53 protein-coding genes, 1 tRNA gene and 1 riboswitch are annotated in these 56,042 nt (G+C 71.1%); of the genes, 22 read left to right on the top strand and 32 right to left on the bottom strand.

The annotated features are described in order from the left end of the window. The first annotated feature begins 88 nt into the window (after nt 1–88). Nucleotides 89–1,273 carry a 4-hydroxyphenylpyruvate dioxygenase gene (hppD, locus tag FFT09_RS12940; RefSeq protein ID WP_081192309.1) on the top strand — a complete coding sequence of 395 codons (1,185 nt, stop codon included), beginning with the start codon at nt 89–91 and terminating at the stop codon, nt 1,271–1,273. Nucleotides 1,274–1,323: 50 nt separating this feature from the next. On the opposite strand, the gene ilvA is transcribed toward hppD, so the two are convergent. After that, entirely contained in the window at nt 1,324–2,529 is a 1,206-nt protein-coding gene (ilvA, locus tag FFT09_RS12935; protein ID WP_081191532.1) for a threonine ammonia-lyase, read from the bottom strand. Nucleotides 2,530–2,641: 112 nt separating this feature from the next. On the opposite strand from ilvA, the gene FFT09_RS12930 reads away from it, so the two are divergent. After that, nucleotides 2,642–2,914: a hypothetical protein gene (locus FFT09_RS12930; RefSeq protein WP_024874969.1), complete on the top strand. Its 273-nt coding sequence runs from the start codon at nt 2,642–2,644 to the stop codon at nt 2,912–2,914. A 15-nt stretch (nt 2,915–2,929) separates the two neighbouring features. Here FFT09_RS12930 and FFT09_RS12925 read toward each other — a convergent pair whose 3' ends face one another. From FFT09_RS12925 to FFT09_RS12920, 3 genes are all read right to left on the bottom strand, one after another. Further along, on the bottom strand, nt 2,930–4,093 hold the full coding sequence (locus tag FFT09_RS12925; RefSeq protein ID WP_081191533.1) for a cystathionine gamma-synthase: 1,164 nt from the start codon (nt 4,091–4,093) through the stop codon (nt 2,930–2,932). Between the two features lie 112 nt (nt 4,094–4,205). Next, the gene (locus FFT09_RS22915) at nt 4,206–5,699 is read right to left on the bottom strand and encodes a hypothetical protein (RefSeq protein WP_167305374.1); all 1,494 of its coding nucleotides are present in this window, start codon (nt 5,697–5,699) and stop codon (nt 4,206–4,208) included. Nucleotides 5,700–5,816: 117 nt separating this feature from the next. Then, nucleotides 5,817–7,190: a cystathionine beta-synthase gene (locus FFT09_RS12920; protein WP_081191535.1), complete on the bottom strand. Its 1,374-nt coding sequence runs from the start codon at nt 7,188–7,190 to the stop codon at nt 5,817–5,819. Nucleotides 7,191–7,337: 147 nt separating this feature from the next. Here FFT09_RS12920 and FFT09_RS12915 point away from each other — a divergent pair, with 147 nt between their 5' ends. After that, entirely contained in the window at nt 7,338–9,170 is a 1,833-nt protein-coding gene (locus FFT09_RS12915) for a bifunctional metallophosphatase/5'-nucleotidase (RefSeq protein WP_138382851.1), read from the top strand. An 88-nt stretch (nt 9,171–9,258) separates the two neighbouring features. Further along, nucleotides 9,259–10,479, top strand: a complete 1,221-nt coding sequence (locus FFT09_RS12910) for an acetyl-CoA C-acetyltransferase (RefSeq protein WP_081191537.1) — start codon at nt 9,259–9,261, stop codon at nt 10,477–10,479. Nucleotides 10,480–10,555: 76 nt separating this feature from the next. On the opposite strand, the gene FFT09_RS12905 is transcribed toward FFT09_RS12910, so the two are convergent. Beyond that, a complete protein-coding gene (locus tag FFT09_RS12905; protein WP_081191538.1) occupies nt 10,556–11,386 on the bottom strand; it encodes a Bax inhibitor-1/YccA family protein in 831 nt (276 codons plus the stop codon). Between the two features lie 325 nt (nt 11,387–11,711). Between FFT09_RS12905 and FFT09_RS12900 the strand changes: the two genes are divergently transcribed. The 3 genes from FFT09_RS12900 (at nt 11,712) to FFT09_RS12890 (ending at nt 15,056) form a co-directional block, all read left to right on the top strand. After that, on the top strand, nt 11,712–13,256 hold the full coding sequence (locus FFT09_RS12900) for an MSCRAMM family protein (RefSeq protein WP_138382850.1): 1,545 nt from the start codon (nt 11,712–11,714) through the stop codon (nt 13,254–13,256). After that, nucleotides 13,253–14,038, top strand: a complete 786-nt coding sequence (locus FFT09_RS12895) for a class F sortase (RefSeq protein WP_138382849.1) — start codon at nt 13,253–13,255, stop codon at nt 14,036–14,038. Before FFT09_RS12900 ends, FFT09_RS12895 begins: the two co-directional genes overlap by 4 nt. A gap of 103 nt (nt 14,039–14,141) precedes the next feature. Continuing rightward, entirely contained in the window at nt 14,142–15,056 is a 915-nt protein-coding gene (locus FFT09_RS12890) for a cell division protein DivIVA (protein ID WP_138382848.1), read from the top strand. A gap of 30 nt (nt 15,057–15,086) precedes the next feature. Here FFT09_RS12890 and FFT09_RS12885 read toward each other — a convergent pair whose 3' ends face one another. Then, nucleotides 15,087–16,094 (bottom strand): ABC transporter substrate-binding protein, encoded by a 1,008-nt coding sequence (locus tag FFT09_RS12885; protein ID WP_138382847.1) that lies wholly within the window; start codon nt 16,092–16,094, stop codon nt 15,087–15,089. A 133-nt stretch (nt 16,095–16,227) separates the two neighbouring features. Here FFT09_RS12885 and FFT09_RS12880 point away from each other — a divergent pair, with 133 nt between their 5' ends. Then, on the top strand, nt 16,228–16,608 hold the full coding sequence (locus FFT09_RS12880; RefSeq protein ID WP_138382846.1) for an ATP-binding protein: 381 nt from the start codon (nt 16,228–16,230) through the stop codon (nt 16,606–16,608). 7 nt (nt 16,609–16,615) lie between these two features. On the opposite strand, the gene FFT09_RS12875 is transcribed toward FFT09_RS12880, so the two are convergent. The 5 genes from FFT09_RS12875 to FFT09_RS12855 are packed head-to-tail and all read right to left on the bottom strand — an operon-like array spanning nt 16,616 to nt 20,629. Then, complete coding sequence (locus FFT09_RS12875) at nt 16,616–17,995, bottom strand: PP2C family protein-serine/threonine phosphatase (RefSeq protein ID WP_138382845.1); 1,380 nt, start codon at nt 17,993–17,995, stop codon at nt 16,616–16,618. Beyond that, the gene (locus tag FFT09_RS12870) at nt 17,992–18,996 is read right to left on the bottom strand and encodes an ATP-binding protein (protein ID WP_138382844.1); all 1,005 of its coding nucleotides are present in this window, start codon (nt 18,994–18,996) and stop codon (nt 17,992–17,994) included. Before FFT09_RS12870 ends, FFT09_RS12875 begins: the two co-directional genes overlap by 4 nt. Next, entirely contained in the window at nt 18,993–19,415 is a 423-nt protein-coding gene (locus FFT09_RS12865; protein WP_024874982.1) for an anti-sigma regulatory factor, read from the bottom strand. The genes FFT09_RS12870 and FFT09_RS12865 overlap by 4 nt, the downstream gene beginning before the upstream one ends. After that, nucleotides 19,412–19,771 carry an STAS domain-containing protein gene (locus tag FFT09_RS12860; RefSeq protein ID WP_024874983.1) on the bottom strand — a complete coding sequence of 120 codons (360 nt, stop codon included), beginning with the start codon at nt 19,769–19,771 and terminating at the stop codon, nt 19,412–19,414. The genes FFT09_RS12865 and FFT09_RS12860 overlap by 4 nt, the downstream gene beginning before the upstream one ends. A 6-nt stretch (nt 19,772–19,777) precedes the next feature. Continuing rightward, nucleotides 19,778–20,629 carry an STAS domain-containing protein gene (locus FFT09_RS12855; RefSeq protein WP_081191545.1) on the bottom strand — a complete coding sequence of 284 codons (852 nt, stop codon included), beginning with the start codon at nt 20,627–20,629 and terminating at the stop codon, nt 19,778–19,780. Nucleotides 20,630–20,774: 145 nt separating this feature from the next. Here FFT09_RS12855 and FFT09_RS12850 point away from each other — a divergent pair, with 145 nt between their 5' ends. Then, nucleotides 20,775–21,149 (top strand): STAS domain-containing protein, encoded by a 375-nt coding sequence (locus FFT09_RS12850; RefSeq protein WP_081191546.1) that lies wholly within the window; start codon nt 20,775–20,777, stop codon nt 21,147–21,149. Between the two features lie 122 nt (nt 21,150–21,271). Here the strand turns inward: FFT09_RS12850 and FFT09_RS22910 are convergent, their stop codons facing one another. The 5 genes from FFT09_RS22910 to FFT09_RS12825 all read right to left on the bottom strand — a co-directional run bounded on the left by FFT09_RS22910 (nt 21,272) and on the right by FFT09_RS12825 (nt 26,493). Continuing rightward, a complete protein-coding gene (locus tag FFT09_RS22910) occupies nt 21,272–22,057 on the bottom strand; it encodes a tryptophan-rich sensory protein (RefSeq protein WP_167305373.1) in 786 nt (261 codons plus the stop codon). A gap of 14 nt (nt 22,058–22,071) precedes the next feature. Further along, nucleotides 22,072–23,004 (bottom strand): non-homologous end-joining DNA ligase, encoded by a 933-nt coding sequence (gene ligD, locus FFT09_RS12840; protein WP_081191548.1) that lies wholly within the window; start codon nt 23,002–23,004, stop codon nt 22,072–22,074. A 48-nt stretch (nt 23,005–23,052) separates the two neighbouring features. Next, nucleotides 23,053–23,892 carry a nitroreductase/quinone reductase family protein gene (locus FFT09_RS12835; protein ID WP_138382843.1) on the bottom strand — a complete coding sequence of 280 codons (840 nt, stop codon included), beginning with the start codon at nt 23,890–23,892 and terminating at the stop codon, nt 23,053–23,055. A gap of 364 nt (nt 23,893–24,256) precedes the next feature. Continuing rightward, nucleotides 24,257–25,615: an MFS transporter gene (locus FFT09_RS12830; protein ID WP_138382842.1), complete on the bottom strand. Its 1,359-nt coding sequence runs from the start codon at nt 25,613–25,615 to the stop codon at nt 24,257–24,259. Nucleotides 25,616–25,704: 89 nt separating this feature from the next. Beyond that, the gene (locus FFT09_RS12825) at nt 25,705–26,493 is read right to left on the bottom strand and encodes a DeoR/GlpR family DNA-binding transcription regulator (RefSeq protein ID WP_138382841.1); all 789 of its coding nucleotides are present in this window, start codon (nt 26,491–26,493) and stop codon (nt 25,705–25,707) included. Between the two features lie 138 nt (nt 26,494–26,631). Here FFT09_RS12825 and FFT09_RS12820 point away from each other — a divergent pair, with 138 nt between their 5' ends. The 6 genes from FFT09_RS12820 to FFT09_RS12795 are packed head-to-tail and all read left to right on the top strand — an operon-like array spanning nt 26,632 to nt 32,689. Further along, a complete protein-coding gene (locus tag FFT09_RS12820; protein ID WP_138382840.1) occupies nt 26,632–27,342 on the top strand; it encodes an HAD family hydrolase in 711 nt (236 codons plus the stop codon). Next, entirely contained in the window at nt 27,339–29,045 is a 1,707-nt protein-coding gene (locus FFT09_RS12815) for a dihydroxyacetone kinase family protein (RefSeq protein ID WP_138382839.1), read from the top strand. The genes FFT09_RS12820 and FFT09_RS12815 overlap by 4 nt, the downstream gene beginning before the upstream one ends. After that, the gene (locus FFT09_RS12810) at nt 29,045–29,515 is read left to right on the top strand and encodes a ribose-5-phosphate isomerase (protein WP_024874993.1); all 471 of its coding nucleotides are present in this window, start codon (nt 29,045–29,047) and stop codon (nt 29,513–29,515) included. The genes FFT09_RS12815 and FFT09_RS12810 overlap by 1 nt, the downstream gene beginning before the upstream one ends. 25 nt (nt 29,516–29,540) lie before the next feature. Further along, complete coding sequence (locus FFT09_RS12805; protein WP_138382838.1) at nt 29,541–30,581, top strand: 2-hydroxyacid dehydrogenase; 1,041 nt, start codon at nt 29,541–29,543, stop codon at nt 30,579–30,581. Nucleotides 30,582–30,583: 2 nt separating this feature from the next. Beyond that, nucleotides 30,584–32,038, top strand: coding sequence for an FGGY-family carbohydrate kinase (locus FFT09_RS12800; protein ID WP_138382837.1), 1,455 nt, complete (start codon nt 30,584–30,586; stop codon nt 32,036–32,038). Continuing rightward, entirely contained in the window at nt 32,039–32,689 is a 651-nt protein-coding gene (locus FFT09_RS12795) for a class II aldolase/adducin family protein (RefSeq protein WP_138382836.1), read from the top strand. It begins immediately after the preceding gene. Here FFT09_RS12795 and FFT09_RS12790 read toward each other — a convergent pair. Further along, nucleotides 32,674–33,333: a TMEM175 family protein gene (locus tag FFT09_RS12790; RefSeq protein ID WP_138382835.1), complete on the bottom strand. Its 660-nt coding sequence runs from the start codon at nt 33,331–33,333 to the stop codon at nt 32,674–32,676. The genes FFT09_RS12795 and FFT09_RS12790 overlap by 16 nt on opposite strands. 95 nt (nt 33,334–33,428) lie before the next feature. After that, nucleotides 33,429–33,494, top strand: a riboswitch (guanidine-III (ykkC-III) riboswitch). Nucleotides 33,495–33,505: 11 nt separating this feature from the next. Between FFT09_RS12790 and FFT09_RS12785 the strand changes: the two genes are divergently transcribed. Together FFT09_RS12785 and FFT09_RS12780 are read left to right on the top strand one after the other, a co-directional pair. Continuing rightward, nucleotides 33,506–33,820 (top strand): DMT family transporter, encoded by a 315-nt coding sequence (locus FFT09_RS12785; RefSeq protein WP_138382834.1) that lies wholly within the window; start codon nt 33,506–33,508, stop codon nt 33,818–33,820. A 26-nt stretch (nt 33,821–33,846) separates the two neighbouring features. Further along, nucleotides 33,847–34,419: a GNAT family N-acetyltransferase gene (locus tag FFT09_RS12780; RefSeq protein WP_138382833.1), complete on the top strand. Its 573-nt coding sequence runs from the start codon at nt 33,847–33,849 to the stop codon at nt 34,417–34,419. 39 nt (nt 34,420–34,458) lie between these two features. Here the strand turns inward: FFT09_RS12780 and FFT09_RS12775 are convergent, their stop codons facing one another. Further along, complete coding sequence (locus FFT09_RS12775; protein WP_138382832.1) at nt 34,459–35,313, bottom strand: hypothetical protein; 855 nt, start codon at nt 35,311–35,313, stop codon at nt 34,459–34,461. 354 nt (nt 35,314–35,667) lie between these two features. Then, entirely contained in the window at nt 35,668–36,258 is a 591-nt protein-coding gene (locus tag FFT09_RS12765) for a TetR/AcrR family transcriptional regulator (RefSeq protein WP_138382831.1), read from the bottom strand. A 106-nt stretch (nt 36,259–36,364) separates the two neighbouring features. On the opposite strand from FFT09_RS12765, the gene FFT09_RS12760 reads away from it, so the two are divergent. Further along, nucleotides 36,365–37,309 carry an alpha/beta hydrolase family protein gene (locus FFT09_RS12760; protein ID WP_138382830.1) on the top strand — a complete coding sequence of 315 codons (945 nt, stop codon included), beginning with the start codon at nt 36,365–36,367 and terminating at the stop codon, nt 37,307–37,309. A 47-nt stretch (nt 37,310–37,356) separates the two neighbouring features. On the opposite strand, the gene FFT09_RS12755 is transcribed toward FFT09_RS12760, so the two are convergent. Together FFT09_RS12755 and FFT09_RS12750 are read right to left on the bottom strand one after the other, a co-directional pair. Further along, nucleotides 37,357–37,433: transfer RNA gene (locus FFT09_RS12755), tRNA-Leu, on the bottom strand. A gap of 25 nt (nt 37,434–37,458) precedes the next feature. After that, complete coding sequence (locus FFT09_RS12750) at nt 37,459–38,781, bottom strand: NAD(P)/FAD-dependent oxidoreductase (protein ID WP_081191563.1); 1,323 nt, start codon at nt 38,779–38,781, stop codon at nt 37,459–37,461. A gap of 147 nt (nt 38,782–38,928) precedes the next feature. On the opposite strand from FFT09_RS12750, the gene FFT09_RS12745 reads away from it, so the two are divergent. Next, entirely contained in the window at nt 38,929–39,291 is a 363-nt protein-coding gene (locus tag FFT09_RS12745; protein WP_138382829.1) for an antibiotic biosynthesis monooxygenase family protein, read from the top strand. Here FFT09_RS12745 and FFT09_RS12740 read toward each other — a convergent pair. Continuing rightward, nucleotides 39,271–39,978, bottom strand: a complete 708-nt coding sequence (locus tag FFT09_RS12740; protein ID WP_081191565.1) for a uracil-DNA glycosylase — start codon at nt 39,976–39,978, stop codon at nt 39,271–39,273. The genes FFT09_RS12745 and FFT09_RS12740 overlap by 21 nt on opposite strands. A gap of 32 nt (nt 39,979–40,010) precedes the next feature. Between FFT09_RS12740 and FFT09_RS12735 the strand changes: the two genes are divergently transcribed. Beyond that, nucleotides 40,011–41,492, top strand: coding sequence for a S10 family peptidase (locus FFT09_RS12735; protein ID WP_138382828.1), 1,482 nt, complete (start codon nt 40,011–40,013; stop codon nt 41,490–41,492). A 144-nt stretch (nt 41,493–41,636) separates the two neighbouring features. Here FFT09_RS12735 and FFT09_RS12730 read toward each other — a convergent pair whose 3' ends face one another. From FFT09_RS12730 to FFT09_RS12700, 7 genes are all read right to left on the bottom strand, one after another. After that, complete coding sequence (locus FFT09_RS12730; protein WP_138382827.1) at nt 41,637–42,590, bottom strand: Ppx/GppA phosphatase family protein; 954 nt, start codon at nt 42,588–42,590, stop codon at nt 41,637–41,639. 10 nt (nt 42,591–42,600) lie between these two features. Then, nucleotides 42,601–44,097: a lytic transglycosylase domain-containing protein gene (locus FFT09_RS12725; protein WP_138382826.1), complete on the bottom strand. Its 1,497-nt coding sequence runs from the start codon at nt 44,095–44,097 to the stop codon at nt 42,601–42,603. Nucleotides 44,098–44,207: 110 nt separating this feature from the next. Then, a complete protein-coding gene (locus FFT09_RS12720; protein WP_244231346.1) occupies nt 44,208–44,714 on the bottom strand; it encodes a DUF501 domain-containing protein in 507 nt (168 codons plus the stop codon). After that, nucleotides 44,711–45,226, bottom strand: a complete 516-nt coding sequence (locus FFT09_RS12715) for an FtsB family cell division protein (RefSeq protein ID WP_024875011.1) — start codon at nt 45,224–45,226, stop codon at nt 44,711–44,713. The genes FFT09_RS12720 and FFT09_RS12715 overlap by 4 nt, the downstream gene beginning before the upstream one ends. A 4-nt stretch (nt 45,227–45,230) precedes the next feature. Beyond that, a complete protein-coding gene (gene eno, locus FFT09_RS12710) occupies nt 45,231–46,517 on the bottom strand; it encodes a phosphopyruvate hydratase (protein WP_081191570.1) in 1,287 nt (428 codons plus the stop codon). A gap of 153 nt (nt 46,518–46,670) precedes the next feature. Then, nucleotides 46,671–47,207 (bottom strand): VOC family protein, encoded by a 537-nt coding sequence (locus tag FFT09_RS12705; RefSeq protein WP_081192313.1) that lies wholly within the window; start codon nt 47,205–47,207, stop codon nt 46,671–46,673. 36 nt (nt 47,208–47,243) lie between these two features. After that, nucleotides 47,244–48,230: a hypothetical protein gene (locus tag FFT09_RS12700; RefSeq protein ID WP_138382825.1), complete on the bottom strand. Its 987-nt coding sequence runs from the start codon at nt 48,228–48,230 to the stop codon at nt 47,244–47,246. A gap of 137 nt (nt 48,231–48,367) precedes the next feature. Between FFT09_RS12700 and FFT09_RS12695 the strand changes: the two genes are divergently transcribed. After that, the gene (locus FFT09_RS12695) at nt 48,368–48,781 is read left to right on the top strand and encodes a tetratricopeptide repeat protein (protein WP_024875015.1); all 414 of its coding nucleotides are present in this window, start codon (nt 48,368–48,370) and stop codon (nt 48,779–48,781) included. Between the two features lie 233 nt (nt 48,782–49,014). On the opposite strand, the gene FFT09_RS12690 is transcribed toward FFT09_RS12695, so the two are convergent. From FFT09_RS12690 to mfd, 3 genes are read right to left on the bottom strand one after another with little or no spacing between them, the layout of a single operon-like run. Further along, a complete protein-coding gene (locus tag FFT09_RS12690) occupies nt 49,015–49,989 on the bottom strand; it encodes a nucleoside triphosphate pyrophosphohydrolase (protein ID WP_138382824.1) in 975 nt (324 codons plus the stop codon). Beyond that, on the bottom strand, nt 49,986–50,951 hold the full coding sequence (locus FFT09_RS12685; protein ID WP_138382823.1) for a SurA N-terminal domain-containing protein: 966 nt from the start codon (nt 50,949–50,951) through the stop codon (nt 49,986–49,988). Before FFT09_RS12685 ends, FFT09_RS12690 begins: the two co-directional genes overlap by 4 nt. A gap of 49 nt (nt 50,952–51,000) precedes the next feature. Further along, nucleotides 51,001–54,600, bottom strand: a complete 3,600-nt coding sequence (mfd, locus tag FFT09_RS12680) for a transcription-repair coupling factor (RefSeq protein WP_081191574.1) — start codon at nt 54,598–54,600, stop codon at nt 51,001–51,003. A 131-nt stretch (nt 54,601–54,731) separates the two neighbouring features. Between mfd and FFT09_RS12675 the strand changes: the two genes are divergently transcribed. Then, nucleotides 54,732–55,958: a PQQ-dependent sugar dehydrogenase gene (locus FFT09_RS12675; protein ID WP_176218255.1), complete on the top strand. Its 1,227-nt coding sequence runs from the start codon at nt 54,732–54,734 to the stop codon at nt 55,956–55,958. Nucleotides 55,959–56,042 lie beyond the last annotated feature (84 nt).

The raw sequence follows: 56,042 nt of genomic DNA, 5'->3' as shown, positions 1-56,042 counted from the left end.
CACTCGAATGCCAGCCTAACCGAGCAGATTGTCCAGTGAATCGTCTGAGTGTTGCCCAGTCTGCGCGCCGGGACGCATGCTGCGTGCCATGGCCAACTCAGCACTCGACGACGTCAGTTACCACCAGCTGCGGCAGCTCGTGGGTCTGGTCGACCACGACCTCGCCGGCGACCCGTTCCCCGTCAGGGCGATGGACGCGGTGGTGTTCGTGGTCGGCAACGCCACGCAGACCGCGCACTTCTACCAGTCGGCGTTCGGGATGGACCTCGTGGCCTACTCCGGCCCCGAGACCGGAAACGCCGAGTACAAGTCGTTCGTGCTCAGGTCGGGCTCGGCGCGATTCGTGATCAACGGCGGGGTGCGGCCCGACTCCCCGCTGCTCGACCACCACCGCAGGCACGGCGACGGTGTCGCCGACCTGGCGCTGGAGGTCGCCGACGTGGACCAGTGCGTCGAGCACGCGCGCGCCAGCGGGGCCACGGTGCTGACCGAGCCGCACGAGGTCTCCGACGAGCACGGCACCGTCCGGCTCGCGGCCATCGCCACCTACGGCGAGACCCGGCACACCCTCGTCGACCGCTCGCGGTACTCGGGCCCCTACCTGCCCGGCTACGAGGCACGCGACCGCAGCGTGCCCAAGCCGGAGGGCGCGCCCAAGCGGTTGTTCCAGGCGGTGGACCACTGTGTCGGCAACGTCGAACTCGGGCGGATGGACGAGTGGGTGAGCTTCTACCACCGGGTCATGGGATTCGTGAACATGGCCGAGTTCGTCGGCGACGACATCGCCACGGACTACTCGGCGCTCATGAGCAAGGTCGTCGCCAACGGCAACCACCGGGTCAAGTTCCCGCTCAACGAACCGGCGGTGGGCAAGAAGCGCTCGCAGATCGACGAGTTCCTCGAGTTCTACGACGGCCCGGGCTGCCAGCACATCGCTCTGGCGACCAACGACATCATCGCCACCGTGGAGGCCATGCGCGCGGCGGGCGTGGAGTTTCTGAACACGCCGGACTCCTACTACGACGACCCGGAGCTACGCGCCCGCATCGGTGAGGTGCGCGTACCGATCGAGACGCTGAAACGGCACCGCATCCTCGTGGACCGCGACGAGGACGGCTACCTGCTGCAGATCTTCACCAAGCCCGTGGGCGACCGGCCGACCGTGTTCTACGAACTGATCGAACGGCACGGCTCACTGGGCTTCGGCAAGGGCAACTTCAAGGCCCTGTTCGAGGCCATCGAGCGGGAGCAGGAACGCCGCGGCAACCTCTGAGCCGACCCGGTGGGCGCCGCACGCACGCAGGCGCCCACCGGGGGCCGCCGTCAGAACAGCACGCGGAAGCCCGCGCGCTGGAGCTGGGCCGCCACGTCGGCGCAGTGCTCGGGGCCGCGCGTCTCCAGCTTCAGCGCGATCTCCACCTCACCCATCGCGAGCCGCCCCGAGATGCGTGAGTGCTCCACGTCCAGCACGTTCGCCCCGAGTTCGCTCACCCGGGACAGCACCCCCGCCAGCGAGCCGGGCCGGTCGGGAACCCGCAGGCGCAGACTGAGGTAGCGGCCCGCGGCCGTCATCCCGTGCTGGATGATCTGCAACAGCAGCAGCGGGTCCACGTTGCCGCCGGACAGGATCGCCACCACCGGCGGCTCGAACACGCCGCTGTGCTCCAGCAGTGCCGCCACGGCTGCCGCGCCCGCGGGCTCGACGACCAGCTTGCGGCGTTCCAGGCACAGCAGCACGGCCCGGGACAGCGACTCCTCGCCGACGGTGACGACGTCGTCCACGAGCGAACGCACGTGCTCGAACGTGACCGGTCCCGGCGCGCCCACCGCGATGCCGTCGGCCATCGTCTGCGTGCGTTCGAGCCGCACCGGATTGCCCGCCGACAGCGACAGCGGGAACGCCGCCGCACCCTCCGCCTGCACGCCCACGACCCGCACGTCGGGCCGCACGCCCTTCAGCGCGCTCGCCACCCCGCCGACGAGCCCGCCGCCGCCGGTGGCCACCAGCACGGTCGCGACGTCGGGCACCTGCTCCAGGATCTCCAGGCCGACGGTGCCCTGCCCCGCGATGATGTCGGGGTGGTCGAAGGGATGGATGAACACGGCACCCGTGCGCTCGGCGAACGCCACGGCCTCGGCCAGCGTCTCCTCCAGCGCCTCGCCGTGCAGGTGGACGTCAGCTCCGTAGCCGCGCGTGGCGGCCAGCTTGGGCAGCGGAGCGCGTTCCGGCATGAACACGGTCGCCTTGCTGCCCAGCAGTGACGCCGCGAGCGCCACCCCCTGTGCGTGGTTTCCCGCGCTGGCGGCGACGACGCCGCGGGCGCGTTCCTCCTCGCTCAGCCCGTGGATGCGGGTGTACGCACCTCTGATCTTGAAGGAACCCGTGCGTTGCAGGTTCTCGCACTTGAAGTGCACCGGCCCGCCGTGCGGCGGTTCGAGGTCGCGCGCGTGTTCCATCGGCGTCATTCGCACGACGGACTCCAGCAGGCGCCTCGCGTCGCGGATTGTGTCCACGCTGACAAGTCCCATAACCGCCGATGATGTCACTGCACGCAGAGTCGCTGGGAGGTTACCTGCTTGGCCAGATCACGATTGGGTAAGCTTGTCGCACATCGGTGGCTCGACGGCGGGAGAGTGACGTATGGGAACGGCACGCACATCGGACGGCCCGCGTTCCGCTGGTGTGATGCCGTTGCTCGCCGGCGTGGTCTCCGCACTCGCGCTGACCGGCGCCGCCGTCTACACGGTCACCGAAGCCCAGTGCGACTCCGGGCACTACCTCACGGGTGGGCAGCACGCCACGCTCGTCGGCAGCTGTGTCACCGGGGCCGAACTGGAGGAGGCCGGCGTCGGTGCGGACCGCGACCGGCCCGGCACCACCGCCGACACCTCCCCCAGCAACCTCCGACCCTGAGTCCGGCCCGCCCGCTCAGGACGCGTCGAGCGCGTGCCGCAGGTCGGCCAGCAGGTCGTGGGGGTCCTCGATACCCACCGACAGCCGCACGAGCGCGTCGGGAACCTGCAGCAGCGAACCGGCCACGCTGGCGTGCGTCATGCGCCCCGGGTGCTCGATCAGCGATTCGACGCCGCCGAGTGACTCGGCGAGGGTGAACAGCGTCGTCCCGGCCGCCACGTCGAGAGCGGCGCGCTCCCCTCCGGAGAGGGTGAACGACACCATCCCGCCGAACCGGCGCATCTGCTTGGCCGCGAGCGAGTGGTGTGGGTGCTCGGCGAGACCCGGGTAGTAGACGCGCTCGACCTTCGGGTGCACCGACAGCGCCTCGGCGATCAGCTCGGCGTTGCCGCAGTGCCGCTCCATGCGCACGGCCAGCGTCTTGAGTCCTCGCAACGTCAGCCAGGCGTCGAACGCGCCCGGTACCGCACCGGCCGTGTTGCGCAGGAAGAACAGCTTCTCGCGCAGCTCGTCGGAGTCGGTCACCACCGCGCCACCCACGACGTCGGAGTGCCCGCCGAGATACTTGGTGGTGGAGTGAACGACGACGTCGGCGCCGAGCTCCAGCGGCGTCTGAAGGTAGGGCGTGGCGAACGTGTTGTCGACGACGAGCTTCGCCCCGCCCACGTGGGCGAGTTCGGCGAGCGCGGCGATGTCGGCGATGCCCAGCAGCGGGTTGGTGGGCGACTCGCACCACACCAGCTTGGTCTCCGGGCGCATCGCTGTCCTGACTTCGTCCAGGTTGGACAGCGAGGCGACGCTGTAGTCCACACCCCACTCGGTGAGCACCTTGTCGATGAGACGGAACGTGCCACCGTAGACGTCGTTGCCCAGCACCACGTGGTCGCCGGGGCGCAGGGTGGTCCGCAGCACGGCGTCGCCCGCCGCCATCCCCGAGGCGAAGGCGAGGGCGTGCCTGCCGCCCTCCAGCGCGGCGAGTGCCTCCTCCAGCGCCGTGCGCGTCGGGTTCGCGGTGCGGGAGTACTCGTAGTCGCCCTCGCGGGTACCGCCGACGCCGTCCTGAGCGTAGGTGGAGGTCTGGTAGATCGGCACGATCACCGATCCCGTTCGGGGATCGGGCTTCTGCCCTGCGTGAATGGCGCGGGTCTCGAATCCGTAGTGGGCGGGGTCTGCAACCATGCCCACAGCCTACGGGCGGCCCCCTGACCCCGCCGTCGCGGCACACGAAGGGCCGTGGGCGATCCGGCGCGCGTACGCCAGGTCAACCCACGGCCCTTGTCGTGTCAGAACGTCACCACTGCTGCGGCGGCTGCCCCGGCTGACCGAACCCGCCGGACTGGCCCGGCTGGCCGGGCTGACCATAACCACCCGGCTGGCCCGGCTGACCAAAGCCACCGGGCTGACCCGGCTGACCGTATCCACCGGGCTGAGCGAAACCACCGCTCGGCGGGTACTGCCCGCCGGGCTGCCCGAAGCCACCGGGCTGGCCCGGCTGGCCCGGCTGGCCCGGCTGGCCATAGCCACCCGGCTGACCGGGCTGACCGGGCTGGCCCGGCTGACCGAAGCCACCGGGCTGGCCGAAACCCCCCGGCTGACCCGGCTGGCCGAAGCCGCCGGGGCCACCGAAACCGCCCGGGCCACCGGAGCCACCGCCGAGGCCGAGCAACTTCGCCGTGGCCGGAAGGACCCCGAGGACACCGGCGGCGAGCACGAGGATGCCGAAGATCAGGTACAGCATCGCGGTACCGAGGCTGCCCATGTCGCCGAACTGCTGGGCGAACTCGTCGTTGACCGTCGTCCCGATCATCAGCAGGATGCCGGAGACCAGCAGCAGCGCACCGCCGCCGAGGAGAACGAACGGCACGAGCTTCTGCAGCGCGCCCTTGAGCTTGCCCGCCAACGCGAGCAGCACGCCGCCCGCGATCGTCGCCACGGCACCGACCATGGTCAGGATCAGGTAGAAGATCAGCGTTCCCGGCGAGGCGATGCCTGCCTGTTCCAGGATCTGGCCCCCGTTGGGCACGCTGTCGATCAGGTCACTGAGTTCGCTCGCATCACCGAAGTCGATGAACGCGAAGATGAGCGAGACGAGGCCGAGGAGCGCGACGATCCCGCCGACGATCATGCCGACGACGTTCGTCCCACCCCCGCCGCCGGGCATTCCCGGGCCACCGGGGCCACCGCCGAAGCCCGGCTGTCCGGGAGGACCGAACTGACCGGGGGGAGGGCCGAAACCACCCTGCTGCGGCGGGCCGAACTGGCCCGGCTGCCCGAAGCCCTGCTGCGGCTGCGGCCCCGACTGCATTCCCGGCATCCCGGGCTGACCGGGCTGGCCGGGCTGACCCATCTGGCCCGGCTGCCCCATCTGACCCATCTGGCCCGGCTGGCCCATCTGCCCCGGAGCACCGAAACCGCCGGCCGGGGACTGCTGCCCGAAACCGCCCTGGGGGTTCACCGCGGCCGGATTGTCGGCCGCGCTCGGCGGGGGCGCGTACGGGATCGCGGGCTGCGGCTGCGAGTTCGGTGGCACGAGCTGCGTCGACTCGGCGTTCTCCCCCTGCCCCGCACCCTGGTTCGGCTGAACGACCTGGGTGGGCTCGGGGCTCTCGCCGAACTGCTGTTGCTGCTGCTCGCCCTGGGAGTCCTGGGGCTGCTGCGGCTGCACCACCTGCGTCGGCTCGGACGTGCCGAACGGGCTGTTCTGCTGTGGCTGCGGACCGCTGGGCGGCCCCTGGGGTTGTTGCTCGCCACCCCAGGGCTGGTTCGGTGGCTGCGGAGCACTCATTGGGTCGTGAACCCCCTTGACGAGGACCTTGGTGATTTCGCTCGCGCACACGCTATCGGATGCGGCACTGTTCAGGGTGTAACGCCCCTGGCAGCGCGTCCGATGACCACTGTCACCTCACGCGTGCCCCGAGAGGAACGCCAGCAGGTCCTGCCTGGTCACCACACCCGCGGGCTTGCCGTCGACCAGCACCATCGCGCCGTCGGCCGTGCCGAGCGCGTTCATCGCGGAGCTGATCTGCTCGCCCGCGCCGATGGTGGGCAGCGGCGGCGACATGTGATCGGCCAGCGAGTCGGCCAGCGCCGCCTTGCCCGTGAACAGGGCGTCCAGCAGGTCGCGCTCGTTGACCGCGCCCACAACCTCGGCCGCCATCACCGGCGGCTCGGCACTGACGACGGGCATCTGGCTCACCCCGAACTCACGCAGGATCGCCACGGCGACGGCCACCGTCTCGGTCGGGTGGGTGTGGACCAGGTCGGGCAGGGTGCCGTCCTTGCGCCGCAACACCTCCCCGACCGTCGCGTCCTGCGACTCGGGCGGCAGGAACCCGTACGAGGACATCCAGCCGTCGTTGAAGATCTTGCCGAGGTAACCGCGCCCGCCGTCGGGCAGCAGCACCACGATGACGTCGTCCGGCCCGCAGCGTTTCGCCAGCTCCAGCGCGGCGGCGACGGCCATGCCGCACGAGCCGCCCACCAGCAGCCCTTCCTCCCTGGCGAGCCTGCGCGTCACGGTGAACGAGTCGGTGTCGGAGACCGGGATGATCTCGTCGGCGACCGAGCGGTCGTAGGTGTCGGGCCAGAAGTCCTCACCGACGCCCTCGACCAGGTAGGGCCTGCCGCTGCCACCCGAGTACACCGAGCCCTCGGGGTCGGCGCCCACGATGCGCACCCGCCCTTCGGAGACGTCCTTGAGGTAGCGTCCGGTCCCGGAGATGGTGCCGCCGGTGCCGACACCCGTGACGAAGTGGGTGACCCTGCCCTCGGTCTGCTGCCAGATCTCGGGGCCGGTGGAGTGATAGTGGCTCTCGGGGTTCTGCGGGTTGGCGTACTGGTTCGGCTTCCACGCGCCCTCGATCTCGCGGGCCAGCCGGTCGGAGACGTTGTAGTACGACTCCGGGTGCTCGGGCGGCACGGCCGTGGGGCAGACGACGACCTCGGCGCCGTAGGCCTTGAGCACGTTGCGCTTGTCCTCGCTGACCTTGTCGGGGCACACGAACACGCACCGGTACCCCTTGCGCTGCGCGGCCATGGCCAGGCCGACCCCGGTGTTGCCGGAGGTGGGCTCGACGATCGTGCCGCCGGGGCGCAGCTGTCCGGACGCCTCGGCGGCCTCGATCATCCGCAGGGCGATCCTGTCCTTCACGCTCCCGCCCGGGTTGAGGTACTCGACCTTGGCGAGCACGAGCGGTTCGACACCCTGGGTGAGGGCGTTCAGCCTGACCAACGGGGTGTCGCCCACGAGGTCCATGACGTGTTCGGCGTAATCCATGTCACCAGGGTAAACAGTCGCCGCGCCACGGGAGAGGCCGGTGGTGAACCGACCATCGTCGCCGACCCTGCCCGAAGCATTGTCCGATTAGGACCCGTGTGGTTAGCTCACCGCCTACGTCGTCCGTGTGATGATCGAGGAGACCCCGTGAGATCCCTCCGCAAGACCGCCGCGTGCGCGCTCGCCACCGCCACCGTGCTGGGCGTCGCCGTCGCGCCCGCCTCGGCGGAGCGGCCCGGCCGTGCCGACTTCACCCTCACCGTGCTGTTCAGCAACGACGCGGAGTCCGCGCTGCTCGGCGTGCACGGCGACGGTACGGACGAGGGCCCGATCGTGGACGGCGGCGACCGGCCCTACGGCAGCCCGTCCCGGGCGGCGGCGCTGCTGGACCGGCTGCGCGCGGAGGCGACGACCGGGAAGCCGGGCCCCGGCCAGGCCGGCCGTCGCGGCGAGATCGCCCTGTCCGGAGGCGACAACTTCCTCGCGGGCCCCGAGTACGCGGCCAGCACGGTCGAGGGCGCGCCGTTCTACGACGCGCTCGCGCTGGAACACCTCGACCTGGACGCGAGCGCGCTGGGCAACCACGACTTCGACTTCGGCCCCGACGTCCTCGATCGCTTCCTCGACACGGCGGGCGACTCGCTGCCGTTCGTCAGCGCGAACCTCGACGTCTCCGGTGAGCCGGAACTCGCCGCGCATGCCGCCGACGGCACACTTGTGGAGAGCACCGTGCTGCGCACGCGGGGTGAGCGGGTGGGCCTCATCGGGCTCACGACACCCGAACTGCCCGCCATCTCCAGTCCCCGCGACGTGGAAGTGCGCCCTGAGCTCGCCGAGATCACCAACGCGCACGCGGACGACCTCGGCTCCCTCGGGGTCGACAAGATCGTGCTGGTCAGCCACCTGCAGGACATCGACAACGAGCTGGCGCTCGTACCCCGGCTTCGCGGTGTGGACGCCGTGGTGGGCGCCGGCGGTGGCGAGATCCTCGCCGACGCGGGTGACCGGCTGATCCCCGGCGACGTCGCGGAACGCGGGTTCCCGCTCTGGGCCGACGACGCCGACGGCCACCGCGTCCCGGTGGTGACGGTCCCCGGTGACTACAAGTACGTCGGCAGGCTGGTGCTGAACTTCGACCGGCACGGCGCGGTGCTGGGCGTGGACGAGCGGTCCACCGGCCCGGTGCGCGTCTCCGGCGTCGGCCCGGACGCCGTGGCCGGTGACCCAGTGGTGCGGGCCGAGGTCGAGAAGCCCGTCGCCGAGCACGTCAGCTCGCTCGCGGACGAAATTCTCGCGCGCAGCGAGGTGCCGCTGAACGGGGTGCGGGCCGAGGTCCGCAGCCGCGAGACCAACCTCGGCAGCCTGGTGGCCGACAGCCTGCTCCGGGCGGGCCGCGAGAACGCCGACGACTACGGTGTCGCCGCCCCGCGGGTCGCCATCCAGAACGGCGGAGGCATTCGCAACGACTCTGTGCTCGCCCCGGGTGAGCTGACGGCACTGGACACCTACGACGTCGCCCCGTTCGCCAACTTCGTCGCCGTGGTTCCCGACGTACCCCGGGACGTGCTCCGGCAGCTGCTCGAACGCGGTGTCGCCGCCGCTCCCGACGCGGCGGGCGCGTTCATGCAGGTGGCGGGGCTGTCGTTCACCTACGACCCGGCCCGGCAAGCACAGGAGGTCCGGGAGGGCACGCACGAGATCGTGACGCCGGGCGAGCGGGTACGGGACGTGGTGCTGGCCGACGGCACGGTCCTCGTCGCCGACGGTGAGGTCGTGGCCGGTCCCGGCGTCTCGGTGGCGACCAACGACTTCTCCGCCCGCGGCGGCGACGGCTACCCGTTCGCCGACCTGCCGTTCACCAGCGTGGGCGTCACCTATCAGCAAGCGGTGCAGGGTCACCTGGTTGAGGGCCTCGGTGGCACCGTGACCGCGGCCGACTACCCGGAGGGCGGTGCGGGCCGGATCACCCCGGTCTCCTGACGCCGGGGCCGGTGGCCACTTTGCAATCCGGGACGCGCGGGGCAGGATGGAGCTAAGCAACCGCTTAGCGACCCGAAGGAGTGTCCCGATGCCGGAAGCCGTCATCGTGTCCACCGCCCGCTCGCCCATCGGACGCGCCCGCAAGGGCTCGTTGGTGGACCTGCGCCCGGACGACCTCACGGCCCAGATGGTGCGCGCGGCGCTCGACAAGGTGCCGCAGCTCGACCCGCGCGACATCGACGACCTCATGCTCGGCTGCGGCCTGCCCGGCGGCGAGCAGGGCTTCAACATGGGCCGGGTGGTAGCCGTCGAACTCGGCTACGACCACCTGCCCGGATGCACCGTCACCCGATACTGCTCGTCGAGCCTGCAGACCACCCGCATGGCGCTGCACGCCATCAGGGCGGGCGAGGGCGACGTCTTCGTCTCGGCGGGCGTGGAGACCGTCTCCAGGGCCGTCAACGGAACCTCCGACTCCTGGCCGGACACCCACAACCCGCTGTTCGCCGACGCCGAGGCCCGCACCCAGCAGCGGGCCGAGACCGGCGGCGACGGCTGGACCGACCCCCGCGAGGACGGCCTGCTTCCCGACGTCTACGTCGCGATGGGCCAGACCGCAGAGAACCTCGCCCGGCACAAGGGCATCTCCCGGCGCGAGATGGACGAGTTCGCGGTGCGGTCGCAGAACCTGGCCGAGAAGGCCGCCGCCGACGGCTTCTGGGACCAGGAGATCACCCCGGTGACGCTGCCCGACGGCACCGTCGTCGCGGCCGACGACAGCCCCCGCCCCGGCGTCACGCTCGACGGCGTCGAGGCGCTGAAGCCGGCGTTCCGGCCCGACGGCCGGGTCACGGCAGGCAACGCGTGCCCGCTCAACGACGGCGCCGCCGCACTCGTGATCATGAGCGACACGAAGGCGCGCGAACTGGGCATCACGCCGCTGGCCCGCATCGTCTCCACGGGCGTGTCCGGGCTCTCGCCGGAGATCATGGGGCTCGGCCCCGTCGAGGCGTCACGGCAGGCCCTCGCCAGGGCTGGTCTGAGCATCGGCGACATCGACCTTGTGGAGATCAACGAGGCGTTCGCCGCGCAGGTGATCCCCTCCTATCAGGACCTCGGCATCGACCTCGACCGGCTCAACGTCAACGGCGGCGCCATCGCGGTGGGCCACCCGTTCGGCATGACCGGTGCCCGCATCGCCACCACGCTGCTCAACTCGCTGCGTCACCACGACAAGCAGTTCGGCCTGGAGACCATGTGCGTCGGCGGTGGTCAGGGCATGGCGATGGTGCTCGAACGCCTCAGCTGAGAAAGCCCCGCACGCGACAGGGCGCCCGGCCGGTCGGCCGGGCGCCCTGGGTCGTTCTCGCGTGGGCCGCGAAAGCTCAGTCGCCGCCCTGGAGGTACGACAGCAGTCGCAGGATCTCCAGGTACAGCCACACCAGCGTGACCATCAGCCCGAAGGCCACGAACCACGCGAACTTGGCGGGCACGCCCTGGCGGATCGCCTCGTCGGCCATGTCGAAGTCGAGCAGGAAGCTGAACGCCGCGACACCGATCACCACAAGGCTGAAGATGATCGCGAGGGTGCCGCCGTCCCTGAGCCCGGTGTTGACGCCGAACAGGCTCAGCACCAGGTTCACCAGCATGACGATCAGCACGCCGCCGAGCGCGCCCATCATCCACTTGCGGAACTTGGGCGTCACCTTCACCGCGCCGGTCTTGTAGACCACGAGCATGACGACGAAGACCGCGGCCGTGCCGAGGATCGCCTGCAGCGCGATGCCCGGATAGATCATCTCGAAGACGCCGGTGATCGCGCCGAGGAAGACGCCCTCCGCCGCCGAGTAGGCGAGCGTCATCGGGGCACTGGCGATCTGCTTGAACGCGATGATCAGAGCCAGCACCAGCCCGACGAGCATCCCGCCGATCATGGCGCCCGTGACGGCCCCGCTGGAGCCCGCGGCCATCTGCGTCTGCGCCCACACCGCGGTGATCACGCCGACGAGCAGGGTCACGCCGAGGGACGCGCCCGTCTTCATCACGACGTCGTCGACCGTCATCGGCCTGCTGTCGGCACCGGACGGTGCCTGCGGCCCACCGGCCACCGGCGGCGGTCCGTACCCGGGCTGCGCGCCCTGCGGCTGGTTGAAGCCCGCATAGGAGGAGCCCGCCGCGGGCAGGTTCCGGAAGGCGGGGTTGCTGGTAGTTCGCACCTGATCCTCCTGGATCTTTCGGCACTTGCATCGGGTTCAACGCCCGCACGCGCCGATTGGTTCCCGTCAATCGAGTAAAGGCCACTTTACCGGCTCACTCGCGTCTCGTGGCACCACCGTGCCCGGGTGGCGCGAAACAACAGCGAGCACGGGCGCCTTCCACCCCGCATCCTCCCGAAACGGCCCCCACACGTCCACCGCCTGGTGGATTGCCCCGCGGGTGTGTCACACGTCATTCTCACGGGCAGGTGAGCGACCGGCGCGGCCACCGGAAGCGCCACGCCGGTGTATGGGGATACCGACCGACTCTGGGGGTTTCGAACCCGTGACTCGAAGACGTCTGGCCACGGCCGTCCGCCTGGCCCTCGTCGCCCTGCTGGGCGCACTGTCCCTCGTGGTCGTCGCGCCCGCCGCGTCGGCCGAGGTCGAGGAGGGCATCGGCCACCGAACCACGCCAGGACAGTCCTGGGGCGACCGCGACCGGGACTACGACTGGCTCGGCTCCTACGTCGTGGACGGCGAGCACGTGTTCTGCGTGTCGTTCGCACTCAAGGCACCGGACAGCACCGAACACTACGAACCGGGCGACGAGTTGCTCACCAAGTGGGGTGATCCGCTGGAGTCCGACGTCGCCGCCAACATCTCTTACCTGCTGCTGCGTTACGGCGACACCACCGATGCCGACGAGGCCGCCGCACTGGCCCACCTCCTGCACTCCTGGACGGCCGCGCCGCGCAGTCCCGCCGACCTCGATCCGTCGAAGCCGTTCACCGAGATCGGCTACGACGTCGAAGCGCAGTTCGCCAAGCTGCCGCAGGGCGCGCAGGACGCCGTGGAAGCCCTGCGCTCCGACGCCGAGGCCAACCGGGGACCGTGGACCGCGAACGTGACCGCACCCGAGGGTGAGCAGATCATCGACACCCCGGCGGACTGGATGGTGAGTGTCACGAACGCCGACGGGACGGGCATTCCGGGGGTCGAGGTCGAGCTCGCGCTGACCGACCTCGCGCCCGGCGACGCGGGTGACGCCGAGGGCGACCCGCCCGCCGACGAGGCCGAGAGCACCGGCAACGCCGAGAGCACCGGTGCCGACGGTGCCGCCGCACCGGGCTCGGGCGATGCCGGGACGACCGACGAGAACGGTGAGAACGGCGAGACCGTCACCGTGGTCACGGACGAGGGTGGCAACGCGACCCTGACCGCGGCTGCGACGGGTGAGCAGCCCTCCGTCACGGCGACGCTGACCGCCCCCGCCGAGCGGCCCTACGTCCGCGACCCGGTGACGGCCGACACTCAGCGGGTGGTCTCCACCGGTGGCGAGCAGACGCTGACCGCCGAGGCCGCCACCACGGCCGTGCCCGCACCCGGCGTCGTCAAGGTCACCAAGGTGGACGACGAGACCGGCGAGGGCATCGCGGGTGTCCCGTTGCGGCTCACGGCGGAGGACAAGACCTCCCCCGCCGTCGGCGCCGACGGTGAGGACCTCGTGGACTCGGACGGCGAGCCACTGGTGGTCACCACCGAGGGCGAGAACGGTCTCGTCACGATCGAGGACCTCCGCACACCACAGACGGTCTGCGTCATCGAGGTGACGCCGCCCCAGGGCTACGGCGACGCCTTCGACCCGGAGAACCCGCCGTCCGCGTGCGGGGAACTCCACCCGGGCGACACGCTGGAATTGCGGATCAGCAACGTCGCCGACGAGGTCCCCCGCACCATTCCGGCCGGGACGCAACCGACGGCGACGTCGCAGTCCGCCACCATGTCCGGCGCGCCGGTCAGCGCGCTGGTGGCGCTCGGGGCGCTCGTGGTGGCCGTCGCGGGCCTGACCGGCTGGGTCGCACGGAAACGGCTCCTGCGCCAGCGATGATTCCGTCGACCTCGGGCACTCCGGCGGCGGGTGAGAGCCGCCGCCGGATACGCCGGGCGTACCTGCTCGGTGCGAGCAGCGTGCTCGCGGTGGAACTGCTGATCGTGGGCGTGCTGGCGCTGCGCTCGCCCGTGGTCGTGGCCGGGACCGCCGTACCCGCCACGACCACGGCGCCCGCGCCCGCACAGTCCCAGCCGGACACCGAAGACCGGGACGACGGCGGTGACGGCAACGACACCCACGACACCGGCGACACCGACGACGGGAACGGGGACGGGGACGGGGAGCGCTCCTCCGAACCCACACAGCCCGCGGCGGAGCGGCCCGCCACCGCACCCAGCGGCCAGCGGCCGGGGACCGTGCGGCTGCCGGACGGCGGCACCGCCACCCTGGTGCGGGAGGAGCTGGGGGCGGACTCCGTGCTGCCCGTACCCGACGATCTCGACGAGGCCACGTGGTGGGGCGCGGGACTCGACGCCCCCAGCGGTGCCAGCGTGTTCGCCGGGCACGTCAACTGGCGGGGCAGCGTCGGGCCGTTCTCCGAGTTGTGGGACGTCCGGGCGGGTGAGCGGGTGACCGTCGCCGACGAGGACGGCACCAGGTTCCACTACGCGGTCACGCAGATCCTGACTCTCGGCAAGGACGAGCTGCCCGCCCGGGCAGGCGAGCTGTTCGGGCAGAGCGGCTCCCACCGTCTCGTTCTGGTGACGTGCGGAGGCCGGTGGCTCGGCGGCACCACCGGCTACGCGGAGAACCGGGTGGTCATCGCCGAGCCGGTGTGAACCGGTCGCGCCGGCGGCACTCGGCCCGGCAGGCGGCGCACACCACTCACCCGGTCGGCCTGCCTGACACCGGCGCGCGGGCGTGCGGCGGTACGGTCGTGGCATGGCTTCCGACCACGATCACCGTCTGCTTCCGCTGCGGCGGGAGTTCGGCCAGGCATGGCATGGTTTCGACCGCAACCAGGTGGTGCAGTACCTCGACCATCTCGAGGCCCAGGTTCACCGTCTCATGACCGAGCGGGACACGGCGATGGCGCGGGCGGGCGAGTCCGCGCGCGAACTCGACAGCGCGCGCAAGGAGATCGCCACGCTGTGGGATCGCGTCGAGGAGCTGAAGAAGCCACCGGAGCGCGTCGAGGATCTCGACGAGCGCATGCAGCGCTCGGTCCAGCTCGCGGAGTCGCAGGCCGCCGAGGTGCTCGCCCGCGCGGAGGCCGCCGCGGAGAAGAACTGGGCGGAGAGCAGCGAGGTCTCGAAGAAGCTGCACGAGCGCTACATGGCACTGCTGGAGACGCTCGACGGCCATGCCGACCAGTTGAAGCGGGAGCACGAGGAGGCGCTGGCCGCCACCAAGGCCGAGGTGCAGCGGATGACCACGGAGGCGGCCCGTCGGCGCGAGCACCTCGACACGGAAGCCGAGCGCAAGCGCCGCCGGATCGAGAACGACTTCCAGGCGAAGGTCTCGGCCGAGAAGAGCGCGCTGGAAAAGCACATCGCCGACCAGCAGACGGCGAGCAAGAACGCCGCCGAGCGCCGGATCGCGGACGCGACGGCGGAAGCCAAGCGGCTGGTCGACGAGGCCACGGCGAAGGCGAAGAAGCTCGTCGACGAGGCCACCGGCGAGGCCGACCGCCGCACCACCGAGGCCAACGAGGTCGTCGGCAGGCTCACCAAGATCCGCGAAGAGGCGCGGGCCCGGCTCGCCGAGGCCGACAAGGTGCTGCGCCACAGCGAGTCCGCGCTGACCGCGACCCCGGACGAGGAGGCCGCACTCGCCGAGGCACCCGGCCGGTCGTGATCCGGTGACGTGAGGTGCCGAGAAGGCACCTCACGTCACCGGGCGCGCCTGTTCCAGGTTGGCCGCCAGTGCGTCGATCGTGCGGGACTGGGCGACGTAGTCCATGGAGCTGAACTCCCACGGGTACACCTGCTCGGCCTTCGCGGCCGGCAGCTGGGCGAAGGTGGGCTGTTCCAGCATCTCCGCCCCGTCCATGGCCCGCAGCGAGTACAGCACCACGTCGGTGCGGAAGTCGGTGATGCTCTCCCAGCTCACCGAACGCCAGAAGTACTCGGAGCCGCCCGGGTCCGGATAGGACAGGCCCAGTTCGGTGTAGCTGCGCAGAGCGGGATCGTCGACGGCCTTCGCGATGTGTACGCCGTCGCTGGGGTAAGCCGCCACGGCCATGACCGTGACACCGGACTTCGCCGCCGCGCGCAGCCGCTGCCTTGCCGCCTCGTAGTCCTGCTTCGGGCCGGCGAGGACCTCGTCGGTGACGCCGAGCGACCGGGCGAACTCGGTGGTGCGCTCCACCACCCCGGTCGCCGGTCCCGCCATCGCGAGCGCGACGATCGGCGCGATCTGGCCTGCCCGCCGCTGCTGCTCCATGTCGTTGAACCCGAACAGCGGCTTGTCCGGATCGAGGGTGCCCTCGGTGTCGACCGGATACGCATGGGCCACGATCAGATCGGGTCGCTGCGCCGCCAGCGCCTCGACGTCGATCTGCCCGTAGGTGGTGCCCACCTCGGTGACCTTGCTCGTGTCCCTGCCGCCGAAGTTGACGTCGTCGGCGAGTGCGGTGGCGCCGAACGACGCGACCGGCACGATGCCGTAGTTCCACAGTGACGCGATGGCGTCGTTCAACCCGGCGATCCGTGTGGGTCGGGCGTCGAGTTCGACGGTGTTACCGAGGTCGTCGGTGAACGACCAGGCTCCGCCCGCATCGGACCCACCGCTTCCGTCCTCGGGGGTTCCGCTCCCACACGCGGTGAGCAGTCCGGTGGCTCCCACGGCGAGGCTGCCGCCCAGGAAGGCGCGACGCGACAGTGATCTGACCATGCAGTGAGGTTAGCCGAACCTAAGTTCCCTCGGAAGAGTGGTGTCGCGCACTCGATGTTCCCTCTGGTCGGTCTGTCGGTGTACCGGCACGGTCCCGCGTCATACGGTGCAACCGTCAGAAAGGGGGTCAGCTGTGGCTGAGCGGACCGTGGAGCTGGCGGTCGACGCCGAGCCGGAACTCGTTCCGGTCGTGCGCAACGTCGCGGCCGACCTGGCGATCCGCATGGATCTCCAGCTCGACACCATCGCCGACCTCCGGCTCGCCGTCGACGAGGCGTGCGGGCTCCTCCTCCAGCGAGCGGCCACGCCGACCACGCTGCGAGTGCGGTTCTCGTTCGGCGACAGCAGTGTCACCGCCCGCGCCGAGATCGCCTGCCGCGACGGCACGTCCCTACCGCAGGAGGGCTTCCACTGGCACGTGCTGACCGCGCTCGTCCGGTCGGTCCGCAGCGCTCACACCACGGGAGCCGGCGGCGAACCTCTCGCCGTCATCGAACTGACTGTGGCCGACTGACCGCCGATCAACCCGCCCAGTGACAGAGCAGCAGGCACACGTCGTCGTCGTGTTCGGTGGCCCCCAGCATCACCTGCAGCACGTGTTCCGCCGTGGCGTCGAGAGCATCGGCCTCGCAGGTGGAGAACGCCTCCTCCAGCCGTGCCATGCCCGCGTCCAGATCGCTGGTCCTGCGCTCGATCAGGCCATCGGTGAACAGCGCCACCGACGATCCCGGGGTCAGTTCGCGCTCGTGCTCGGGAAAGGCCAGTCCCGGCGGGAGGTGGATACCGAGCATCGGCGCGTGCGGAGCCTCCAGGAAGGTCACGTCACCCCCCGCCTCCTGCAGCAGTGGCGGTGGATGCCCCGCGCTGGCCCAGCGCAGCACGCCGGTCGAGGGCGTCACCTCGGCCACCACGGCGGTGGCGAACAACGGCGTGTCGAGTCCCCGCAGGAGGTCGTGTACCAGGCGCAACGACGCTGCGGGGCCGTGTCCCTCCAGTGCGTAGGCGCGCAGGGAGTTCTGCAGCTTGCCCATCACCACCGCGGCGTCGACCCCGTGCCCCGTCACGTCCCCCACGGTCAGGACCACGGTGCCGTCGGGGCGGGTCACGGCGTCGTACCAGTCACCGCCCACGTGGACGCCACTGGTCGCCGACCGGTACCGCGCCACGAGCCCCAGCTCGCGCAGCGGCGTCAGCGTCGGCAACATCGCCCGCTGCAAACGCTCCGCCAGTTCCTGCTCGCGCCGGTACTCGTTGGCGTTGCGCAGTCCGACAGCGGCGCGGTCGGCGATACCCCGGGCCAGCACCACGTCGTCGTCGGTGAACTCCACGGCCACCCGCCCCAGGTCGAACACCCCGAGCACGTGCGGTCCCGCGGCCAGCGGAACGCTCAGCCGCCTGCCGTCGCGCACCGGCTCGCGCGTCCGGACCGCGCTGAGCACGCACTGGTCCGGCTCCAGCTCGGGCGCACCCGTGCAGACGAACCCCAGCTCCGTGGCCATCCACACGTGTGTGGTCTCGGCGAAGCCGTGCGAGCGGACCAGCGCGGCGACCTCGTCCAGCAGGTGGCCCCGGTCCAGGGAGGTGGCCGACGCGCGCGAGACCTCGTCGAGAAACGACACGCGCTGCCGCTGTCGGTCCAGTTCGGCGTGCAGTGCGAGCAGGCCCGCGTTGGTCTGCTCCAGCTCGGACTGATGCCAGCTCAGGTCACGGTCGCGCTGGGCCAGCAGCTCCACCACCACACGAAGAGCCGTCTCCGCCGTGCCGGTGCCGCCCTGCGCGCCGATCTCCGCGGCGACCCGCCGACAGAGGTCGTCGGGCACATCCGCCTCACCCAGCGCCTTCCGCAAATCCGCACGTACGACGTGCTCCGAACCGCCTCGGGCGCGAAGCTCGTCGGTCACATCCGCTCACCACCGGACACCACGACCGCGCAGGCGTCGTCGCGGTGTCTGCCGTGGGCCCCCAGCAACCAGCCCGCCACGGTGGCGGGATCGTGCTCGAACGCGTCCAGATGCTCCGCCGCGTTCCACCGTTGCGAGATACCGTCCGAGTGCATGATCAACCAACTGCGAGCGTCCCACGGGCGCGCCACCGGCAACGTCCTGCGTCCGCTTCGCTGCCTCCTTCCCACGATGCCCGGTGTCGAGACCAAGGTTTCGTGACCGCCGTCCCCGGCGATCAGGCGGGCGGTGGAGTTGCCGACCCCGCAGAACAACACCGTCGAATCATGCTCACGGAACTGTGCGAGCGCCACCGTGGCACCGCGGTGCGCCGTCATGTCGGCGTCCATCGCGGCCACCAGCGCCGTCAGCGACGACGCCGGGGAGGCCCGAACGTGTTCGGTGGCCGCCGCGCTGGCGGCAGCCGCACCCGGGCCGTGGCCCAGCCCGTCACTCAACGCCACCGTGGTCACTCCTCCGGCCCGCGCCACGACCCAACTGTCCCCGCACTCCGTCTCACCCGGCGCGGCATACCGGGCGGCCGCCACCCCAGGAATCCGAGGCTCCCGATCGGTACCCTCGCCGAACCAGCGCGCCAGGACCGTCGTGCCCTCACCGTAGCGCGAGTATATGTCGAACTCGTCGGCGTTCCGCCGGATCCCACCGAGCCCGATGCCCAGCGTCCCGGTGGTGGAGAACCCGTCCCGCATGCTGTCCGTGACGTGCGCCATCCCTGGTCCCCGGTCCGTGGCGAGGACATCCAGCACCCCCTCGTGCGGCACCACCAGCAGCAGCCCGCCCGTGGCGTACTTCACGAGGTTGGTGGCCAGCTCGGACGTGGCGAGCGCCACCCGTTCCACCCGGGCGGCCGGCAGCCCGGCTTCCCGCGCGGCCCGCGCCGCGAGCTGGCGCGCCTGCGACACGTGGACGGAACCCGTGACCGCAAGCGCCGCGCCACTCATCCCGTACCCGATCTCGACCGGAAGGCCACCGTCACCGTCGTCCCCTCACCCGGAGCGGTGTCCAGCGCGAACTCGTCCGCGAGCCGCCGCGCACCGCTGAGCCCGAGACCCAGGCCGCCCGCACTGCTGTACCCGTCGGTCAGCGCCTGCTCCACGTCGGCGATGCCGGGACCGTTGTCACGGAAGACCAGCCGCAGTGCGGTGGCACCGGCCGCGCGTTCCAGCTCCACCTCGGCCGTGCCCCCGCCACCGTGCCGCAACGTGTTCCTGGCGAGTTCACTCGCCGCCGTGACCAGCTTGGTCTGCTCCACCAGGGAGAACCCGAGCGACACCGCCACCTCCCGCGCCGCCTGGCGGACATGCACGATGTCGACCTCCTCCCTGATGGGCACCTTGTGAACGGTCGACAGGCTCGTCATCGCGGCCCCGTGCTGCCCAGCAGCGACATGCCCGCCGACACGGTCAGCGCCGTGTCCAGCCCTGGCAGTGTCAGCCCCAGCTCCACCAGCGTGATCGCCACCTCCGGGCGCATCCCCACCACCACGGTCCTCGCCGCCAGCAGCGCGCTCGCCCCCGCGATGTCGTGCAGAGTCCGGGCCAGAAACGAATCGACGATCTCCAGCCCGGAGATGTCGATCAGCACACCGCGGGTGCCCTCGTCGGCCACCCGGGTCGTCAGTTCCTCCTGCAACCGCAGCGCGTCGTGGTCGGTCAGCTCGCCCTGGATGGTGACCAGGAGGACGTCACCGAGCCCGGCGATCGAGGTCTTCGTCATGGCCGCCTACCCAGCATCGCCCGTCCGCGTCACCGAGAACCCGGCACTGCGTAAGGCGTAGGCGAACGCGTCGGCGAGCGTCGCTCTGGTCGCGACCTCGCCGAGGTCGATGCCGAGCTGCACCATCGTCTGCGCGATCTGCGGGCGGATGCCGCTGATGATGCACTCCGCGCCCATCAGCCGTGCCGCCATCGCCGTCTTCAGCAGGTGCTGCGCCACCAGCGTGTCCACCGCGGTCACGCCCGTGATGTCGAGGATCGCGACCCTGGCCTGCTGGCTCACGATCTCGGCCAGCAGGCTTTCCGTGGCCGCCTGGCTGCGCATGCTGTCGAGGGTGCCGATGAGCGGGATGGCCAGGATGCCGTCCCAGAGCTTGATGACCGGTGTCGACAGCTCCGCGAGCTGCTCCTGCTGCGCGAGAATGGTGTCGGCACCGGCCGACAACTCGATCTCCAGGACCGCGAGACGCAGCGTGTTGAGGGCGGTGGACAGCGCGATCGCGCCGTAGTACGACACGTCACCCGCGACGTCCTGCTCCTCCCACAACCGCAGCACCGGGTCCTTGAGCAGCGTCACATCGGGTCGCTTGCTGCCCGACGTCCCGCCCGCGGACCGCGCGGCCAGTGAGTTCAGCACGGTGCGCACCATCGCGAAGCCGTCGGCCGACGGGTCCTCCTCGGCACCGGCCTGGATCACCTGTCTCACACCGCCGAGCAGGGCGTCGGCCTCCTCGGCGGCATCCGCGGAGCGCGACGCGAACACCGGGGTCGCCACCCACTCGCCGCGAATCCGCTCCTCGTTGTCCCGCAGGAACTCGATGACGCGGTTCCGGACGAGATGGGTGGTGCTGTCGGTCATGAAACGGCTCCAACGAGAGGGGTCGAGAGGTCTTCGCGCTGATGAAGTCGGTACTCGTTGGCAAACTTAAGGCACGACGACGCGAACATCCAGGTGGGGTACCGCGGGGTCAGGGCAAAAGCGACAACCCGGGAGTGGCACGACGATGACGGACCGCGAGGCACCATCCGCAGGCGACGGCCCGGCGGCCAGGGCGGAGGCGGCACAGTCGACGGTCCACGTCGAGCTGGCCGACTCCGAGGGTCGCGTCACGCTGACCGGGGAGATCGATCACGGCGTCGCGCCGCAACTCGACGACGCGCTGACCCGGCTGCTCGCCCAGGACGTCGACCGGCTGGTGGTGGACTTCGCGCGCCTGTCGTTCTTCGACTCCGCGTGTATCAGCGCGCTCGTGCGGGCCCACGCACGAATGGCAGAGCGCGACGGCACCATCACGCTGGTGAACGTCGACGAGTACGCCTACCGCGTGCTCCAGATCTCGGGCCTGCTGCCACTCTTCGACGTCCGGAAGGCCCCCTGACCGCGCAACCCGCGTAGCCGTGTCCCCAAGTTGTGTAGCCGTGTCCGCAGCCCGCGTAGCCGTATCCGCATCGCACGGTGCGGACACGGCTACCTAATCTGCGGACACGGTGTCCTTCAGTGTCAGCCCCACACGATGCGGCGGCGCGTGGCGGAGCGCCCCGCCACCACCACCCGGCGCAGGATAGCCAGCACCACGACGGCCGCCACCACCGCCACCACGACCCGCACCGCCGTGTCACCGGTCGCCTCACCGATCCAGAACAGCGCCCACAACACCGGCGCCGCGAAGAAGAGGACGGCGTCGGCGGACGTCGCGGCCCAGGCCAGCCCGACGGCCGCGACCAGCAGTACCGCGACCGCCACCCCGGCGTTCACGAGCGCGTCGAGACTGACCGCGGTCGTGACGGCTCCCACCATCGTCGCCACGGCGACCCAGCCCGTGTAGAAGGCGATCGCGCCCTGGGTCAGCAGCCGGTCGGCCCATCCTTCGGCGGGTATCCGGCTCGCTCGCGCCAGCGCCGCCCCCAGGCAGACGAGCAGCGCCACGATCACCACCTGCGCGACCAACGCCCACCGCTGGCCGAACGTGAGCACCCAGGCGGCGTTCAGCACACCGGCGGCCACCAGCCACCATCCGGTCGCGCGGTGCAGTGCCCGCGATCGCTGTCCCGGCAGTGCCTGGCGCACCGCCAGCGCCACGATCCAGACGTAGATCACCGACCAGATCGCGAAGGCCGTCCCCGCGGGAAGCAGCGGATGCGGATACGAGTTGGCGACGGTACCGATCGGTTCGCCGTACGCGCCCGTGCCACCGAGAGCACCGGCCACGATCTGCAGGACGGCGGCGAGCAGCACCGCCGCGGCGCGAACGGCGTCCGCGCGGCCCGGCCGGCGATCGGTTCCCATGGCGAGCCCTTCCGTCAGGTATCGAGTCCGTCGCGGTCGGCCCACGCCAGCAGCTCGTCCAGCGGATGGGCGAGGTGATCAATATCCTGGTGTACGTCACCCAGCTCCGCGAATCGAGCGGGCACGGTCTCGATGGTGCAGTCACGGGGATGGACGTCGTCGACCTCGTCCCACCGCAGCGGAGTGGACACGGTCGCCTCGGGCACGCCGCGCACCGAGTACGCGGCGGCGACGGTGTGGTCGCGGGCGTTCTGGTTGTAGTCCACGAACACCGCGGCCGGATCACGGTCCCGGCGCCACCAGCGCGTGGTCACGTCGGCGGGTGCGCGTCGCTCGACCTCCACAGCGAAGGCGTGCGCCGCGCGGCGCACGTCGGCGAAGTCCCAGCGTGGCTCGATGCGCACGAAGATGTGCAGCCCTCGGCCGCCCGAGGTCTTCGGCCAGCCCCGCATCCCCAACTCGGTCAGGACCTCGTGGGCCACGTGTGCCACCCGCCGCACGCGGTCGAGCCCGCACTCGGGCATCGGGTCGAGGTCGATCCGCCACTCGTCGGGCCGTTCGGTGTCCGCGCGACGGGAGTTCCAGGGGTGAAACTCCACCGTCGACATCTGCACGGCCCACAGCACGTGTGCGAGTTCGGTGACGCAGAGTTCGTCGGCGGTGCGGTCGTAGCGGGGAAAGTGCACCCGCACGGTCTCCAGCCAGGGCGGCGCCCCGCGCGGCACGCGCTTCTGGTGCACCTTCTCCCCCGCGACTCCCGACGGAAAGCGGTGCATCATGCAGGGCCGCTCGTACAGCGCCCGCACGATGCCCTCACCCACGGCCAGGTAGTACCGGGCGAGGTCGAGCTTCGTCTCGCCTCGCGCCGGGAAGTACACCCGGCCGGGATGGGTGAGGCGCACCGTGCGGCCGCCGACGTCGAGCTCGACCGCGTCGTCCGTGCCCATGCAGGTCACGGTAGCGGCGCGGCGCCCGTGCCGTCGGGTGACGGACGGTCACTCGTCGAGATCGGTGAGTCCGTCCAGCACCGTCAGCAACTGCTCTTCCTCCCAGTCGAGATGCGCTTCGACCCGGTGGGTGAGGTCGTCGACCCGCGCCCGCACCTCGTCCGATCCGGTGTCGCCCCGCAGGACGTCCTCCAGTTCGCCCAGCAACCGGGCGAGGGTCTCGTGTTCGGCGCGCAGCCGCCGCAGTGCCGGAGCGAGTTCCGGATGATGCGTTTCGACGACGGGAAACGTCCCCTCGTCCTCCCCGGTGTGGTGATGCCGCAGTCCCTGGCACAGCGTGAGGCAGTTGATGCGCAGCTGCGCGCCGAGCCCGGGACCGGAGTGGGCGACCTCGGCCCGGACGAGGGCCATCTCCCGGCGGAACACGTCGTGGATGAGCTTCGTCTGCTGTCCCCAGGTGCGCTCGACGGTCACGGCGCGTACGGGCCGCAGCCGGACCACCGGGAGGACCCGGCTCGTGGCGGCCTGGTACTCGCCCCAGGCCGGATCGGCTTCGACGGCGCGGGCGAAGGCCTCGTCCCGGTCGGACCCGCGCAGCACCTCGGCCTCGGCCTCGTAGGTGAACGCGCCGGTCTCCACGGTGACCCGGGGCTCGGCCAGAAGGTTGTGGTACCAGGCCGGGTGGTGCGGCGCTCCCGCCGCCGATCCGATGACGAGCGTGGCGCCCTGTCCGTCGTGCAGGTAGCCGAGCGGGACGGTGTGTGGTGCTCCGCTCCGGGCCCCCGTCGTGGTGAGCAGCAGGAGGCGTGCTCCGGTGAACGGGCCGCCGACCTCGCCGTCGTGGGCGCGGAACTGGGCGATGACGTGCTGGTTCGCAGTGTGTGGCATGGGTCCTCTTCGCGGGTGTGCCCGCGCGGCGACGCGCGGTGCTGACCGATGACTGTGGAGTGTCGAAACGGCGGCGCGCGGCGCACCCCGCGGCATGTCGGCGGGCACGGTGAACACAGGACCGGCGGCCGGAACGCGGGGAGTGAGGGGCGACGCGCGAGCGCGTCAGGTCAGCAGAGACCCGCAGTGTACGAAGACGTCACGGCATCCTCCCCAGGACCAATCGATGTGCCCCACCACCCGGACTGCTGCCCAGGTCGCCTGGCACACCGATATTGAATCGCCGGGGACGTGGACCCGTCAAGCGGGTTGGACAGGGCCACGGCGGCCGGGACGACCCGCGACCGCCGTGGCCCTGGGACCCTCAGGTGGGGGCCGGTCGCTCCGGCGGCGCCGCCGTCGTGTCCGCGACCTCGGTGAGGCTTTCGTCGTGCTCGGCGGCTCTCTTGGCCACTTCGGGCAGGACCAGAAAGCGCGTCATGACCGCGGCGGCCACGTAGAGCGCGGCGAAGATGATCACAACTCCCGCCGCGCCCGCCGGTCCGAGGAACAGGCTGACGATCGCCGGGCCCACGAACGTGGCCGCGCCGGCACCCAGGTTGAGCAGTGCCATCGCACCGCCCTTGTTGTCGGGTGCGAGCGAGGGCAGCAGCGCGGAGATCGGCACGAACCCGGCGAGCGTCGCGCCGTAGAGCGCGCCCACGAGCAGCGCGACCCAGTAGTAGTCCGCGCCCAGGTGGACCGGCACGAAGTAGAGCAACAGGACCGAGATCGCACAGCCGACCGCACCGAACCAGAAGATCGTCGTCTGCCACCCGATCCGGTCACTGAGCACACCGAAGATCAGGTTGAAGAAGATGTTCGTGCCGTAGATGACGGAGACCAGCAGCAGCCAGCGACTCTCCCCGAAGCCGATCTGGTGGCTGAAGATCGTCGGGAAGAACACCAGCATGCCGAACTCGGGGGCGGTGTTGATGACCCGCACGAGCATGCCGACGCCGACCCTGGGCTTCTTCCAGGCGATGGACAGGCTCGACATGAGACTCTGCACCGGCTTGACGTCCGGGGGCGCGAGCGGCTGGAAGCCCGTGCGCTCCCGCACGCCCAGCAGGCAGACCAGCCCGCCGAGAGCGAGGATGCCGACCGAGAGCCAAAGCGTGCCGTACTGCCCCAGCACCGGATTGGTGAAGCTCGCGACCAGGGAGCCCAGGGTGGGCAGCCCGCCGGTGAACGCGAAGTAGAACCAGCCGACAGCCGCGCCGAGCCTCGCGACGGGGGCCACGGCGGTGATCCACACCAGGAAGCCGAAGGCGAACATCGGATAGCCGAACCCTCGGATGCCGTAGAACACGAGCATGAGGGTGTAGTTCTCGCCCGCCACGGCGACGGCGAGGAACAGCGCGTCGAAGACCAGCCAGATGACGAGCCCGACGAGCATCACCCGGCGTGGGCCCCACAGTTCGGAGAGGGCACCGGAGAGCCAGGACGCCAGCATCACCGCGACGCCGTACACGGTGATCACGTAGGAGGCGCGGACCTCCGTGCCCGCGCCGTTGTCGGCGATGAACGGTGCGATGAAGCCCGACTCGACGCCGTCGCCGATCATGAACAGCAGCAGGCCGACGTAGCCGAGCAGCAGGGGCGCGGGAAGCCCCCAGCGGTCCAGCAACCGGGCCAGGGAGCCACCGGGCCGGTCGGACCGTGGTGTCGTCGTTGAAACCATGAACGCCTCCGTACTCAAGACGGAAGCATCATGCTGGCCGTTAAGTTAACGCGCAAGATGTTACGACGACTTTCCTGCTCACTGAATCGTTACAGCGGAGCGACCTCGACCGGGACGCGCTCCTCCAGCTCCTTCACCAGCGCTCCGTCCACACCGGAATCGACGATCAGCCGGTCGTAGTCGGTGACGGGGGCCAGCCGGTGCAGCGCGGCGCGCGGCATCTTGCTGGAGTCCATCAACAGCACCCGGGTCTCGGCCGACTCCAGCATCGCCCGCTTGACCAGGACGATCTCGGGTTCCTGATGGAAGGTCATGGAGACGTTCATCGCGGAGGTCGACAGGAACGCCACGTCGACCGTGATGCGCTCGATGGTCTCCAGGCACGGCATCCCGAGGAAGGAGTCGTGTGTGCGGGAGTAGTCGCCCCCGATGCAGATCAGCCGCAGATCCTCCACGTTCTTCAGCACGTCGATCGCCCGCAGGTAGTTGGTGGCCACCGTCAGCGGCGCGAGGTCGGGCAGCAGCCTGGCCAGCTGCAACGCGGTCGTGGAGTCGTCCAGCAACACCGACATCCCCGGCTCGACGAGTGCCGCGGCACTCCGCGCGATGGCCGCCTTGGCGTCGAGGTGCGCGCTGAGCCGGTACTCGGAATTGCTCTCGAACACCGTGGACGGCAGCGCCGACACGCCCCCGCGGAACTTGCGAACCACCCCGCGCCGCGCGAGGTCGTCGATGTCGCGGTGGACCGTCATGTGGCTGACGCCGGTGAGCCGGACCAGTTCGGCGACGGCGGCCGAGCCGTGGTCGATGACGAAGTCCGTGATGCGCTGCTGGCGCACCTGGCGGTTCCGAGTGGTACCGGACATCTCACTGCTCATGGGCAAAGTCTGACACCTCCCGCGGCCGGGAGGCCCGCTCCGCCCCGACTCCCCACGACTCCACCCACATCGGGGAGTTACATTTCCCGAGACGGGGTGTTAATTTAACAGCGATCGTGTGAAAGGGGCTGTGATTCGATGGCACTCGCCGCGGTGGTGTTCGACATGGACGGTGTCCTGGTCGACAGCGAACACCTGTGGGAGGAGAACTGGGTCGCCTACGCGGCGAGGTACGGCGTCGAATGGACCCCGGAGGACACCTCCACGGTCCAGGGCATGAGCGCCCCCGAGTGGGCCGCCTACCTCGCGCGCCGCAGCGGCACGGACGAGACGGCGGCACAGGTCGAGCGCGCCGTCGTCGGCGGGATGATCGCGGCGATCGGTGACGGCCGGGCTCCGCTGCTGCCCGGCGCGGCGGCGATGGTCACCGAGGTCAGCGCCGTGGCGCCGGTCGCCCTCGCGTCGTCGGCACCGCGCACCGTCATCGACGCCGTGCTCGCGGCGTACTCGCTCACCGAGCACTTCACGGCCACCGTGTCCAGCGCCGAGGTGCCGCGCGGCAAGCCGAGTCCGGACGTGTACCTGGAGGCGGCATCCCGGCTCGGCCACAGTGGCGCGGACTGCCTCGGCGTCGAGGACTCCAGCAACGGCATCCGGGCCGCCGCCGCGGCCGGGCTCACCGTCGTCGCGCTGCCCAACCGCGGCTATCCCCCCAAACCCGACGCGCTCGCGCTCGCGGACAGCGTGGCCGACAGCAACGACACCGTGCGCCGCATCCTGCTCGACTCGCTGCGCGACGGCGCGGACACCACGGACACCACCGACACCACCGCGGGGAGGCCGGCATGACGTCCCCACGTCCCCCGCGCACGCTCGGCAGGGCCGAGACCTTCAAACGCGACTGGCTCGACGGCTTCGCCGGTGCCTACGGCCGGACGGTACGCAAGGTGCCCGGCGCCTATGGCGTTCTCGCCCGGCACGCGCCGGAGCGGGGCAGGGTGGCGGTCGTGATCGGCGGCGGTTGCGGTCACTACCCCGCCTTCGCGGGCCTGGTCGGGCGTGGCCTCGCGACCGGAGCCGTGGTGGGCGACGTGTTCACGAGCCCGAGCGCGGAGCAGGTGTACCGCACCGCCCGCGAGGCCGACGGCGGCGCCGGTGTGCTGTTCTCCTACGGCAACTACCAGGGCGACGTCCTGCATTTCGGCCTCGCCGCGCGGCGGCTGGCGGCCGAGGGGATCGACTCCCGCACCGTGCTGGTGACCGACGACGTGGCCAGCGGCCCGGCCGACGCCCCGCAGCGCCGCCGCGGTGTCGCGGGTGACTTCATGGTGTTCAAGGTGGCGGGCGCCGCCGCCGAGCGCGGCGACGACCTCGACGCCGTCGCGGCACTCGCGGGCAGGGCCAACGACGCGACCCGCACCTTCGGCGTGGCGTTCGACGGCTGCACGCTGCCCGGCGCGAGCGAGCCGCTGTTCACGGTCGACGAGACCACGATGGAGCTGGGGCTGGGCATCCACGGGGAGCCCGGGGTGCGGACGGTGCCGAGGCTCGACGCGGTCGGCGTGGCCGACGCACTCGTCGACGGCCTGCTTCCCGAGCTGCCGTCGCAGGGGGACGGCAGACTCGCGGTGCTGCTCAACGGTCTCGGCAACACGAAGTACGAGGACATGTTCGTGTTGTACAAGCGAGTTCACGAGCGACTGGCCGGTCACGGACTCAACCCCCTGCACACCGAGGTGGGCGAGTTCGTGACGTCGCTCGACATGGCGGGGGTCTCGCTCACGGTGCTCGCGCTCGACGACGAACTCGCCCCGCTGTATGCCGCCCCGTGCGACACACCCGCCTACCGCAGTGGTGGCGCCACGCTCGCCACCGTCGCACCGGTCTCCACAGTGGATGACGCACTGGACAGGCCCGAGGGACCCGGCACCGCCGGAGTCGTCGATCGGCTGCTCACCGCCGGTCTTGCGCGGATCGAGGCGAACGAGCACGAGCTGGGCAGGCTCGACGCGGTGGCGGCGGACGGTGATCACGGACTGGGCATGACGCGAGGCATGCGGGCGGCGGTCACGGCCGCTCGCGCCGCCGAGGCGGCCGGGGCCGGTGTCTCCGGCGCGCTGCTCACCGCGGGCACGGCGTTCGCCGACGCGGCGGGCGGAGCGTCCGGTGCGCTCTACGGCGTGCTGCTCGCCGAGACGGGCGCCGGGCTGGACGGCGACATCACGGCGGCCGCCGTGGCCGACGCCGTCGACCGGGCCGCCGCGGCGTTCGTCGAGCTCGGCGGAGCGGAACCCGGCGACAAGACGATGCTCGACGCCATCGAACCGTTCCGCCTCGCCCTGCGCGAGCACGCGGGGTCCGGCGTCGTGCGGGCGTGGCGGGAGGCGGCGGCACAGGCGGTCCGCGCTGCCGCCGACACGGCCGAGCTGGCGCCCACGAAGGGCAGGGCGGCGCGGCTCGCGCAACGCAGCAAGGGCTACGCCGACCCCGGTGCGACGTCGTTCGCGCTGCTGGTGTCGGCGATCGGCGACGAGTGGGAGAGGACGAACTGATGCGCGTGGTGGTGGCGGCGGACAACGCCGGTGTCGAGCTGAAGAACGCTGTCCGCGATCAGCTGTCGGCGGACGACCGGGTGAGCGAGGTGATCGACCTCGGCGCGACCAGCGCCGACGACGACACCGCCTACCCGCACTTCGGCCTCGCGGCGGCCGAGAAGGTCGCCGCGGGCGAGGCCGACCGTGCCGTCCTGGTGTGCGGGACCGGGATCGGCATGGCTGTCTCGGCCAACAAGGTCGCCGGAATCCGGGCTACAGTCGCACACGACTCCTACTCGGCCGAGCGGTCGGTCAAGTCGAACAACTGCCAGATCATCACTTTCGGTGCCCGGGTCGTCGGCCCCGAACTGGCCAAGAAGATCACTGCCGAATGGCTCGGCCACACCTTCGACCCCGGTTCGGCCAGCGCGGCCAAGGTCGCGTGCATCACCGACTACGAGGCCCGGGAAGTCCACGCCGCCAGCTGACGGCACGTTCGAGGAGGAACGACAAGTGCGAATTCTCAGCGCCGGTGACGAGTTCGTCGGCAACGACCTGCTGCGGGCGGCCGTACGCGCCGAGGTGAACGGCAGCGCCGACCTGGACTTCCGGGAGCTGTCGCTGCCGTGGCCGATCGAGCCGTTCGGGCCGGTCGCCGAGGTGGACGAGGCCAGCGGCACCGAGGAGCAGGTGATCGAGGCGCTCGACGGCGCCGAGGTCGCCGTCACCCAGATGGCGCCGTTCACCAGGAAGGTCTTCGCGTCGGCTCCGGGACTGAAGCTGGTGTCGGTGTGCCGGGGCGGCCCCGTGAACGTGGATCTCGCCGCCGCCACCGAGGCCGGTGTCGCGGTGACGTTCGCGCCGGGACGCAACGCCGCGGCCGCCGCCGAGTTCGCGGTCGGCCTGCTGCTGGCGGCCCTGCGGCGGATCTCCACGTCGTCGGCCGAACTGCTGTCGGGAACGTGGCGCGGCGACTACTACGCCTACGCGAACGCGGGTGTGGAGCTGGACGGCACCACGGTCGGCCTCGTCGGCTACGGCGCCATCGGCGCGCGAGTCGCCCGTGTCCTCGTGGCGTTCGGTGCCCGGGTGCTCGTGGCCGATCCGTACGCGGACCGCGATGCCGTGGCCGCGGACGGTGCGGAACTGGTGGACCTGGACGACCTGCTGCGCCGCAGCACCGCCGTGAGCCTGCACGCCCGGCTCACGGCCGAGACGCGCAAGCTCATCGACGCCGACAAGCTCGCGCTGCTGCCCCCCGGCGCCGTGCTGGTGAACTCGGCGCGCGGCGGGCTGCTGGACTACGCGCCGCTCGCGCCGGCACTGCATTCCGGGCGTCTCGGCGCTGTGGCGCTCGACGTCTACGACGTCGAACCGCCGCCAGCCGACTGGCCGCTGCGCGACGCTCCGAACGTCATCGCGACCCCGCACCTGGCGGGCGCCAGCAAGCAGACCGCCGACCGCGCGGCGCGCATCGTCGCGGCCGAGGTGGGTCGCTACGCCCGTGGCGAGACGCTGGCCAACGTCGCCAACCCGGACACCTCGGCGAGGTAGCCATGCTGCGGATCATCGGTGTCGACATCGGGACCTCGCTGACGAAGGCCGTCGTCTTCGACGGTGCCGGGGCGTCCGTCGCGCAGGCGTCCGCGCCGTCGCAGGTGCGGCACCTGCCCGGCGGCGCGGTGGAGCAGGACTTCGAACAGGTGCTCGGCACGGTGGCGGCCGTGGTGCGCGAGGTGGCCGCCCAGCTCGACGGCCCGGTGGACGCGCTGGCCCTCACGGGGCAGGGCGACGGTGTCTGGTTGCGGGATGCCGATGGCAGACTCGTGCGCCCGGCCATCTCCTGGCTGGACGGGCGGGCCAACGCCCTGTTGACGGAGTGGCAACGCACGGGCGTCAGCCGGGAGGTCTTCGCCCGCACCGGCTCCGGCCTGTTCCCCGGGTGTGCGGGCCCGATCCTGGCCCACCTCGACGAGCACGAACCCTGGTCGCTCGACCGGGCCGTGGTGGCCGGGTACTGCGTGGACGCGGTGCTCCAGCGGCTGACCGGCGAGATCACCGTGGACATCTCGGACGCCTCGCTGCCGTTCGTGGACCCGCGGACCCGGCGCTACGACGACGACGCGATCGCCGCGTGCGGACTCGGCCACCGCAAGGGGCTACTCGCCGAGCCGGCCAAGCCGCACACCGTGTTCCGCCTGGATCGCACCGGCGCCGACCTGCTCGGTCTGCCTGTCGGGTTGCCGGTCACGGGTGGCCCGTTCGACCTGCCCGCGTGCGCGATCGGCGCGGGAGTCCGGGAGCCCGGCGACGGCATCCTGACGGCGGGCACCACGCTCGCCTGCCAGGTGCTGACCACGCGGCCCGAGTTCGACCCGGCGGGGGAACCGGCGGGGATGGTGCTCTGCACCCCCGACGAGGACCGGTACCTGCGCGGGATGCCCGCGATGGTGGGCACGGCGGGACTCGACTGGGCGTGCCGCATGCTCGGTATCGAGGTCGAGACGATCGGCGAGCTGCTCGGTGCCAGCGCACCCGGCGCGAACGGGGTGCGGGCACTGCCTTTCCTGTCGAGCTCCGGTGAGCGGGCGCCGTTCGTGGACGCGGCAGCACGGGCGCAGTTCACCGGCCTCAGTCTGGAGAACTCCCGGGCCGACCTGGTGCGGGCGCTGTGCGAGTCGATCGCGTACGCGGCCCGGCACTGCTTCGAGTCGGCCGGGCTGACCGGGACGCTGTTCGCCAACGGCGGTGGAGTGCGCTCGGCGGAGTGGACCCAGATCTTCGCCGACGTGCTCGGCAGGCCCGTCGTGATCCCCGGCGACCCGGGCGTCGGTGCCCGCGGTGCGGTGCTCACGGCGGCCGAGGCGCTGTCCGAGCCGTTCGACGTGGACGTGTGGGCTTCCCACTCCCGCACCGTCGACTACCGGCCGCGCGTCGCCGAGGTCTACGAGCGCGGGTACGCCGAGTACCGCGACTCGCTCACCTCGGCCCGGGACCAGTGGAGCCGATAGATGCTGCTCGCCGAACACCGCGAGGCGGTGTGCGCCTACGCCCGCAGGATGACCGCCGACGGCCTCGTGGTGGGCACGTCCGGCAACCTCTCGGCGCGGGAGGGCGATCTCGTGGCCGTCACCCCCACGGGGGTCCCCTACGACGAGTTGCGCCCCGAGGACGTGCCTGTCCTGCGGCTCGACGGCACCCCCGTCGAGGGTGAGTTGCGCCCGACGAGCGAGCTGCCGATGCACCTCGCGATCTACCGCGAGGCCTCCGACCCCGACGGGGCGGACATCGGCGCGGTGGTACACACCCACTCCACGCACGCCGTCGCGGTGTCCACTGTGGTGGACGAGGTTCCGGCGGTGCACTACATGGTGGCCACCATCGGCCCCAGCGTCCGCGTCGCGCCCTACGCCACCTACGGCACCCAGGACCTCGCCGACGCCATGCTGACCGCGCTCGACGGACGCCGGGGCTGCGTACTCGGCAACCACGGCACCGTCACCTACGGCACCGGGCTGGAACAGGCGTATCACCGCGCGCAGCAACTCGAATGGGTGTGCCAGGTGTGGCTCGCGGCCCGGGGAGCGGGAACGCCCCGGGTGCTCCCGCGCGCCGAGATCGAGCACGTGGTGGACCGGCTGCGCGGCTACGGCCAGAAATAGCGCCTGCCCCGGCGGCCTGGCCTGCGGGACCACCGGTCGACGAGCGGGCCCATCGGGATCACCAGCAGCCAGGACAACTCGGCCACTCCCGGGTCGACGAACGCGAGCGGCAGCGACGGCACGAACCCGGCGAGGACCGCGAGGCCGCGCGCGAGGCCCCGCCGGATCTCCTCGGGATCGGTGTCCTCGTGCGTCAACGACTCGGCACCGCGCCGCAACCTCGCGCGCCCCACCGCCGCGTACCACCACAACGCGGTGGAACTCAGCCCCGCCAGAATGATCGTCGTCGCGTAGAGCACCACCGCGGCGGCGGTGTCGCCGTGCTCACCGAGCACCGCCGTGGGAAACGGCAGCAGGGCCACCCAGAACAGGAACAGCAGGCTCAGCCACACCAGCGTGCCGTCCACCCGGGTGATGCGCGCGAACACGCGGTGATGCACGCGCCAGTACCGACCGACGACCGCGAAACTCAGCGCGAACACCACGAACTGCGGGGCGAGCCCGAGCAGGTCCTGTGCCACCCGGTCCTCGTCGATGTCGGCCGTGGCCAACGGCAACGCCAGCAGGGTCAGCGCGATGGCGAACACCCCGTCGGACAGCGCGTTGATCCGCTCGACACCGCCGACCACCGCTCCGCGCGCCATCGCCCACCTCGGTCACCTGCCGAAACCCTGCGTCGAGTGTGGCATCGGGTGAGCGGTCTGACATGGCTGCGCGCACTTCGGTGTGCCACGGTGAAAAGGAGCCCGGTCCAGGGCTCCCGGACGAGGGGTGCCGTACCCGGAGCGCGACAAGACGGCCCGCGGGAGGCGTGCGATGTCGTGGTTCGTCCTGATCGTGTCCGGCGTCCTGGAAGCGGTGTGGGCCACCGCGCTGGGCCGCTCCGAGGGCCTCAGCAGGCTCGGGCCCTCCATCGTCTTCTTCACCGCGCTCGCCGCCAGCATGGCGGGTCTGGCGTATGCGATGCGGGAACTGCCCGTGGGCACCTCCTACGCGGTCTGGGTCGGTGTCGGCGCCGTGCTCACCGTGCTGTACGCGATGGCGACGGGGCAGGAACCGGTGTCCACGATGAAGGTCGTGTTCCTCGCGATGATCGTCGGCGGCGTGGTCGGGCTGAAGCTCGTGCACTGAGCGCGGGGCGACTCTACGATCGGTCCATGACTTTCTCGGTGCGCCCCGCCACATCGTTCGAGGACGTGGCCACCATGGTCGGCCCCAAGAAGAAGCCCGACGCCTCCGTGTGCTGGTGTCTGAGCCACCGGGTCGACGCGAAGACCAACCGGTCTCTGGTGGGGGCACAGCGCGGTGAGTACGTCAGGGCACTGACCGAACGTGAGGTCGCGCCGGGAGTGCTCGCCTACGACGGCGACGTGGTCGTGGGCTGGGCAGCGGTGGCACCGCGGGCGGAACTACCGTACGCGCGTTCCCGCACCATTCCCCACGTCGACGACCTGCCGGTCTGGTCGGTGTGGTGTTTCCTCGTCCGTCCCGGCCACCGCGGACGGGGCATCGCCCACGCGCTGCTGGACGGCGCCGTGACGTTCGCCCGCGACCACGGCGCGCCCGCCATCGAGGGCTACCCGGTCGACAACCAGGGGCGGAAGATGAACCTCACGATGGCCTACGTCGGCACACGAGCGCTGTTCGAGGGGGCCGGTTTCACGCTGGCCCGCGACACCACGTCGGTGGCCGGCGGTATCCCGCGCGTGATCATGCGACGAAAGCTGTGAGGCACGGATCACGCGTGGTGCGGCGGGCGGCGCCGGAGCTCAGGCGGTTCCGGGCCGGGCGCTGAGCAGGCAGAACCGACCCTTGTCGACACTGGTGCTGACACTCAGCGAGCCACCGGCCGCGACGAAGTCGGCACTGGCCATCCGGCCGCTAAACGACACGTTCCGCGCCGTGTACGGGCCGCCGGCGGCGACGGCATCGGCGAGCGGGTCGCCCAGCGACACGGGGCCGTTCTGACACTTCATCGCCTGGAGCGTGTCGAGATCACCCGAGTTCAGGGCGGCACCGATCTGCCCCAGATACCCGGAGGCGTCCTGGAAGTCCCGCCAACACCATCCGGTCTCCTGGTTCGCGAGAGTGCCCGTGGCCGTCACCTGACCGGTGATCTCGGGCTTGCCCAGCGCGGGCCCGCTCAGGGTCAGCACGGCGCTCGCCGTGCCGTCCCGTTCCGTCACCTCGACGTACGAGGGAGGCTGCGGCTCCCGGAGACCTTCCGCGAACTTCTTGAGGGGGTCGGTGGCGTCCTGGCACAGCAGCGGTGTCACCGCGCCCGGCTGACCGCTCTGCAGCGCGTCGCCGATGCGATCCCCCAGGTCCCGGGCCGTGCCGCCAGCGGCCAGGGGCCCGTCGGCACCCCCGGATTCGGAGTCATCGCCGAGGAGGAAGCCCGGCGCCACGAAGGCCGTGATCAGGAAGGCCACCAACGCCACGGAGGCGATACCGACGCCGATCCACAACCCGGCCTTGCCCCCGCCGGACGGTGGTGGGGGTCCGAAGCCCGCAGGCTGCCCGTACGGGCCGGGCGGGCCGGGGTACTGCCCGACGTTGCCGGGGACCGGTCCACCGGGGTACTGCCCATAGGGAGTGGGCCCAGGCTGGGGCGGGTAGGTCATCGAAGGTCCTCTACTCGAACGGCGATCACACTCGTCCGACACGCAACGACAGCGGCCGAACACCGGCCGTATTATGCCTGGATCGCAAGGCTCCCCGGGCCATAACCGGCGAGATCAGGACCGCGATCCAGCTCGGCGCCGCAACGACCGCGACCACGACATGGCGACGGAGAGAATGAGAAGGCAACCGCTCACGGCCTGAAGCAAGGACAACCACACAGGGTTGTCGCTCGTGATCGCCAGGTAAAATCCGGTGAACGCCACGAAGAAACCAAGAAGCAGCCCGGCGATGCGCGTCCTGGTGGTTCTCCAGGGACCTTGATTCATGCCGTCCGCCCCAGTCACTCGGAAATCCTACCGTCGGCACCCTTCGAGCAGGAGGCGAACGGTCAGCCGCGCGTCGTAGTCGGGATCAGCCCGCTCGGCACCCGCGCAGATGTCGCCGATCGCGCGAAGTAGTTGGTAGGCGGTGACATCAGCCGTGACCTCGCCTGCGGCACGGGCGGCGGCGAGGATGTCGGCGAGCACCGGCACAAGACGATCGAGGAACACCGCGTGCAGGGCGGCGAAGCCGTCGGGGTCGTCCCGCATCGCGGCGGCGAGACCGTGCTTGGTCACCAGGAAGTCCACGAAGCGGGTCACCCACTGACCCAGCGCGGCGAACGGTGACGTCGCCGTCGCGAGCAGGGCGGGCCCGGCTTCGGCGCACGAGTCGACCTGGTGCCGGTACACGGCCACGACGAGATCGGCACGTGTGGGGAAGTGCCGGTAGATCGTCCCCATGCCGACGCCGGCCTCGGCGGCGATCCGCCGTACCGGCGCGTCCACGCCGTCGGTGACGAACACCGACGCCGCGGCGTCGAGCAGCGCCTTCTCGTTCCGTCGGGCGTCCGCTCGCTTGGCCGGACTCGCGGCCGTCGGTAACGCCTCTTCGCCTGCACCCACCCGGCGCTCCTTTCCACGACGGTTGCCAAACGGAACACTGCTCCGTATAGTCGGAACCGTGCTCCGGTTAGGAGCTTACCAGCCGCCATCGAGAAAGAAGCTGTTCATGCCCACACCCAACGCCGCAGCCCCGAGCGCCGTTCCCGCCCTGAGCACCCCGATCACCAGCGTCAAGCCGGTGGTCCTGTCCGCACCGGAGCGCGGTGACGACATCCAGGTGCGCGTGTCGGCCCCCGCCTCCGGCACCGGTCTCCCACTGCTCGTCCTCGCCCACGGCTTCGGCAAGTCGATGTCGTCCTACGACCCGCTGGTCGATTTCTGGGCCGGCAACGGCTTCGCCGTCATCCAGCCCACGTTCCTGGACTCGCGCACCCTCGGCACCACCCCCGCCGACCCCCGGTTCCCGGACATCTGGCACACCCGGGTCCAGGACGTCGTCCGGGTACTCGACGAACTCGACCACGTCCTGGCCGCGGTCCCGGGGCTCGGTGACCGCGTCGACCGCGACCGCATCGCCGTCGCGGGGCACTCCTGGGGCGGGCAGACCGTCGGCATGCTGCTGGGTGCGCGCGTCGTCGGCGCGGACGGAAAGCCCGGACCGGACCGGACCGACCCCCGGGTCAAAGCCGGTGTGCTCCTCGCGACGACCGGCATCGGTGGCGACGACCTGACACCGTTCGCCCAGGAGAACCTCTCCTTCATGAGCCCCGACTTCAACGGCCTGACGACGCCGACCCTCGTCGTCGCAGGTGACAACGACCAGTCGGCGCTGTCGACTCGGGGCCCCGACTGGTTCACCGACGTCTACCGGTACAGCCCCGGCGCCCGCAGCCTGCTCACCCTGTTCGGCGCCGAGCACATGCTCGGCGGAATCCACGCCTACAACGCCGCCGACACCACCGACGAGAGCCCGGAGCGGGTCGCGTTGGTTCGGCTGGCCTGCTGGGCCTACCTCCGCAGTGCCCTCGGGATAGACGACGTCGCATGGAAGCAGGTGCAGACCGAACTCGCCGAAACCGCCGACCCGATCGGGCGTATCGAGAACAAGTAAGCCCACTGCCGAGCCATCGTGTGGAAGTTGCCGCCGACCAGCACCGTTGGTGCCCCCGACGGGACTCGAACCCGCACTGCGTCGATTTTAAGTCGACCGCCTCTGCCGATTGGGCTACGGGGGCACGGCTAGCTTAAGCCCCCGTCCCACTACGAGCGCGACGCCCGGTCGAACTCTTCCTTCGGGTTGTTGATCTGGCCCAGCGACACGGTCTCGCGGCGGAACAGTCCCCCGAGCACCCAGTCCAGCATGATGCGCACCTTGCGGTTGAAGGTCGGCATCGCCTTGACGTGGTAGGCGCGGTGGAACAGCCACGCGGGAAAGCCCTTGATCTTCAGCTTCATGGCGTCGGCCACGCCCTTGTGCAGGCCGAGGCCGGCGACCGCGCCGAGGTTCTTGTGGAAGTAGTCGCTCGGCGTGCCGCCCCGCAGCACGGTGATGATGTTCTTGGCCAGGTGGCGGGCCTGGCGCACCGCGTGCTGGGCGTTGGGCGGGCACGTCGCGGTGGGGTCGCCCTCGGTGCGCGACAGGTCGGGCACCGAGGCGATGTCACCCGCGGTCCAGACCTCGGGGTGGCCCACGACCTGCAGTGCGGCGGTGGCCTGCAGCCTGCCGCGCTTGTCGCGGGGCAGGTCGGACTCCGCCAGCACGGGATTGGCCTTCACACCCGCGGTCCAGATGATGGTGTCGCTGTCGAACTCGGTGCCGTCGGAGAGCACGACGTGGCCGTCTTCGAACGACTTCGCCGCCGTCGAGAGATACACCTCGATGCCGCGCTTCTCCAGCTGCTCGGCGGTCCAGACGCCGAGCGTCTCGCGGACCTCGGGCAGGATCCGGCCCGCGGCCTCCACGAGCACCCAGCGGATGTCCTCCGGCTGGATGTTCTCGTAGTAGCGCGTGGCGTCGCGGGTCATGTCCTCCAGTTCGGCGAGCGCCTCGATACCGGCGAAACCGCCGCCCACCACGGTGAACGTGAGCAGTCGCTTGCGCAGCTCGGGATCGAGCGTGCTGGCGGCCTCGTCGAGCTTCGTCAGCACGTGGTTGCGCAGGTAGATGGCCTCACCGATCGTCTTGAAGGCGATGCCCTGCTCGGCGAGTCCCGGGATCGGCAGCAGTCGCGCGACCGAGCCGAGGGCCACCACGAGCACGTCGTAGTGCAGCTGCTCAATGTGGCCGTCCGGCGCCTCCACGGTCACCGTCTTGCTCTCGTTCTCGATGGAGGTGACGCGCGCGGTCAGGACGTGGCAGCGTCGGAGCACCCGGCGCAGCGGCACCACCACGTGGCGCGGCTCGATGGACCCGGCCGCCGCCTCCGGGAGGAACGGCTGGTAGGTCATGTGCGGCTGCGGGTCGACGACGGTCACGGATGCCTCGTTGGCCCGCAGCTTCTTCTGCAGCCCGAGGGCTGTGTACAGGCCGACGTACCCGCCACCGAGGATCAGGATCCGCGTCGGTTCCGACTTGACTGCCATGCGTCCATGGTGGCACTCGAAACCCTCCGATGTTAGGTACCCCTGCCCGGCTGTGACCAGCGTCGCCACGCTACCCAAACGATTCAGTTGGCCCCGGTGGGCGACGTCACGGCCGGGACTGTCAGACCCGGCTGATACACCCGTGGTATGGCTTTGGCAGACCGCGAGTTCCCGGACCCGCCGTACTACGCGGTGATCTTCGTGTCGCACCGCACAGACGACGACCACGGCTACGCCGCGACGGCGGAGCGGATGGTGCAACTGGCCGCCGAACAACCGGGGTTCCTGGGCGTCGACTCCGCCCGCGACCCCGCCGAGTCCGGTGGCCTCGGCATCACGGTCTCATACTGGCGCGACGAGCGTGCCATCGAAGCGTGGCGCCGCCACGCCGAGCACACGCTGGCCCGCGAGACGGGCCGCGAGCGCTGGTATGAAGAGTTCGACGTCCACGTCACCCGCGTCACCCGCCGGTACGGGTTCCGCCGCCCCTCAGGGCAGTCCGGCCAGTGAGGCCGCCTCGGACAGCACCGAGCGCAGCATCGCGGGAGTGAGCGTGCCGGTGAAGGTGTTCTGCTGCGACACGTGGTAGCAGCCCAGCAGGTGCAGCGGCGTCGGCCCCTGCAGCGTGACACGCACGTCGTGCCCGAACTTCGGCTTCGGCCTCGGGATCGTCCACCCCGCGTCGGCCAGCACGGGAAGCAGCGCCTGCCAGCCGAACGCGCCGAGCACGAGCACCACTTTGAGCGTGGGACGCAGCAGAGCGAGCTCGTCGGCCAACCAGTGCCGGCACGTGTCCCGCTCGCCGGGCGTCGGCTTGTTCGCGGGCGGGGCGCAGTGGACGGGCGCGGTGATGCGCGTGCCCCGCAGCGTCAGCCCGTCGTCGCGGTGAGTGGCCGTGGGCTGCGACGCCAGCCCCACGTCGTACAGCGCCTGGTAGAGCACGTCGCCGGAGCGGTCGCCGGTGAACATGCGGCCCGTCCGGTTCGCGCCGTGCGCGGCGGGCGCGAGCCCGACGATGGCGAGCGACGCGTCGTCGGGCCCGAACCCGGGCACGGGCCGCCCCCAGTAGGTCTGGTCGGCGAACGCGGCTCGTTTCGTGCGCGCCACCTCTTCCCGCCACTGGACGAGCCGGGGGCACGCACGGCACTCGCTGACGGCCGCGTCGAGCTGGGCCAGGGACTTCCACGAGGCACTCACCGCCCCATTGTGCCGTGGCCTAAATTGAGCGCATGCCAGCAGAGAACACCGAGGACAAGGCCGAGCAGAACTCCCCCAAGGACACGGAACCGCGCGACGACCTCGTGACCACGCACCACACGCTGTCGGCGGGTGGCCGCGAACTCGCCTACACCGCCAGTACCGGCCGCATCGTGCTGCGCAAGGAGGTGCTGACCGACGGCGCGTTCGAGGGCCACAAGCCCAAGGCCGAGGTGTTCGTCACCACCTACACCCTCGACGGGGCCGACCCCGGCTCGCGGCCGGTGACCTTCGCGTTCAACGGCGGGCCGGGATCGTCGAGCATCTGGTTGCACCTCGGCGTGCTGGGGCCGCGCCGGGCGGTGTCCGGTGACGTGGACGCGCCCGAGCCGCCGCCCTACCGGCTGGAGGACAACCCCGAGACGCTGCTGACGCACAGCGACCTGGTGTTCATCGACCCCGTCTCCACGGGCTACTCCCGCGCGGTCGCAGGCGAGAAGCCGAAGGAGTACCACGGCTTCACTCCCGACGTGGAGGCCGTCGGCGAGGTCATCCGGCTGTGGACGTCCCGCAACGGGCGGTGGCTGTCGCCGAAGTTCGTGGCGGGCGAGTCGTACGGCACGCTGCGCGCCGCCGCGCTGGCGTCGCACCTGCAGGACCGGCACGGCCTGTACCTGAACGGGCTGTTGCTGATCTCCTCGGTGCTCGACATGGGCACCATCAGGTTCACCGAGGGCAACGACCTTCCGTACTCGCTGTTCGTGCCGACGTACGCGGCCATCGCGCACTACCACGGCAAGCACGGCGACCGGCCGTTCGACGAGGTGCTGGCCGAGGCCGAGGAGTTCGCGTCCCGCGACCTTCCGTGGGCCCTGCGGCGCGGCTCGCGGTTGTCGGCCGACGAACGCGCCGACGTCGTGGCACGGCTGGCGCGGCTCACCGGCCTTTCGGAATCCTATGTGGATCGGGTGAACCTGCGGATCGAGCACGTCCGGTTCTTCACCGAACTGCTCCGGGACCGGGGACTGACCACCGGGCGCATGGACGGCCGGTTCACCACGTGGGAGCCCGACGGCGGCCGGGAGCAGATGAGCGACGACGCCTCGATCTCCCGCATCATCGGCGCGTACTCGGCGACGTTCAACCACTACGTGCGCGGCGAACTCGGCTACGCCAACGACCTGCCGTACGAGATCCTGTCGCTCGACGTCAACCGGGCGTGGTCCTACTCGGACTTCGAGGGCAGGCCCGTGTCCGTGGTGGACGACCTCAGCGCCGCCATGCGCGCCAACCCGCACCTGCGGGTCCACGTCGCGCTCGGCTACTACGACGGCGCGACCCCGCACTACGCGGCGGAACACGTGCTCGCCCAGCTGCAAATCCCCGAGGAACTGCGGTCCAACGTGGACACCGCCTACTACCCGGCGGGGCACATGATGTATGTCCACGACGAGTCCCGCGTGCGGCAGGCACGCGACCTGGCGGAGTTCGTGCTGAACAGCTCGAACCGGTAGCGGGTCACGGTCACGCTCGGCGGGGTGGCCTCGCCTCGCCGAGCGTGACCGCCGTGTCTGCCGGAACTGCGGACACGGCTACGCAACCTGCGGACACGGCTACGCAGACTGCGGACACGGCTACGCAGGTTGCGGACACGGGTGTCAGGCCAGGGACAGGGCGATGCCGTCCAGGATGTCGTGTTCGCTCACCACGAGGTCGGCAGGGCCACCGCGCTGGGCGATCTGCTCCGCCAGGACCCGCACGATCAGCCCGCCGCCGCCGATGACGTCCACCCGGCCCGGATGGATCACCGGATTCTCGGCGCGCGCGGCGTGGTCGGCCGCGAGCAGGTCACCGACCACCGACTCGATCCGGTCCGGCGACAGGGTGGACAGGTGGGTGCGCTGCGAGTCGTACTCGGGCAGGCGCTGCGCCACCGCCGACAGCGTGGTGACCGTTCCGGCCACGCCGATCCACCGCCCGGCCTTGGCGACGTCCACGGCGTCGAAGGCGGGCGCCAGCGTGCGCACGACCAGCGCCTCCGCCTCGGCGATCTCGTCGGGCGTCGGCGGATCGGAACGCAGGGTGCGCTCGGTCAGCCGCACACACCCGATGTCGACCGAACGCGCGGCCCACACGTCCGCTGCGCTGCCGTCCCAGGCGCCGAGCACGAGCTCGGTCGAGCCGCCCCCGACGTCCACGACCAGAAACGGTCCGTCGTCGGGATCCTGCTCCCCCACCGCGCCGGCGAACGACAGCCTGGCCTCCTCGTCGCCGCTGATGACCTCGGCCTCCGTGCCGAGCAGCTCCCGCGTCATGGCGAAGAACTCGTCGCGGTTGCTCGCGTCCCGGGTGGCCGAGGTCGCCACCATGCGCAGCCGCTCGACGCCCTTGCGCCGCGCCGCCACCGCGTACGCCTTCAGCGCCTCCCTGGTGCGCTCCAGCGCCTCCGGCGCCAGCCTGCCCGTCGCGTCGACGCCCTGACCGAGACGTACGACGCGCATCTCGCGGTGCAGATCGCGCAGGTCGACGCTGCCGTCGTGCCGGTGCGTGACCTCGGCGACGAGCAGGCGAATCGAGTTGGTTCCGCAGTCGATGGCAGCTACCCGTGGCATGCCGCCAACCCTAGCCCTCGCCCCGCTCCTTGGTGGCCGAGGTCGCGGTCGCCGAGGCATGGTCGTCCTCGTCGTCCTCGCCGTCCTCCGGCGACTCGTCGTCCTCACACGGTGGGTCCGTGGGATCGGTCGTGCCGTCGGGGGACTCTCCATCGACCGTGGAGGTCTGCGTCGGCTCCGTCGTGGTCGACTCCGGCGAGGTGGTCGCCTCGGTCGACTCGGCCGAGGTCACGTCCCCACCCTCGGTGTCACACTCCTCCGGCGCCTCGCCCTCGCCGGGCGGCGGCTCCTCCTCGGACGGGTCCTCGGGCTCCTCCGGCTCGTCGGGCTCCTCGGGCTCTTCCGGGTCCTCCGGCTCTTCGGGTTCTTCCGGGTCCTCGGGCTCTTCCGGCTGCTCCGGGTCCGTCGGCTCTTCCGGGTCTCCGGGCTCTTCCGGGTCCTCCGGCTGCTCCGGGTTCTCGGGGTCCTTGGGGTTCTCGGGGTCCTCCGGCTGCTCCGGGTCCTCGGGGTCCTTCGGGTTCTCGGGGTCCTTCGGGTTCTCGGGATCCTTCGGGTCCTCGGGTCGCGGCGTCTCCGTCGCGGGCGGGACCGGCGCGGGGCCGCCGGACGGGAGCTGCGCACCCGAGACGTCGCGGCCCGTGCTGGGTGCCTCCGCCAGGAGCGTCTCCGGCACGGCCGAGGGCAGGTCGCTGTCGGGCAACGTCAGCACACCGCTGCGGTAGGCCTTCGCCCAGCGGATGACGGTGTCGACGTAGGCCCACGAGTTGTTGTAGCGGTAGATCGCCGTGCGCAGCTGCTGGGTGTCCGACAGGTCGAAGCCGCCCGAGCACAGGTACCGCCCGGCCGCCAGCGTGGCGTCGTAGATGTTGTTGGGGTCCTTCACGCCGTCGCCGTTGCCGTCGGCGGCGTAACGTCGCCAGGTGGCCGGGATGAACTGCATCGGTCCGACGGCCCGGTCCCAGCGCGTGTCGCCGTCGTGCCTGCCCCCGTCGGTGTCGGCGATGGCGGCGACGTTGCCCTGACCGTCGAGCACCGGGCCGAGAATGCGCTCCGTGGTGTCGCCGTTCTCGTGGACGTATCCGCCGCGGGCGTGGTTGGACTCGATGCGCCCGACACTCGCGAGCAGCGCCCAGTCGATGTTGCAGCCGGGGTAGTCGGCCAACATGCGATCGGCCGCGCGCCGGTAGGCGTCGAGCGCGGAGGCCGGAATGCCGAGTGATCCCGTCGCGGGCGGCTTCTCCTCGTAGACCCGCAGTTCCTCCGGCGTGGGCGCGTCGGGCAGGCTGCCGTCCACCGAGACCGGGTCGAACGCGGGCGGGCGACCGCCGACCAGCGGCGCGGCCGTCGTGTGTTCCTGCGGCTCGTGGCCGCCCCAGCGCACCGTGGCGTCGCTGACCGCGATCACCGGCAGGATGGCCAGCGAACCACCGAGGAAGGCGATCGTGGTTTTGCGCCGGAGACCGGACTTCGCGGACGTGGCCGCTCCGTCACCCTCTTCAGCACGCACGCTCGCACCCTCCCACCGATGATCACGCGGATGTCACGGCACAGCCTGCCTGAACCCTCTCGTCGTTTCACCCCCTCGGAGGGAATCAAACGCGGATTACGCCGATCGGGCTAAGCCGATCGCATGCATTCACCCATTGGCCAGCCTTCGGCGCGCAGCCAGCGGAGCGTCTCGTCACCGAAAGGGTTCACACCATCACCACACGCGAGAGTGTGGGCGAGATGGACGTGCAGGCACTTCACCCTCGTCGGCATCCCACCCGCCGTGACCTGGTGCCCCAGCGGCTCGATGGCGTCGCGTTGGGCGAGGTACGACTCGTGCGCACGCCGGTAGGCGGTGGCGAGGTCGTCGTCCTCGTCGAGCCGGGCCGTCATCTCGCGCATGACGCCGGACGCCTCCAGCGTGCCCACCATCGAGCACAGTGTCGGGCAGGTGAGGTAGTACAGCGTGGGAAACGGCGTGCCGTTCTCCAGCCGGGGGCTGGTCTGCACCACGGCGGGGTGGCCGCTGGGGCAGCGGGCCGCCACTGCCCGCAACCCGCGCGGCGGCCTGCCCAGCTGGCGCGCGATGACCTCGCGATCGGTGTCGGTCACCGGCTCGAACTCAATGGGACTCACTCCTCCGTCACGCTGTTCCACAGCTTCTCGTACCAGGCACCCGGCTCGATGGCCGGTCGCCGCTCGTGCTCGCCGCCCGCCGCGCCGGTGTCGGGAAACTGCACCATGTACGGCGTCTCGCCCGGCATCACGTACCGCAGCCTGCGCCGCGCCTCGGCCTCCACCTGGGCGGGGTCACGCAGCAGGTCCCGGCGGCGTTCCAGCTGGTCCACCTCGGTCTCCAGCTCGGTGAGCTGGCGCTCCTGCTCGGCGACGTCGGCGCGTTGCGAGAAGTAGGTGCGCAGCGGGACGGCGATCGTGAACGCCAGCGCACACACCACGATCGCCACCAGCGCGGCCCGCCGCGTGGTGGACAGCCCGAGGGCCTTCGCGGCGTCGGCGACGCGGCCGGCGCCGAGCCGCCTCAGGCGGGCGACCCGGCGCTCTCTGCGCACACGGCGGGGACGGCGGGGGACGGAGCGTCCCGCCTTGCCCCCGCCGCGTCTGCTTCGCGACCTCCCCCGCTCGGCCACCGGTTCAGCCCTCCGGGTTGAACCTCGGGAAGGCCAGCTCGCCCGCGTACCGGGCGGCGTCGGCGAGGGTCTCCTCGATCCGCAGCAGCTGGTTGTACTTCGCGACCCGCTCGCTGCGCGCCGGAGCGCCGGTCTTGATCTGGCCGACACCGGTGGCCACGGCGAGGTCGGCGATGGTGGTGTCCTCGGTCTCGCCCGAGCGGTGACTCATCATCGACTTGTAGCCGCACGAGGTCGCGAGTGACACGGCGTCCAGCGTCTCGGACAGGGTGCCGATCTGGTTCACCTTCACCAGCAGCGCGTTGGCCGCGCCCCGGCCGATGCCGTCCTCGAGGCGGTCCGGGTTGGTGACGAACAGGTCGTCGCCGACGAGCTGCGTCCGCTGCCCGACCTCCGACGTCAGCCGCACCCAGCCGTCCCAGTCGTCCTCCGAGAGCGGGTCCTCGATCGACACGAGCGGGTAGGCGTCGAGCAGCTCGGTGTAGTACTCGGCCATCCCCTCCGCGGTGCGGCTGCCGCCCTCGAAGGCGTAGGCGCCGTCGGAGAAGAACTCCGTGGCCGCCACGTCCAGTGCCAGGGCGATGTCCTGGCCCGGCCGGTAACCGGCCTTCTCGATGGCGGTGAGGATGAGGTCGAGCGCCGCACGGTTGTTCGGCAGGCTGGGCGCGAACCCGCCCTCGTCGCCGAGACCGGTGGCGAGGCCCTTGCTCTTCAGCACCGACTTCAGCGCATGGTAGGTCTCGGTGCCCCAGCGCAGCGCCTCGCGGAACGACTCGGCTCCGATGGGAGCGATCATGAACTCCTGGATGTCCACGTCAGTGTCGGCATGGGCACCGCCGTTGAGGATGTTCATCATCGGCACCGGCAGCACGTGGGCGTTCGGGCCCCCGAGGTAGCGGAACAGCTCCAGTTCCGCGGAATCGGCCGCGGCCTTGGCCACCGCCAGCGACACACCGAGGATCGCGTTCGCGCCGAGCCTGCTCTTGTCCGGGGTTCCGTCGAGGTCGAGCAGTTTCTGGTCGACGACGCGCTGCTCGACGGCCTCAACGCCCACGAGCCCGGGGCCGATCTCGTCCAGCACCCCGGCGACCGCCCGCTCGACACCCTTGCCGTTGTAGCGGCCGGTATCGCCGTCGCGCAGCTCCACGGCCTCGTGCTCACCCGTCGACGCACCCGAAGGCACGGCCGCCCTGGCCAGCGTGCCGTCGTCGAGGGCGACCTCGACCTCGACCGTGGGGTTGCCGCGCGAGTCCAGGATCTCCCGCGCGCCTACCTGCTCGATAACCGCCACACTCAGCTCCTCATCCGGTTCTCGCCACACTGCATGGCCTGTCGCGGACACACCGCGCCGTCCCGGCGCGCCGACGTGTGTCAGCCTAGCCGCAGCCGGCACCACTCCGAGTGAGGCCGGGCGGCCCGGCGGCGTGCCGGGCCGCGCCCGCTCTCAGTCCCCGGACTCGCGTGCGGAGCGTTCACCGTCGGCCGCAGTGCCGTCCTCGCCGTCGGCCGTCCTGCTCACCGCACCGTTGTCGTCGGCGCGGATCTCCTGCCAGCCCACCGGCAGATCGACGACGTCGGAGACGTGCTGCCAGAAGGTCCAGCTGTTCCCGCCGACGTCCTGCACCGTGAACAGCCGGGCGCCGTACGGCTGGTCCTGCGGCGTGGTGAGCTCCACCGACTCACCGACCGCGTCGCGTACCCGCTCGTACTGGCTGTCGACGTCGTCGACGTACACGACGTTGAGCTGGCCGACGGGCCCGTCGACGCCCTTGGCCTCCCAGTAGGTGGAGTCGACGGCGGTCACCTGGACCTCCGATCCTCCCGCGAGCAGCGTGGCCTGGAACACCTCACCTGCGGCGTCGACGTAGCGCACCTTCTCCCGGAAGCCGAACACCCGCGTCAGCCACTCCACGGCCTCGGTGGCGTCGGTGTAGTACAGGTACGGCGCGATGCCGAGATACCTCGGGACTTCGTCGCTCATGACGTGCAAGTTCACCACATCAGCGGTTGCCCGCGCTCACTCCCCCGCACCTTCGGCGCGGCAGTTGTCGCCCTCGGGCATCGGGTTGGCCGGATCGAAGTACTCGGGCGGCCGGGTGGGGTCGGGCATGCCGAGTGGCGCGGCCTCGACGTACTGGGGTGCGAGCCAGCCCTTCTCGACGAGCGGCGTGCAGGCCATCGAGTACGTCAACGACTCGCCACCACCGTAGGACACCCCGCGGTCCTCCGGGTACCAGGTCTGCCCCGTGCGCACGGCGTACTCCTCGTCGACACGCAGCGCCGACACGATGTCCAGCGGGGTTTCCACCTCGCCGTCCTCGGGTCCGGCGAACGCGTAGGCGACCGTGTAGTTCGCGAGCACCCGCAGCTCGCCGGGCTGCTCACCCGGTTCGGCCGTCAGCGTGCCCTTCGTTCTGGGCCCCACCGGCGACAGCGAGACCGACGGGTCGATCCTGGTGGCGAGCTCGATGGGCCAGACCGGTGCCGAGAGCTGCTCTTCGGCCCACTCGGCCGTCGCGGGGGCAAGCAGCGATAGCAGCCCGTCGAGGTCGCCGTCCTCCAGCACGGCACGGTCGATCCGCGACGCCACCAGCACGGCACTCACCTCCCGGTAGGCGTCGGCGACCTCCTCGGCCGAAAAGTCACCCACGGCGGTGGCCTCGGGAACGGCGATGCCGGCCGATCCCTCGTCCCAGCCCTGCGCGGGCGTCCTCTCGAACGGCCTGGCTGGGTCGACCTCGTGCCCCGGTGCGTCGGCGTGGGTGCCCGGCGGCTCCGGTTCGCGCTGCCCGGCGATGAAGAAGATCCCGCCCGCGGCCAGCAGGCAGGCGACCCCGGCCGCCGTCCACGCCTTCGCATGGGGCCGCGGCCTGCGCGCACGGCGCGCGGCACCCGTCAGCGTGTCGCGCAGGCGCAGGCCGCGCGCCTGCCGGACGGCCCTGCGGTCGACGCGGGCCCATTCCGGGTCACGCAGTTCCGGGTGATCGAACTCGTCGGGGGACACAACACTCCAATCGGGTGAAAGCAACACCTGAGCATCGGAGGGCCGGGTCCGGTTGTCAGCGGCCGCAACCCGATCACAACCATTTCGATATGTCGCGCCTCGGCACCGGTCCCGAAGGCGGGTACCGTCAGTCAGCGATGGGTGAGGACACCGGGTCGCCGCAGCCGCCGGGCGAGACGTCCGGGCCCGCGCTGCACGCGGCGTTCCGCCAGGCGGAGGACCTCGTGCGACGCCGTCCGCTGGACGCGCTCAAGGCGCTGGAGCCGTTGCTCGACTCCGAGCCCGACGCGACGAGTGTTCAACTGCTGGCGGGACGCGCGTACTTCCACTCGGCGCAACTCCACCGCGCCGAGCACGCGCTCAACCGGGTGGTGGCACGGGATCCCACGGACCACTACGCGCGGTTCGTGCTGGGCCGAACGCTGCAACGGCTCGGGAGATTCGCCGAGGCGCTGGCCCAGTTGCGGATGGCCACCGCCATGCGGCCACTGCCCGAGTACCAGGACGCACTGGGCCAGGTCGCGGCGCGAGTGGCGCTGAGGGAGGACTGACGGGCTTAGAGCCCCTAACACATTGGTCTGTTCGGCTCGCGACGCCCAGGCGGCGCCTCGCGGCGTTGGAGGATCGCCCACGTACTTCCAGTACGCGGACGCCCCTCCGCCTTGCGAGCCTGGGCCCCCGCCGGGGACGCTCGCCACCCCGGTAGGGGACCGCCTGGCCACCGCTCCCTGATCGAACGCCAATGTGTTAGGGGCTCTTAAGCGCCCCAATGTGTCAGGGGCCTCTAGCCCCCGGGCCAGCAGGCGCGCCAGCCGTCCGGATCGAGCCTGGCGGGATCGAGGCCCCGCTGCCGGGCGGTGCGCTCGGCGGCTCGGACCCGGTTCGCGAAGTCCTTCGCCGTCGCCCGCAGCGCGCCCTCCGGATCGATGCCGGCCCTGCGGGCCACGGCGGCGAGCCGGAACATCCGGCCGCCCTCGTCGTCGGGCGCGGGGAACAGATCCGGCGGCACGCCGTGGCGTCCGGTGCGCTGCCCCAGCTTTCCCGCCAGCGCCGCGGCGGGCTGGCCGAGCGGTACGCCGTCCACCATCGAATCCCGCCGCTTCTCGGCCTGCTTGAGCTGCTCCCAGCGTTGCTGCTGGTGTTCGGGCGTATGGACGGCCTCGCCGCCCTCGAACACGTGCGGGTGCCTGCTCACGAGCTTGCCGACCAGCTCGTCGGCGACCTCGTCGATGTCGAACGGGTCGGTGTCGTGCTCGGCGGCCACCCGCGCGTGGAACAGCACCTGGAGCAGCACGTCGCCCAGCTCCTCGCGAACGGCGGCGCGGTCGCCGTCCTCCAGCGCGTCGAGCAGTTCGTAGGTCTCCTCGACGAGGTAGGTCAGCAACGACTCGTGCGTCTGCGCGGCGTCCCACGGGCAGCCGCCCGGGGAACGCAGCCGGTCCATCACCTCGGCCGCGCGCACCAACGGCGGTACCGGCGTGGCGAGGACCTGGGCTCCCGCTCGGGCGAGCGCCTCGGCGCCCGGATCGTGTGCCGCCGTCGCCACCAGCACGACGCCGGACTGCTGTGCCAGGCCCTCCGGCCCGGGCGCGGGCTTGGCGCCCAGCGCCGCCCTCGTGGCCTCGGGAACGTCGTCGGCGGCGTAGACGGCCTGCGCCGAGGCCAGCACCGGCCACGCCGCGACGGGAAGCACCTCCGGCAGCGCCGCCGACACCAGCACCACCGCGGACGCGGGCGGCTCGGCCGGATACGACGTCATGGGGCTACCGTACGGGATTCCCACTGGTAGCCGGTGACCTCTTCCTCGCTGGGCGCGGGGGCCATGCCCGCCTCGTCCCACACGCCGTAGCGCGGGTTCAACCGCACCCCGAGTTCGTCGGCGATGGGCTGCAACTGCCGCAGCCCCACCCAGTACAGCAGGCGGGGATCGACGGGCTCGCCCTCGGCGTTCTCGCCGCCACCGGAACGCAGGGAGCGCTGTTCGACCAGCGCGACCAGCCAGCCCGGCTGCTGCTGGCTCGGCTGGATGACGACCACGGTGCCCTCCTCGGCCCCGAACACGGCGCTGATGGCCAGTTCCGGGTCCTGGGTGAGCGCGTCGGAAAGGCTGATCCGCTGGTCGACGAGCTGGTGGCCACCGTCGCGAACGATCTCCCGTGCCCGCTGCGGGTCAGCCGCGATGCTGCGGCCCAGTTCCCGCGCGGTCTCGGAGTCGGTGGCCTCGACGCTCGACTCGGTGATCATCGCGCCGACGAAGTGGACCGACAGCCGGTCCTGGTACCGCGCGCCCAGCTCCTCCAGCATGAGCTGGTCGCGGGCGACCTCGCGCACGCGGGACGGCTCGACGGCGATGTTCTTCGCCGCCTCGGTCACGCCCCCGCTCGCGTCGATCAGCGAGTCGACCTCGGTCTCGTCGACGGTCAACCGCTCGCGGCGCTCGGCGACGGTCAGCAGTTCGTGTACCACCCTGCTGCGCAGGATCTCACTGCTCACCTGGTCGACACGACGTTGCTCCTGCGCCTGCTGGGCCTGGGGCGCGTTGTCGAGCAGCCACTGGATCTCGTCCTGGACGTCGTCGAGCGCGATCACGTCGTCACCGATAACGGCGGCGGCGTTGGTCGTGCTCGGGCCGGAACCGCAGGCGGTGAGAGCGAACGAGGCCGCCAGGGCCACGGCGAGTCCGGCACGACGACGGGAGGGGCGGGCGATGGTCCGAATCACAGCGCGTACCTTCTCACACCCACCACGTCGCCCCGCAAGACCACGCCCGTCACGCGCCCACCGCCGACGGTTCGCGCGTCAGCGAGCGGATCAACTGGGCACACCAGTCGAGCAAGGCGTCGTCGCGCAGCGGCGGTGCGCCGATGCGCCCTCCCGCGGGCCCCTCCGTGGGTTTCGGGACGGACACCGTGTGGGTCACCGCCTTGAACACGGCCTTCGGGTAGAGGCGCTTCAACCGCACCTGCTGCGAGTCGCCCAGTTTCAGCGGCGCGAACCGGATGTTGTTGCCCTGCACCGACACCTCGGTCACCCCCGCGTCCCGGCACGCCTGCCGGAACGCGGCCACCGCGAGCAGTCGTTCCACCGGCGCGGGCACCCGCCCGTAGCGGTCGACGAGTTCGTCGCGCACGGCGGCCAGCCCGTCGGCGTCCGGCGCCGCGGCGATCTTGCGGTAGGCCTCCAGCCGCAGTCGCTCGCCCGGCACGTAGTCGTGCGGGATGTGCGCGTCCACCGGCAGATCCACCCGTACCTCGGTCGGCGCGGTGTCCTCGTCCTCGACCCCACCGGCACCGGCGTCGCGCCGGAAGGCGTCCACAGCCTCGCCGACCAGCCGCACGTAGAGGTCGAACCCGACGCCCGCGATGTGCCCCGACTGCTCGGCCCCGAGAATGTTGCCCGCCCCGCGAATCTCCAGGTCCTTCATCGCGACGGCCATTCCCGCGCCCAGCTCGGTGTTCTGGGCGATGGTGGCCAGCCGGTCGTGCGCGGTCTCGGTGAGCGGCTTCTCCGGCGGGTACAGGAAGTAGGCGTACCCGCGCTCGCGACCCCGGCCCACCCGGCCGCGCAGCTGGTGCAGCTGGGCCAGCCCCAGCATGTCGCCGCGCTCCACGATCAGGGTGTTGGCGTTGGAGATGTCGAGGCCGGTCTCCACGATCGTCGTGCAGACGAGCACGTCGAACTCGCGGTCCCAGAACCCCTGGATGATCTGTTCGAGCCGGTGCTCGTTCATCTGCCCGTGCGCGGTGACCACGCGGGCCTCCGGCACCAGCTCCCGCAGCCGCCGCGCGGCCTTCTCAATGGACGACACGCGGTTGTGTACGAAGAAGACCTGGCCGTCGCGCAGCAGTTCCCTGCGGATCGCCGCCGCGACCTGCTTGTCGTCGTAGGCCCCGACGTAGGTCAGGATCGGGTGCCGGTCCTCGGGCGGAGTGAGGATGGTCGACATCTCCCGGATGCCCGCCATGCTCATCTCCAGCGTCCGGGGAATCGGCGTCGCCGACATGGTGAGCACGTCGACGTGTGTCCGCAGCGCCTTGATGTGCTCCTTGTGCTCGACGCCGAACCGCTGCTCCTCGTCGACGATCACCAGCCCGAGGTCCTTGTACCGCAGCCCCGACTGCAACAGCCGGTGGGTGCCGATCACGATGTCGACCTCGCCGTCGGCGATGCCGCCCACGACCTGCTCGGCCTCGTGCGGGTCGGTGAACCGCGACAGCCCCTTCACGTTGACGGGGAACGAGCGCATCCGTTCGGCGAACGTCGTCAGGTGCTGTTGCGCCAGCAGCGTCGTCGGCACCAGCACCACGACCTGCTTGCCGTCCTGCACCGCCTTGAACGCGGCGCGGACGGCGATCTCGGTCTTGCCGTAGCCGACGTCACCGCAGATGACGCGGTCCATCGGCACGCCGCGTTCCATGTCGCTCTTGACCTCGTCGATCGCGGCGAGCTGGTCGGTGGTCTCGACGAACGGGAACGCGTCCTCCAGTTCCCGCTGCCACGGCGAGTCCGCCCCGAACGGGTGCCCCGGAGCGGCCTGGCGCGCCGCGTACAGCTGCACCAGCTCGGCGGCGATCTCCTTGACCGCCTTGCGCGCCTTGGCCTTGGTGTTCTTCCAGTCCGAGCCGCCCAGCTTGTTCAGCGTGGGCAGCTCGCCACCCACGTAGCGGGACACCTCGTCGAACTGGTCAGTCGGCACGAACAGCCGGTCACCGGGGTGGCCGCGTTTGGACGGCGCGTACTCGATCACCAGGTACTCGCGCGTGGCGCCGCCGACCGTGCGCCGGGACATCTCCACGAACCGGCCGATGCCGTGCTGGTCGTGCACGACGTAGTCGCCGGGCCGCAGCGCGATCGGGTCCACCGCGCCCCGCCGCCTCGACGGCATCTTCGTGCCGATGTCCACGCGCGCCCGCCCCGCACCGGCGCCCCGGCCGGTGATGTCGGCCTCGCTGAGCACGACGAGTGCGCTGCCGGGCACGACGAATCCGTCGGTGATCCCACCGCACGTCACCGTCACGACGCCGGGTTTGAGCTCGCCGGTCAGTCCGTCTGCGGCCAGATTCGCGGGGACCTCCGAGCCGGACAGCTGCTCGACGGCCCGCTTCGCCGTACCCGCACCCGCGACCACCACGACGGCCGCCCCACCCGTCGCCGTGTGGGCCCGCAGGTCGGTGCTCACCCGCTCCAGCTCGCCCCGGTAGGCGGGTGCCGCCTCGACCGTCACGTGGAGTGCGTCGGCCTCGCTGGTGAGCTGCGACAAGGTCCACCAGCGCCGGTCCGTCGCGGTGGCGTGGGAACGCACCTCGTCGAGACCGCGATAGGCGGACGCACCGAGATCGATGGGCGCGTTACCGCCGTCGGCGGCGGTCAGCCACGACGCCTCCAGAAACTCCTGCCCCGTCCGCACCAGGTCGGCCGCCCGGGCACGCATCTTCTCGGGGTCGGCCAGCACCACGTGCGTGCCCTCGGGCATCGCGTCGGTGAGCAGCTGCAACTCCCCCTCGCACAGCACGGGGATCAGCGCCTCCATGCCCTCGCAGGGGATGCCGTCCGCGAGCTTGGTCAGCATCTCGGACAGCTGCTCGTCGGCGGCGTGTGTGCGCGCCAGCTCGCCGGCCCGGTCCTTGACCTGGGCAGTGAGCAGCAGTTCCCGGCACGGCGGCGCGACGATTCCGGGGACCTCGCCGGGCAGCGACCGCTGGTCGGCCACGGCGAACGCGCGGATCTCGCTCACCTCGTCGCCCCAGAACTCCACGCGGTGGGGATGCTCCGCCGTCGGACCGAAAACGTCCAGAATGCCGCCGCGCACGGCGAACTCACCGCGCTTCTCGACCATGTCCACGCGGGTGTAGGCGAGTTCGACGAGCCGGTCGAGCACGCCCTCGAACTCGCTTTCCTCCCCGACTCGCAGCTCGACCGGGTGCAGCTCGCCCAGGCCCGGCGCCATCGGCTGGATGAGGCTGCGCACGGTGGCGACCACCACCCGCAGCCCACCACGGTCCGGCCGAGCCAGCCGCCGCAGCACCTCCAGCCTCGTGCCGACCGTGTCGGCCCTGGGAGACAGCCGCTCGTGCGGCAGGGTCTCCCACGAAGGGAAGTCGGCGACCGCGTCGTGGCCGAGCAGGCTGCCCAGCGCGGCGGTCAGCTCCTCGGCCTGCCTGCCCGTGGGCGTCACGGCGAGAACGGGGCGCGCCGCACCCTGCTCGGCGGCGAGGGCGGCGACCACGAGTTGGTGGGTGGCGGTGGGCCCGTCCAGATCCAGCAGCGGCGCGTCCACCCGGTCGACGACCCCGCGCAGAGCGGAATCGGACAGCACGGCGGACAGCAGCCCGGACAGCGACCCGGACGAACTGGTGGGCGAATCGGTCACGGACGTGTACTTCCCCTCGACATGAAACTGGATACTGGCCAGGAGGGTGGATTGGCGACAGCTTGTCGTCCTTCCAGGGTACGGGCCGGTTCGAGCGGCGACCGAACCTGCACCGGGGCACACTGGGGCCCATGCGCGCGCCAGCACCCGCGATCAAGGCCCTGCTCCTGTTCACCGTGCTCACCGTGTCCACCTCGGTTCTCGCGGGCTGCGGCACGGAGACCGAGAGCGACGCCTCCGGTGCGCCCGCCACCAGCACGGTGACGCCGGACGGGATGACTCTGCGGCTGGAGCGCGTCGCGGAAGGACTAACCCATCCGTGGGACGTCGGAGTGCTTCCCGACGGCGCGCTGTTGATCTCGGAACGGCCGGGCAGGCTGGTGCTCGCCGACCGCACCGGAGGCGCTGTCCAGGAGGTGTCGGCCGACCTGTCATCCGTCCACGCCGAGGGCGAGGGCGGACTGCTCGGGCTGGTCGTGCATCCCGACTTCGCCTCGTCGCGACTGTTCACCACCTGCCAGAACCACCAACGAGACGGCGAGGCCGTCGACGTGCGGCTGGTGACCTGGCGGCTGTCGGAGGACCGGCGCAGCGCCGAGCGCGTGCGGAACCTGCTGACGGGGCTGCCGGTCAACGAGAGCGGGCGCCACTCCGGGTGCAGGCCCACCCTCGCCGCCGACGGCAGCCTGCTGGTCGGCACCGGGGACACCGCGGCCGACCCCACCATTCCGCAGGACCGGGGCAGTCTGGGAGGCAAGGTGCTGCGGATCGACCTCCGCACGGGTGAGGGCCTCGGCGACAACCCGTTCGCCGACTCGCGCGACGCGGACGAGCGGCGCGTCTACAGCTACGGCCACCGCAACGTGCAGGGAGTGGCCGTCCGGCCCGGCACCGGGCAGGTCTATGCCTCGGAACACGGCCCCACCGGGTTCGACGAGGTGAACCGCATCCGCCCTGGCGGCAACTACGGGTGGGACCCGTCCCGGGGCGGCTCGACCGACGAGTACGACGAGGACGTCCCGATGACCGATCTGCAGCGGTTCCCCGACGCCGTCCCGCCGCTGTGGACGTCGGGCGCGTCCAGTACGGAGGCGCCCTCGGGTGCGGCGTTCGTGTCGGGCGCGCGGTGGGAATCCCTCAATGGCGCGCTGGCGGTGGTGGCGCTGCGGGGGCAGAAGATGTTGCTCTTCCGGCTGGACGATGCGGGCGGCGACGTGACCGAGGTGATCCTGCCTCCGGAGTTCGACGACCGGTTCGGCCGCCTGCGCGGCGTCCGCTCGGCAGGCGGAGAACTGTACGTCACCACGTCGGGCGGCACCGACGACGCCGTCTTCCGCGTGACCCCGCAGCTCCCGTAGCCGTGTCCGCAGCTCCCGTAGCCGTGTCCGCAGCTCCCGTAGCCGTGTCCGCAGCTCCCGTAGCCGTGTCCGCAGCTCCCGTAG

Source organism: Saccharomonospora piscinae (assembly GCF_005862235.1).
In the GTDB taxonomy this organism is placed as follows: domain Bacteria; phylum Actinomycetota; class Actinomycetes; order Mycobacteriales; family Pseudonocardiaceae; genus Saccharomonospora; species Saccharomonospora piscinae.
Note: the sequence above shows the minus strand (reverse complement) of the source record. Positions and strands in the feature narration are given on the sequence as shown.

Excerpts from the sequence above, each read along its gene's own strand:
- FFT09_RS12825 (WP_138382841.1), bottom strand. The coding sequence starts at position 26,493 with ATGAGCAGTGAGATGTCCGGTACCACTCGGAACCGCCAGGTGCGCCAG.
- FFT09_RS12815 (WP_138382839.1), top strand. The coding sequence starts at position 27,339 with ATGACGTCCCCACGTCCCCCGCGCACGCTCGGCAGGGCCGAGACCTTC.
- FFT09_RS12835 (WP_138382843.1), bottom strand. The coding sequence starts at position 23,892 with ATGCCACACACTGCGAACCAGCACGTCATCGCCCAGTTCCGCGCCCAC.
- FFT09_RS12855 (WP_081191545.1), bottom strand. The coding sequence starts at position 20,629 with ATGACCGACAGCACCACCCATCTCGTCCGGAACCGCGTCATCGAGTTC.
- FFT09_RS12865 (WP_024874982.1), bottom strand. The coding sequence starts at position 19,415 with ATGACGAGCCTGTCGACCGTTCACAAGGTGCCCATCAGGGAGGAGGTC.
- FFT09_RS22915 (WP_167305374.1), bottom strand. The coding sequence starts at position 5,699 with ATGAGTGCTCCGCAGCCACCGAACCAGCCCTGGGGTGGCGAGCAACAA.
- FFT09_RS12885 (WP_138382847.1), bottom strand. The coding sequence starts at position 16,094 with ATGGTCAGATCACTGTCGCGTCGCGCCTTCCTGGGCGGCAGCCTCGCC.
- FFT09_RS12775 (WP_138382832.1), bottom strand. The coding sequence starts at position 35,313 with ATGACCTACCCGCCCCAGCCTGGGCCCACTCCCTATGGGCAGTACCCC.
- FFT09_RS12675 (WP_176218255.1), top strand. The coding sequence starts at position 54,732 with ATGCGCGCGCCAGCACCCGCGATCAAGGCCCTGCTCCTGTTCACCGTG.
- FFT09_RS12690 (WP_138382824.1), bottom strand. The coding sequence starts at position 49,989 with ATGACGTCGTATCCGGCCGAGCCGCCCGCGTCCGCGGTGGTGCTGGTG.
- FFT09_RS12810 (WP_024874993.1), top strand. The coding sequence starts at position 29,045 with ATGCGCGTGGTGGTGGCGGCGGACAACGCCGGTGTCGAGCTGAAGAAC.
- FFT09_RS12910 (WP_081191537.1), top strand. The coding sequence starts at position 9,259 with ATGCCGGAAGCCGTCATCGTGTCCACCGCCCGCTCGCCCATCGGACGC.
- ilvA (WP_081191532.1), bottom strand. The coding sequence starts at position 2,529 with ATGGGACTTGTCAGCGTGGACACAATCCGCGACGCGAGGCGCCTGCTG.
- FFT09_RS12750 (WP_081191563.1), bottom strand. The coding sequence starts at position 38,781 with ATGGCAGTCAAGTCGGAACCGACGCGGATCCTGATCCTCGGTGGCGGG.
- FFT09_RS12895 (WP_138382849.1), top strand. The coding sequence starts at position 13,253 with ATGATTCCGTCGACCTCGGGCACTCCGGCGGCGGGTGAGAGCCGCCGC.
- FFT09_RS12745 (WP_138382829.1), top strand. The coding sequence starts at position 38,929 with ATGGCTTTGGCAGACCGCGAGTTCCCGGACCCGCCGTACTACGCGGTG.
- FFT09_RS12705 (WP_081192313.1), bottom strand. The coding sequence starts at position 47,207 with ATGAGCGACGAAGTCCCGAGGTATCTCGGCATCGCGCCGTACCTGTAC.
- FFT09_RS12795 (WP_138382836.1), top strand. The coding sequence starts at position 32,039 with ATGCTGCTCGCCGAACACCGCGAGGCGGTGTGCGCCTACGCCCGCAGG.
- FFT09_RS12760 (WP_138382830.1), top strand. The coding sequence starts at position 36,365 with ATGCCCACACCCAACGCCGCAGCCCCGAGCGCCGTTCCCGCCCTGAGC.
- FFT09_RS12695 (WP_024875015.1), top strand. The coding sequence starts at position 48,368 with ATGGGTGAGGACACCGGGTCGCCGCAGCCGCCGGGCGAGACGTCCGGG.
- FFT09_RS12850 (WP_081191546.1), top strand. The coding sequence starts at position 20,775 with ATGACGGACCGCGAGGCACCATCCGCAGGCGACGGCCCGGCGGCCAGG.
- FFT09_RS12800 (WP_138382837.1), top strand. The coding sequence starts at position 30,584 with ATGCTGCGGATCATCGGTGTCGACATCGGGACCTCGCTGACGAAGGCC.
- FFT09_RS12870 (WP_138382844.1), bottom strand. The coding sequence starts at position 18,996 with ATGAGTGGCGCGGCGCTTGCGGTCACGGGTTCCGTCCACGTGTCGCAG.
- FFT09_RS12890 (WP_138382848.1), top strand. The coding sequence starts at position 14,142 with ATGGCTTCCGACCACGATCACCGTCTGCTTCCGCTGCGGCGGGAGTTC.
- FFT09_RS12735 (WP_138382828.1), top strand. The coding sequence starts at position 40,011 with ATGCCAGCAGAGAACACCGAGGACAAGGCCGAGCAGAACTCCCCCAAG.
- FFT09_RS12790 (WP_138382835.1), bottom strand. The coding sequence starts at position 33,333 with ATGGCGCGCGGAGCGGTGGTCGGCGGTGTCGAGCGGATCAACGCGCTG.
- FFT09_RS22910 (WP_167305373.1), bottom strand. The coding sequence starts at position 22,057 with ATGGGAACCGATCGCCGGCCGGGCCGCGCGGACGCCGTTCGCGCCGCG.
- ligD (WP_081191548.1), bottom strand. The coding sequence starts at position 23,004 with ATGGGCACGGACGACGCGGTCGAGCTCGACGTCGGCGGCCGCACGGTG.
- FFT09_RS12925 (WP_081191533.1), bottom strand. The coding sequence starts at position 4,093 with ATGGTTGCAGACCCCGCCCACTACGGATTCGAGACCCGCGCCATTCAC.
- FFT09_RS12920 (WP_081191535.1), bottom strand. The coding sequence starts at position 7,190 with ATGGATTACGCCGAACACGTCATGGACCTCGTGGGCGACACCCCGTTG.
- FFT09_RS12860 (WP_024874983.1), bottom strand. The coding sequence starts at position 19,771 with ATGACGAAGACCTCGATCGCCGGGCTCGGTGACGTCCTCCTGGTCACC.
- FFT09_RS12730 (WP_138382827.1), bottom strand. The coding sequence starts at position 42,590 with ATGCCACGGGTAGCTGCCATCGACTGCGGAACCAACTCGATTCGCCTG.
- hppD (WP_081192309.1), top strand. The coding sequence starts at position 89 with ATGGCCAACTCAGCACTCGACGACGTCAGTTACCACCAGCTGCGGCAG.
- FFT09_RS12930 (WP_024874969.1), top strand. The coding sequence starts at position 2,642 with ATGGGAACGGCACGCACATCGGACGGCCCGCGTTCCGCTGGTGTGATG.
- FFT09_RS12785 (WP_138382834.1), top strand. The coding sequence starts at position 33,506 with ATGTCGTGGTTCGTCCTGATCGTGTCCGGCGTCCTGGAAGCGGTGTGG.
- FFT09_RS12820 (WP_138382840.1), top strand. The coding sequence starts at position 26,632 with ATGGCACTCGCCGCGGTGGTGTTCGACATGGACGGTGTCCTGGTCGAC.
- FFT09_RS12780 (WP_138382833.1), top strand. The coding sequence starts at position 33,847 with ATGACTTTCTCGGTGCGCCCCGCCACATCGTTCGAGGACGTGGCCACC.
- FFT09_RS12830 (WP_138382842.1), bottom strand. The coding sequence starts at position 25,615 with ATGGTTTCAACGACGACACCACGGTCCGACCGGCCCGGTGGCTCCCTG.